Source organism: Reyranella sp. (genome assembly GCF_036558665.1).
Taxonomy (GTDB): domain Bacteria; phylum Pseudomonadota; class Alphaproteobacteria; order Reyranellales; family Reyranellaceae; genus Reyranella.
This window is the reverse complement of the sequence record NZ_DATBFE010000030.1, coordinates 1-56,197: the sequence shown is the minus strand read 5'-3', so window position 1 is coordinate 56,197 and position 56,197 is coordinate 1. Positions and strand designations below refer to the sequence as shown.

Below are 56,197 nucleotides of genomic sequence, written 5' to 3'. Positions count from 1 at the left end.
CCGGGTAAGGTTCACCATCTCGATGATGGTGCGCACACCTGCGCCCTCGGGGCCCACACGCTCGGCATAGGCGGCGTGGAACTCGACCTCGGACGAGGCATTCGACTTGTTGCCGAGCTTGTCCTTCAGGCGTTGGAAGCGCAGCCCGTTCTGGCTGCCATCCGGGCGATAGCGCGGCATCAGATAGCAGGTGAGGCCGCCGTCGCCCTGGGCCAGCACCAGGAAGGCATCGCACATCGGCGCCGACATGAACCACTTGTGGCCGCTGATCTCGACATGGTCGCCGACTGCCATGGCTTGCGTGATGTTGGCGCGCACGTCGGTGCCGCCCTGCCGCTCGGTCATGCCCATGCCGAGGGTGAGGCCCGACTTCTCCCACCACGGCAGCGGCAGGGGATCGTATTGGCGCGACAGGATCTTGGGCCGCCACTTCGCGAGCAGCGCCGGTTCGGCTTCGAGGGCGCCGATACACGCGTGTGTCATGGTGACGGGGCAGAGATGGCCGCTCTCGGCCTGGGTCGCGAGATAGAGCCGTACGGCGCGGCTTGTCATGGGGCTGGCGGGCTCGCTGCCATCGTGCGCCGAACTGTGAATGCCCCAGCCGATGCTCTTGGCCATGAGCGCATGATAGGCGGGATGGAACTCGACGAAGTCGATACGGTTCCCCTTGCCGTCCGCCGTCCGGAGCTTGGGTGGGTTCTCGTTGGCCACGCGGCCGAGATCGAGCGTCTCCGCCGAACCGTAGTCCTTGCCGCAGGCCGCAAGCGCCTTCAGATCGAGTCCGTAGCGAACCGCCGCCTCCCTGAGCGGTTTGTCGTCATTGAAAAGGTCAGCATCGCCGAAGTCGGGGGACTGGTTGAACGAGGCGTCCTCGAGAAATCCGGAGGTCATGCGCCAAATCTGATCCGGCAGAGCGGCGGCGGCAAGCCTTCCACTGGCCGAACGCTTGCGGGTGGGAGTAGCGTAGACGTGCAAGGGAGGGACCATGCATCGCAGGAATTTCATGCGCGGGTCGAGTGCCCTGACACTGGCGACGGCGCTTGGCGGGGGTGAGTTGCGGGCGCAGGGCAAGGCGCTGCGCGTGGCGCTCGCCTGGATCAACAATGTCGAATATGCGGGCGTCTGGATCGCCGAGGACAACGGCTACTTCAAGGAGCAGGGGCTGGAGGTCAAGACGCTGCCCGGCGGTCCCAATGCGCCGCCGCCACTGGTCACCTTGGCCGCCGGTGGTGCGGAGATCGGCTACGGCACATGGCTGCCCTATCTCGATGCCGTAGCGCGGGGCAACGATTTCGTGCTGGTCGCGGGCACGTTTCCCGTCTTCCCCCTCGGCATCATCTCGCTGCCCGGCAAGCCGATCCTCAAGGCCGCCGACATCGTCGGCAAGAAGATCCTGGCGCAGGGGCCCAACGAGCGGACGGTGATCGATGCGACGCTTGCCCTCAACAACCTGCCCAAGCAATGGGAGTTCGTGCCTGCGGGCTTCTCGCCCGAGCCGCTGCTCTCCAAGGCCGGCGACGGGTACACCGCTTTCGGTACCAATCAGGCCGTCACGCTGGAGAAGATGGGCATGGTGCGCGGCAAGGATTTCTTCTTCGCCTCGTTCGATTCGATGGGCTATCGTGCTTATGCAAGCCTGATTTTCGTCGCCCGCGCCTATCTGCAGTCCAGCCGCCCCACGATCGTGAAATTCCTGACCGCCCTTACGCATGGCTGGCTGGACAATGAGAAGGATCCGACGATCGCGCCCAAGCTCGCGGTGAACAAGTACGGAGCCGACCTCGGACTCGACCTCAAGCAGCAGCTCCGTCAGAACGAGTTGCAGATTCCCATGACCAAAAACCCTTCGAAGCCCGAGCAAAAGCTGCTGGTGCTGGACCGCGATACCATCGCGGGCCCGATGTACGCTGCCGCCAAGGCTTCGGGTCGCGACAAGCTGCCCGCGGTCGACACCCTTTGCGACTTCTCGGTCATGAAGGAAGTACACGAGATCCTCAAGGACTAGACGTGAACGTTCCCAAGAAGGTCGACCTGCTGCTGAGCGGGTGTGATGTCGTTACCATCGATGGCAAGAACAGCGTGATCCGCGACGGTGCTGTCGCGATCAAGGGCAACAAGATCGCGTGGATCGGCAAGGTCTCGGCGGCCCGAAGACGGATCGCGGCCAGGTCGACCATCGACGGCCGCGGCCAGATCGCGATGCCGGGACTGGTCGACGCGCATGTCCACACGGCGCAAACGCTGCTGCGTGGCAAGATTGCAGAGATCGGCCGGCGCCGGCAGGTGAAGATCCCGATTTGGCGCAACTATTACATCCCGTTCGAGTCGATGCTGACGGACGAGGATGTCTATCTGAGCGGGCTTCTCTGCTACGCCAACATGATCTCGGTCGGCACCACCTGCTTTGCCGAAGCCGGCGGCCCCCATCCCGATGCCATGGGCCGGGCCGCGATCGATGTCGGCATCCGCGGTTTTGTGGCGCTGAACACGGTCGATCAGGGCGTCGGCGTGCCGAAGACCATGATCGCCAGCACCGGGAAGGCCTACGACGGCAACGTCGCGCTCGTGAAGCGCTGGAAAGGCACCGGGCAGGGCACCGACCGCGTGCAGGCTTGGCTCGCCCTGCGCCAGATCATCGTCTGTTCGCCGGAGCTGATCAAAGCAATGTCGGGCGCGGCCCGCGCGCTCGACGTCAAGATCCACACCCATCTGTGCGAAGGCGTGTACGAGATCGACTATGCACTGGAGAAGTTCGGCAAGCGGCCGACCGAATATCTCGACGATCTCGGTGCGCTCGACCGGCACATGCATTGCGCTCATTCGGTGTTGCTCTCGGCCGAGGAAATGGACCTCTATGTGAAGCACCGGCCTTCGGCCTGCCATTGCGCCTTCAACAACTACCATATCGGCCCGCACCGCCTGCACGAGATGTGGCGCCGCGGCATCGACATCGGGCTCGGCACGGATGGCGCAGCCTCCTGGGGATCGCTGGACATCTTCCAGGTGGCCCATATGGCCCGTGTCGGGCAGCAGGCGGTGATGGGCACGCCCATTGCCTATCGTAACGTGATGCCGAGTGAGGAGATCCTGAAGGTAGCGACGAACGGCGGGGCCCGCGCGCTCGGCATCGAGAAGGCGATCGGCAGCCTCGAAGTCGGCAAGAAGGCCGATATCCTGCTGGTCGACCGGAGCCAGCTCGATCACGCCCCGGTCTACGATCCCTATTTCGTGGCCGCCAACACGGTCGTCGGGCGCGACGTGCGCACGGTGGTGGTCGACGGCAATGTCGTGATGAAGGATCGCGAACTGCTGACCGTCGATCGCCAGGAGATCGACCGGCGGCTGGCCGAGCGTCTGCCGAAGCTGATGGAACGTTTCGATGCGATGACGGCATGAGGCCTGCGGAGCGCGCCATCGTCCTCGAATGCGTCAGCAAGCGCTTTCCCTTGCCCGGGACTTCCGGGGGTCTGCTGGCTCTCTCGGAATTGTCGCTCGCGGTCGGCGCCGGCGAGTTCGTCGCCGTCCTGGGCCCGAGTGGTTGCGGCAAGAGCACCTTGCTGCGTCTCGTCGCCTCGCTGGAGAAGCCCAGCACCGGCTCTGTCGCCGTGAACGGCGCGCCGCCGGGCCTGGTGTCGGCGCGCCATGCGCTGGGCGTCGCCTTCCAGGATCACGCCTTGCTGCCTTGGCTCACAGTTCGGGACAATGTCGCGTTGCCGTTCAAGATCGCGGGCCGCCACGTCGACGCGCCGGCCGTTGCGCGACTGATCGAGCTGGTAGGGCTGGCAGGCTTCGGGAATGCACGGCCCAAGCAGCTCTCGGGCGGCATGCGCCAGCGCGCCTCGATCGCGCGAGCATTGGTGCTGGATCCGGAGGTGTTGCTGCTCGACGAGCCGTTCGGCGCGCTCGACGCCGTGACTCGCCGACAAATGAATGTCGAGCTGCAACGCATCTGGTCGGAACGGCGGATAACCACCATGCTGATCACCCACTCGGTCGACGAAGCCCTGTTCCTGGCCGACCGTGTTGTGGTCATGAGCGGTCGCCCTGGTCGCATCATCCGCGAGGTCGTCGTGCCCTTCGCCCGGCCGCGCGATCCCGAGGTGATGCGCAGCGAGGGGTTCCATCGGCTCGTCGACGAGCTGACGAGTGCGCTCGACTCATGAAGAGGACGCTCCTCGGCAGCCTCGGAATCGCCCTGTTTCTGGCGCTGTGGCAGGCGATCGGGCAGTTCAAGCTCGCGGGAATCTCCTGGCCACCGCTCAGTGCCGTGCTCGATATGTTGAGCGACGCGAGCCGCCTGCCACTCTTCCGGCGCGCGCTCTCGGCTACCCTGGCCTCGACGGCAGTGGGCTATGCCTGGGGCATGATCGCCGGTTTGGCGCTTGCGACGCTGGCCCATCTCCTGCCCTGGCTGCGCCGCGGATCGGATCGCCTGGCGGCCGTCCTGAATTCGGTGCCGTCGATTGCGCTGGGGCCGATCTTCCTGGTGCTGCTCAGCCGCGACAGCACGCCTGCCGCCGTTTCCTCGATCCATGTCTTCTTCATCGTCTTCGTCTCGACGAGTTCCGGCCTTCAGCGGGCGAGCGCGGCGCACCGCGACCTCTTTGAGGTGCTGGGTGCGGATCGACTAGAGCGCTTTTTCCGGCTCGAGTTCCCGGCGGCATTGCCGCCGCTCGTCTCCGGGCTCAGGCTCGCTTGGCCGGCAGCACTGATCGGCGCCATCATCGGCGAGTGGTTCGGCGCCTCGCGCGGGATCGGCATCCTGATCATCAACGCCATGCAGAACTTCCAGATCGTGCTGCTCTGGTGCGCGGTCATGCTGGCCGTCGTCGCATCGCTCTTCTTCTATGGCCTGCTGACGATTGCGGAGCGCGCGGCCTATGCGCGGTTCGGATGAGGGGTGTGCCGATGACGCGCCCGCTCCTCGTACGGCTGGTCGAAGATTACTGGGGCGTAGTCCTGCTACTTTGCGCCTGGCAGCTCTGGGTCGTGATTAGCCGCTTCAACGTCATCGTGATGCCGACTCCGACGGCGGTGCTGCGTGATCTCCTGTCCCACCCCGACGTCTACCTCGACAATGTCGGCGTCACCCTTGCCGTCGCGGCCTTCGGTCTCGTTGCCGGCATGGCCGTGGGTACCGGGCTCGCAGTCGCAGCCTGGTTCTCCGCTATCACGGCCGGGCTTCTCAATCCCATTACGGTGCTGTTCAGTTCCGTGCCGGTCGTGGCGCTGATCCCGGTGATCGCCCGGCTGCTCGGCTACGATACGTCGACCGTGCTTGCGATCGTCGTGATCATCACGTTCTTCCCGTCGTTCGTCTTCGCCTCCTCGGGCCTGCGCTCCGCGCCACCCGGCAGCGAAGATCTGTTCCGCGTGCTGGGCGCCTCGCGTCTCGACCTGCTGCGCCATCTCGCCTTGCCGGCGGCGATGCCAAACCTCGCCATTGCCTTCAGGCTTGCCTCGGCGCACGCCATCCTTGCCGCGATGGTGGCCGAGTTCCTGATGGGCACCTCGGGCCTGGGCTATCTCTTTGCCAAGACCAAGTCGGACTTCCAGACTGAACAGGCTTTTGGCGCAAGTGCCGTCGCCACGGCCATTTCGGCAGCCGCGTTCCTGCTGGCGGGCCGGGTCGAGCGGTGGGCCCGCGAACGCTATTCCTGAGCGTCCCGCCAGTCCGACCGGGTGGCTCAGTCCTTGCCTTCGTACTTGAAGGAGAGTTTCAGCTTGGTGCGGTACGCCGACACCTTGCCGCCCTCCATGACGATGTCCTGTTCGACGACTTCGGCGACCCGCAGATCGCGCAGCGACTCGCCGGCCCGTTCGACCGCCGCCTTCGCCGCCTTTTCCCAGGACTCAGTGCTGGTGCCGACCAGCTCGACCACCTTGTAGACGCTCTCGGCCATGAAAGCCTCCCTGACACGGTATCACCGTCGCTGTCCGGCGCGGGTCAGGGGGAGGCTCGATGCCGGATGCCCTGCGGGCATTTTCTTTGTGGTGAGGGGAGCCTATCACGCCGTGGCGAACTTGCCGAACTCCCAGTTGCGGCCCGGGGCGGCGGCGAAGAGCGACTTGGTGTAGTCGTGCCTTGGGGCGCCGAACACCTGCTCGGCCGCTCCATACTCGACGACACGGCCCTGGCTCATCACGGCGACATAGTCGCAGATCTGGGCTGCCACGCGCAGATCGTGGGTGATGAAGAGCACGGCGAGGTTCAGGCGCTGGCGGATCTCGTCCAGCAGCTCCAGCACTTGCTTCTGCACCGAGACGTCGAGCGCCGAGACGGCCTCGTCCGCGATCAGAAGCTCGGGCTCCATGGCCAGCGCGCGGGCAATGCAGATGCGCTGGCGCTGTCCTCCGGAAAATTGGTGCGGATAGCGGTCCAGGGAGTTGGGATCGAGCCTGACTGTTTCCATCAGCTTGCGCGCCCGTGCCAAGGCGGCATCACGCTTGAGGCCGAAATTCATCGGGCCCTCGACAATCGAATCGCCCACGGTCATGCGCGGGTTGAGGGAGCGGTACGGGTCCTGGAAGACGATCTGGACCCGCCGGCGATGCGGCCGCAGCCTCGAGCTCGAGATGGTGGCGATCTCGGTCTTGCCTAGATAGACCTTGCCCTCGGTCGGATCGATCAGGCGGGCGATGCAGCGCGCTACCGTCGACTTGCCCGAGCCCGACTCGCCCACGATGCCGAGCGTCTCGCCCTTCCTGACATCGAGATCGACATCGACCGCCGCCTTCACCACGCGCGCCTTCTGAAAGAAGGCCTTGCCGGCGTAGGTCTTGCCGAGCTTCTCGGTGCGTAGCACCGTCTCCTTCTCCAGCCGCACACCGCGGTGGGCGGGGTGGATCGAAGGAACCGAAGAGATCAGCATCCGCGTGTAGGCATGCGCCGGCTGCGACAGGATCTGCTCGGTTGGCCCCATCTCGACCAGCTCACCCCAGCGCAGGACGGCCACCCGGTGGGCGATCTCGGCGACGACGCCGAAATCGTGGGTGATGAACAGCACGCCCGTGCCCTGGCTCGCCTGCAGCTCGGCGATCAACTTCAGGATCTCGGCCTGGGTCGTGACGTCGAGAGCGGTGGTCGGTTCGTCGGCGATCAGCAGCACCGGATCGAGCACCAGCGCCATGGCGATCATGATGCGCTGACGCTGGCCGCCCGAGAGCTGGTGCGGGAAGGAGGCATAGATGCGCTCCGGCTCGGGCAGCTTCACGCGTGTCAGGATGCCGATGATCTTGGTCTTGCGCTGGGCGGCGTCGAGTTTGGTGTGGGTACGCAGCACCTCGTCGATCTGATCGCCGCATGTCATCACCGGATTGAGCGCCGTCATCGGCTCCTGGAAGATCATGGACATGCGCGTGCAGCGCAGTTCCCTGAGGCGGGCCTCGCCCGCTGCCAGCACGTTCTCGCCCTCGAGCAGGATCTCGCCGGATACCGGCTTCAGCGCCTTGGCGAGCAGGCCCATGATGGTGAAGGCGATCACCGACTTGCCCGAGCCCGACTCGCCCACCAGTCAGACGATCTCGCCGGGACTGACGGTGAAGCTCACCTTGTCGACCGCGCGCGCACGATCGGCGCCGGCGGGAAGGGCCACGCTGAGGTCCCTGACCTCGAGGACCGGCCGCTTGTCGGAACTCATACCTTCTTGCTCATCTTGGGATCGAGCGTGTCGCGCAGGCCGTCGCCCATCACATTGATGGCGAGCACCGCGAGCGCGAGGAAGATGCCCGGATAGAGGATGTTGTGAGGAAAGATGCGGAAGAGGGTACGGCCCTCGGCCATGATGTTGCCCCAGCTCGGGGTCTCGGGCGGGATGCCGATACCGAGGAAGGACAGGATCGCTTCGACGATGATGGCAGCGGCAGCGGTAAAGGTCGCCTGCACGATCAAGGGGGCGACCGTGTTGGGCAGGATATGCCGCATCATCAGCGTCCAGGTCGGGGTGCCGACCGAGACCGCGCCCTCGACATAGGGCTCCTCGCGGACCGTCAGCACGATCGATCGCACCAGGCGCACCACGCGCGGCACCTCCGGCACGACGATGGCGAAGATCACCGTGATCAGGCCGGCGCGCCAGATCGACACCAGCGCGATGGCGAGCAATATGCCAGGGATGGCCATCAACCCGTCCATGATGCGCATGATGATGCCGTCGAGCCAGCGGATGTAACCCGAGACCATGCCGATGACGAGGCCGAGGACGACGGCGAAAAAGGCGACCGATATGCCGACGATCAGCGATACCCGGGTGCCGTAGAGAACGCGGCTATAGACGTCGCGGCCCAGCGTATCGGTTCCCATGTGGGCGACATGCTTTGTCGTCGAACCGTCGTCGAGCCGGTAGGTGATTTCGGTGCCCGGCTTCTTGTTGCGTGCGGCCGGATCGATGCGTGTCGGATCAACCGTGCCGAGATACGGCGCCAGGACGGCGATGGCCACCATGATCAGCAGGATGACCGCGCCGAAGAGGACGGCCGGGTTGCGGATCGCGAGCTGCCACAGCGGCTTGCGCTTGGTCGATGCCGACGCGATGGCGGCGGAGTCGACGGCTTCTTCGATTATCGCGCTCAATAGCGGATCCTCGGGTCGAACAGGGTATAGCCGATGTCGATCAGGAGATTGATGACGACGTACACGACCGAGAACATCAGGATCACGGCCTGGATGGTCGGAAAGTCGCGGCTCAGCACCGCCTCGACCGTGAGCCTGCCCAGCCCCGGCAGGCCGAAGACGCTCTCGGTCACCACGGCGCCGCCAATCAGCAGCGCGATGCCGATGCCGATCACGGTCAGGATGGGCACCGCCGCGTTGCGCAGGGCATGGCGCATGAGGACGACCCGGTTGGAGAGCCCCTTGGCGCGGGCGGTGCGGATATAGTCCTCGTTCAGCACCTCGAGCACCGAGGCACGGGTGATGCGGGCGATCAGCGCGACATAGATGATGCCGAGCGTGATGCTGGGCAGGATGATGTGCTCGAGGAACGCCCAGAAATCGACGCCGATGCGCGTATAGCCCTGCACCGGAAGCCAGCCGAGATCGATGGCGAAGATGTAGATCAGGCAGTAGCCGATCACGAAGCTCGGCAGCGAGAAGCCGAGGACCGAGAAGCCCATGACGAAGCGATCGAGCAGGGAGCCGTGGCGATAGGCGGCGATCACGCCCAGCGGCACCGCGGTGGTGACGGCGACGATCAGAGTGCAGATCGAAAGCGCGAGCGTCGGCTCGAGCCGCTGGGCGATGAGCTCGGTCACGGTCTTCTTGAAGAAGAAGCTCTCACCGAAATTTCCGCGCAGTATATCGCCGATCCAGATGAAGAACTGCTGCCAGATCGGCAGATCGAGGCCGAGCTTGGCGCGGATCAGAGCAATCTGGTCTGAGGTGGCATTGTCGCCCGCGATCACCGCGGCCGGATCGCCGGGCGTGAGGCGAAGCATGAGGAAGACGAAGATCGCCACCACCGCGAGCACGGGGATGATAGCGACGAGGCGGCGGGCGATGAAATCGAGCATTTACCTGCACTCGGCCCGCCGCCCCGATGCGACCTTGGATCGGAGCGGCGGAAGGGAGATTACGCCTTGTCGATGTTCCACATCACCGGCACGGGCGCCTTGAGCCAGCCGGTCACGTTCTTGCGGGCAACGCCCGGTCCATACCACTGGCCAATCCAGCCGTACTGGGCCGTCTCCAGCGCGCGGTTCTGGACCGTATGTGCCAGCTCCTTCGCCTTGGCCGGATCGGTTTCCTTGGCGTAAGAGTCGCGCAGCTTCTCCATCTCGGGATCGTTCGGCCAGCCGAACCACGCCTTGTCGCCGTTGGCCGCCATGTAGGTGCAGGAGATCGGATTGAGGATGTCGGCCGCGACAGAGAATGTGTGGAAGACGTTCCAGCCGCCCTGGTTCGGCGGATCCTTCTTCGTGCGGCGGGTGACCAGGGTCTGCCAATCCATCGACTGCATGTCGACCTTGAAACCGCCCTGCTCGAGCAGCGCCTTGGTGACCGGTGCGGTGTTGGTGAGCACCGGTAGCGTGGTGGATTGCATCAGCACCACCGGCGTGCCGTCGTAGCCGGCCTCCTTGAGGAGCGCCTTGGACTTCTCGAAGTCAGGCTTGATCAGCATGCCATTGGGCGCGTCGAACGCATTGGGCGTGCCCGCGACGAAGGCTGCCGAGCTCACCTTGTAGAACTCGGGCGAGCCGACCGTCGCCTTGAGATAGTCCTCCTGCCGCATGCAATAGAGGCCAGCCAGTCGGACCTTCGGGTTGTTGAAGGGCGGCTGGACATGGTTGAAGCGGATGACGAACTGCTGGCCGAGCGGGTTCCAGTTGACGAGGGTCACGCCCTTGTCGGCCTTCAGGACCGGCAGCAGGTCATGCGGCGGCTGCTCGATGAGGTCGATCTCGCCGGCGATGATGGCATTCACCTGCTGCTGCGGATCGGGCATCTCGATGATCTCGACGCGGTCAACCTTCACGATCTTGCCGCCCGCGAGGCCCGACGCGGCGTCGGTACGCGGCTTGTATTTCGGGTTCTTGACGTAGACGTGCTTCTCGCCGGGCTTGGACTCGGCGTTGACGTAGATGAAGGGACCGGAGCCGATCTGACTGCTGATCTGCTTGAACGGGTCGGTATCGGCCACGGCCTTGGGCATCATGAAGGGCACGTTGGAACTCGGCTTGCCGAGCGAATCGAGCACCAGGCCGTACGGCTCCTTGAGCTGCATCGTGAAGGTTTTGGCGTCGACCGGCTTCATCTCCTTGACGAAGTCCATCAGCTTCTGGCCCATCGTGTCGCGGGCACCCCAGCGCTTGACCGAAGCAATGCAATCGTCAGCGGTGACCGGCTTGCCGTCGTGCCATTCCAGCCCGTCGCGCAGCGTGAAGGTCCACAAGGTCTTGTCGGTCGATACCTCGTACTTGTCGACCATCTGCGGCTTGATCGCATTCTGCTCGTCCATCGCGAACAGCGTATCGTAGATGAAGTAGCCGTGGTTGCGCGTGACGTAGGCCGTGGTCCAGATCGGATCCAGGATCGTCAGGTTGCCGTTCTGCACGAAACGCAGGGTTTTCTTGTCGGCCGCCTTCGTCGCACCGGTGGCGGCGACGAGCGCGCCGGTAGTGAGAACGCCGAACGTACGCCGCTTCATCGTCGTCGGTTCCATCGAAGCCTCGCTTTTCATGCTCCCATCGAGGAAGGCAGGCGCCGGTCCCGCCCTCGTCGATGGGCACGCGGATCGGAGCCCGCGTGCCCGCCACGATCTCTACTTCTTGGTCATGTTCCAGAAGACGGGGACGGGCGCTTCCAGCATGCCGTCGATGTTGGCGCGCAGAGCCACCGGCTGGTACCACTGTCCCACATTGATGTGGGTCGGATGATCGACCCAGTACTTCTGAAGGTCGATCGCGATCTGCTTCTGCTTGCCCGGGTCGGTCTCGTGGGCAAACGCATCGCGCATCTTCTCGATCGTCGCGTCGCACGGCCAGCCGAACATCGCCTTGTCGCACGAGGCGTTGAAGAAGCCGGCGGTCACGGGATTGAGAATATCGGCCGCCACCCAGGCCGTGAGGAAGGCGTTCCAGCCGCCCTTGTCCGGCGGATCCTTCTTGTTGCGCCGACCGACCAGCGTCTGCCAGTCCATCGCCTGCATGTTGACCTTGAAGCCCGCCGCCTCGAGCTGGGCCTTGGCGACCGGGGCGAGGTTGGTCAGCACCTGGAGGTCGGTCGACTGCATCAGCACGACCGGGGTGCCGTCATAGCCGGCCTCCTTGAGAAGCTCCTTGGCCTTGGCGGTATCGCCGTTCAGCACGTCGGCCATGCCCGCGTCGCTGGCCAGCGGCGTCCCGCAGACGAACGGCGCCTTGCAGACCTTGTAGTACTTGGGATCGCCGATGGTCGCCTTGAGGAACTCCTCCTGATTGAAGGCGACCATCACCGCATGGCGGATCTTGGGATTGTCGAACGGCTTGTAGAGCGAATTGAAGCGGAACGTGTACTGCAGTCCCAGCGGATTGGCATTGAACAGCTTGACGTTCTTGTCCTTGGCGAGAAGCGGGAGCAGATCGATGCCGGGCGACTCGATCATGTCGATCTCGTTGTTCTCGATGGCCGCCACCTGGGTCTGAACGTCAGGCATGGCAATCCATTCGACGCGGTCGACCTTCACCACCTTTCCGCCAGCCAGCCCCGAGGCCGGCTCGGAACGCGGCTTGTATTTGGGATTCTTGACGAACACCACCTTCTCACCTGGCTTCCACTCATCCGCCTTGAAGATGAACGGGCCTGAGCCGATCACGTCCTCGACCTTGATCTGCGTATTGGGGTCGGTGTCAGCCGTCTTCTTCGGCATCATGAAGGGAACGTTGGACGACGGCTTGCCGAGCGACTCGAGGACCAAGCCGTACGGCTCCTTCATCTTCATCCGGAAAGTCTTGGCATCGACGGCCTCGAAGCCCGCGACCGAGGCCATCATCTTCTGCCCCATCGAGTCCTTGGCACCCCAGCGTTTGATCGAGGCGATGCAGTCCTCGGCGGTGACAGGCTGGCCGTTGGTCCACTCCAGGCCATCGCGCAGGGTGAAAGTCCAGGTCAGCTTGTCGGGCGACACCTCCCACTTGTCGACCATCTCGGGTTTCACCTGGAGCTTGTCGTCCACGGCGAACAGCGTATCCCAGACCATGTAGCCGAAATCTCTTTGGATGTAGGCTGTGGTCCAGATCGGATCGAGAATCTTCACGTCCGAGTGCATGACGGCTTTGATCGTCTGCGCGTCGGCGCTCGCCGCACCGAACAGGCTCGCGACGCTCGCGGCCGCGATCAAGGCCGCAACCGGCCTTCTGAATTGAAACATAGGCAACCCCCTCACCATGTCACGGCTTTTCGTTGGCAAGAATCGAGCCGCTTGAACGACAGTAGCAGTCCGATGCCCCCCTCTGACAAGCCGATTCAGACCCGGTGCGCGCTAGTGTTGCTGTTCGCGGGCCTTGTCCAGCAACTCCAGGATGCCCTCGACTGCGGCGGCTGCGACAATGTCGCCGAAGCCGGCCCACGAGCCGCGTGTCGCGGCGAGCGGCACCGGATTGGCCTGTTCGACCTTGCCGACTTCCTTGCCGCTCGGATCCTTGAGTACCCAGGTGACAGAGAGCTGGCCGGAGCGATCATCGATGGGCGTGAGGCTGACCGCGCCCACGACGGTGAAGACGTCGGGGCCGGCCTTGTCCATGACCACGACGCGGCTCGAACCCAATGCCCGCCGCATGCCCGAGAAAAGCTGGCGATTGCCATCGGAGGGGGCGCCGGTGACCGGCGCCACCAAGGCTCTGACTTGCGGTGCTGATGGCGCGGTCGAAGGGGGTGGTGTCGGTGGCTTCGCGGAAGGCTCGGCAGCCGCCGTCGCGCTGGAGGCCGACTGTGTCGAATCTCTGTTGAGGCGCGGCGCCGGCGGTATGCTGAGGCCCGCCGCAACCTGTCCCAGCGACCGGGCTTCGTAATCGGGCGGGTGGCCCAGCATGGTCGCCACCCTGGGAGCGGCCTGCTGGGCGATGCGCGACGCCAGCCGATCGCTGGCTGCAGCGAAGTCTTCCGGCCGGACCACCGTCTTGGTCGTGGTCGGGCCGCCGACGCCGTCATCGCCGGCCAGGGACCAATCGACATCAATTTCGAGTCCGAGCCCCAGCGGGGCGTCATGGGTGCTCATCAGACCCGAGACGGTAGCGGGCGCCCTGCCCGGCTCGAGCGTGCCGATGATGCCATAGGCCTGCAACTCGATCGCGAGCGCCGCCGCGACTCGCTGACCAAGTTCGGCTGGCATATTCGCAGGCGGCATGATCACGACGTCGATCTTGTCGCGCTTGGGTGCATAGGCCTGGTCGTTCGCACCGCTGTGCTCGAACGGCTTGGGCGTGGGCGCGCATCCTGCGAGCGCGAGCACTACAAGAACGATCACATCAAGACGCATGTCGCGACCAAACCCAGCAGGCAACAAGCAACGAGAAGGACGAAATACGGCAAGTCAGCTCTCGAGAGCTATGGCCGACAATCCGCGTCCGTAGTCGCGCACGCCGTTCAAGGTATTCCGGCGATAGCTGAAGAAGGTGTCGGGGTCGGCCAGCGTGTCGTGGCCGGTCATGCTGACCGTCACGCCGCCGCGCCCCAGACGTTGCGCGACGTACCCTGCCAGATCGAACAGGAAGTGCCCGGCACGAAGGGCCGGGCGAAAGAACGCGCCGTTGGCCTCGTTCTGGTCGAGAAAGGGCCTCGGGAACTCCGGTCCGACCTCGTACGAGGCGTGACCGATGCAGGGTCCGATGGTCGCCCGCAAGTTTTCGCGCCGTGCGCCCAGCCGTTCCATGGCGGCAATTGCCGCTTCGACGACGCCGCCCAATGCGCCCTTCCAGCCGGCATGGGCCGCTCCGATCACGAAGGCCTTCACGTCGGCCAGCAGCACCGGCGCGCAATCGGCTGCGAGCACGCCTAGCACCACGCCCGGACGGTCGGTCACAAGCGCATCGGCCTTGGGCGCACCGGGCGAGCCCCAGCGCTCCGCGCCGACCGTCAGCACGTCGGTCGAGTGGATCTGGTGAAGCGTAAGCAGGTCGGCTTCGGCGAGTCCGAAGGTCACGGCCGCGCGGCGGCGATTCTCGCGGACATTGTCCGGACTGTCGCCTGACCCATAGCCGCAATTCAGCGAGGAATAGAGGCCAGTGCTGACCCCGCCGAGCCGGGTGAAGAAGCGGTGTTGCACGCCAGGGAGATCGGCAAGCGCCTTGGCCTGGATTTGGGCCTGGATCATGTCTCGTCCGAAAAACCGGCCGGCGCGGCGCTTCGGTCGTCGCCAACTGCCAGCACACGGAACAAGGTGCCCATTTGGTCGGGGCCGATCAAGCGCAGCAATGCCGCGTCGATCCCCGCGCTCTGGGTGGGCGTGGCACGCGCTTTCAGCGTCGCGGCCCGCCGCTCTATGCCCAGCCGGCGCAGGAAAATGCCTTGGCCGACCGGCCCGAACGTCCGCGCCCCGGCGGCGCGCACAGCGTCCGCGAGGGCGGCGAAATCGACATGGGCGGTGAGATCGGTTTCCCCCGGCCGATCGAGTGGATCGACAGAACTATGGCCGCGCAAAGCCTGCAGCGTGGCGCCCGGAGCGGCCCTGTCGCGGCCATAGTCGACGATGAGCGCCCAGCCTCCGTCCTGCACAAGGCGCTTTGCGATCCGGTTGGCGAGATCGGCGGCTGCGACGGAGACTTCGGCCACCGTTCCGGTCGGAAGGCAGCTGTCGCGCAACGCGGCGGGCAGCAGGCCGGCGAAGGCCGAGGGGCCGGGCGACAAAGCGAACGCCAGGCTCTCGCCGTCGGACCCGAGGCCCACCATGCGCTCGCTCCAGCCGCGCTGTGTCCTCTCGAACTGGCGTATCGGCAGAGCGTCGAAGAACTCGTTGGCGATCAGCAAAACCGGACCGCCCGGCACGTCGTCGAATGTCTCGTGCCAGGTCGGATTGTAGAGGGCGAGCGCGGCCTGCTGTGCCGTACGCAGCGGGGCGTTGATCTCGACGAGGTGCAGATCGAGGGCAAGGTGGAAGCCGGTCACGCCACGTGTCGCCCGCAGGGCATCGGCCATCAGCGTGCCCCGACCCGGTCCAAGTTCTATCATCCGCACCGGGGACGGCCTGCCCATCGCCTCCCAGCGCTCGGCGAGCCAGGCACCCAGAAGCTCGCCGAACATCTGCGAGATCTCCGGTGCCGTGATGAAGTCGCCCGCGGTGCCAAGCGGCGTGGCGCGACGATAGTAACCCAGCGTGGGATGGCCGAGCGCCTCGGCCATGAACTGGGCAATCGACATCGGGCCGGTGACCGCAATGCGCCGGGCGATGCGTCGGCCGAGCTCGCTGGTCACGCCGGCCCCTTCAGCCTTGCGGCAAAGGCGGGCGGCTGCAGGCGAGGACGACCAGGACCAGCCCGAACAGGAAAACCGGCACGGAGAGCAGCATGCCCATGGTGATCGGTCCCCAAAGAAACCCCAGGAAGGAATCGGGCTCGCGGAAGACCTCGCCGACGATCCGAGCGACGCCGTAGCCCATGCAGAACACGCCGGTCAGCAGCGCCGGCCGTCTCCGTCCATCGGTCAGCCGCCAGACCGCGAGCATCAGCAGGAACAACAGCACACCCTCGAAAAACGCCTGGTAGAGCTGGCTCGGATGGCGCGGAATTGGGCCGCCGCGCGGAAAGATCATCGCCCAGGGCACGTCGGTGGGACGTCCCCACAGCTCGCCGTTGATGAAGTTGGCGATGCGCCCGAAGAACAGGCCGATCGGCGCCACGATCGCCACGAGGTCCGACAGCATGAAGGTGTTCACACCGTTGCGGAACGAGAATGCGAGGATCGCCGTGACGACGCCCAGCAATCCGCCGTGGAAGGACATACCGCCTTCCCACAAGGTCAGGATCGCCACCGGGTCATGGAAGAAGAAGCTCGGCTTGTAGAAGAGCACATAACCCAGCCGACCGCCCAGGATGACGCCCAGCGCGGCCCATAGCAGGAAATCGTCGATCTTTTCCGGCGACAGGATCGCCGGCGGTTGTTGACAGACGCGGCGCATGATGCGCCAGCCGATCACCAGCCCGGCAATGTAGGCGAGGGCGTACCAGCGGATGGCGAACGGTCCCAGCTGCACCAGGATCGGATCGATATTCGGATAGGGGATGAGAAGCGGAATCATGCGGGCGCTCGTTATAGCCGGGCAATCGAGGCAATCGTGACCGCAGAATGGTCGCGGCGCCGGCCTAGGGGAGACCGGCGCCGCTCAGGACGATCCAACGTGTGTGGTTATTGTTCTTAGGAGAGGGGGCGTCGGAGGGTCCTTATTCGTTCAGGCTTCGCCGACCGTCTCGAGGATCGAGGCAGTCAAGGCGTCGGTGGGCGTCTTGCCCGCCCACACGACATACTGAAAAGCGGGATAGAAGCGCTCGCTTTCACTGATCGCGACTTCGACCAGATCATTGAGTTGCTCCGGCTTGAGACCCTCGGTGCCGCGCAAGGGAATGGCATGCCGGAACATCGGCAGCCCTTCTTCGGTCCAGAGATCGAAATGCCCCATCCACATCTTCTCGTTGATCAACGCGAGCAGGCCATGAATCTCCGGATGCCGCTCGGTCGGGATGCGCACGTCGTAAGCACAGGTGAAATGCAGGGCCTCGACGTCCTCGCGCCAACTGAAGAACATGCGATAGTCGCACCAGCGGCCGGCGACCTCGACGGCGATCTCGCGCTCGGATGTTCGATCGAAGGGCCATTCATTGGCCGACACGACCTTTTCGATCATCTCGAGCGGATTGAGGTCGACTTTCTGTCTGCTCCGCTCGTGTCGCGATAACGCCATCGACCGACTCCCCAACCATTCCGCTGTGCGGCTCTCAGGGAGCCGTTTTTGATGCGGTTGGCCGATATATCGTGGTGGGAACCCAGAAACCCACAAGGCCTAGCCTGCCACAAGCGAGAGTCCGGGCGCAATAAGAAATCGGGCCGGTTTTTGGGAAAAGAGTCAGTGATTCCAAAAATTTAATCCCCAGCGCTCAGAGCACCACCACGCCGTTTCGCACGCCGAATCCGGCCCGGCCCGAGAGCCCCGACGGGCGTTGCCCGCTATGCAAAATTGTACGATCTTAAGCGGCAAAGCGTGCTCTTCTTGCACAATGGAAGTTGCGCGTCGGTCGGCGGCAGCCGGTCTCGGCTGACGATCAGGCGCCTGACACAACCGTACGCTGCACAGATTGGGGGAGACGATGTTCAGTCAAATCCTCGATCCGACCGGTAGCCTTTTCCTGACGTGGCTGCTCGCCCTCGTTCCCGTGGCCCTGCTGCTGTTCCTGCTCGCCGTGTTGCGTCTGTCGGCATGGCTTGCCGTGCTGATCGGCTCGGTCGTTACCTATGCCATTGCCGTCTTCGTATGGCACATGCCCACTGGTCAGGGCGCGCTTGCCTATCTCTACGGCTCGGCGACCGGCGTGTGGAACGTCGACTGGATCACGATCTGGGGTGTGATGCTGTTCAACACGCTCGTGATCACCGGCGTGTTCGAAAAATTCCGGCGCTGGCTGGTGGCGAAGGGCACGGCCGATGTCCGGGTCCAGACGATGTTGTTCGCATGGGCGTTCGGGGCGCTTCTCGAAGGGCTTGTGGGCTTTGGCTATCCGTGGGCCTTCGTCGCCCCCATCCTGATCACGCTCGGGATTCCCGATCTCGACGCGGTGCGCGTGGCGGCGCTCGCCAACAATGCGCCCGTGTCCTACGGCGCCCTCGGCGCGCCGATCATCGGACTGGCTGCGGTAACCGGGCTGCCGCTTCTGGCCCTGTCGAGCTCGGTCGGCCACATCGTCGCCGTGCTGGCCCTGCTGCCGCCGTGGGTGTTGTTGTATCTTGTGAGCGGCCGCGAGGGGATGTGGGAGGCTTGGCCCCTCGCCGTGGTCGGCTCGCTCGCCTATATCGCCGGGCAGCTTCCCGTCGCCGTCTACCTCGGCCCGTATCTGCCGGATGTCGCCGGGGCCATCCTCTGCTTCGTCTGCCTGCTGGCACTGCTCAGGATTTGGCAACCGGCGACGGTGCGTGGTTATGGCGGCGCGCCGCTTTCCGGCGAGGCGGCGGCTCGCGGTGCCGGTCAAGCCCATGGCCTCAGCGGCGGCGAGATCTTCCAGGCTTGGCTGCCGATCATCGTGCTGGTCGTCATCGTCGTTCTGTGGACCGGGCCGTGGTCAAAAATCCCGGCCTACGTGCCATTCAGGGCGGCCGTTACTGCCGGCTCCGCGCTCGAGCAGGGCAAGACCGTATCTGCCGCCTTCGCCTGGGCGCCGGGGGTCGGCGGCTCGGCGATCGCCGTGTCGTGGCTTGTCGTCGCCTTGCTGCTGCGGGTGAGCAGGACCCAGCTTGGCGAGATTGTGCGGCGGACCTGGCAGCAGATGTGGGGTGCCTGTCTGGTCGGCGTCTTCATCTTCGGCCTCGCCTACGTCTTCAACTTCTCGGGCATGGCGGCGTCACTGGCCTTCGGCTTCTCGAAGATCGGCGTGCTGTTCATCGTCGTCGCGCCGGTGCTCGGCTGGATCGGCGTGGCGCTCAGTGGCTCGAACACCTCGACCAATGCCATGTTCGGCGCGTTCCAGCTCGCGGTCGGCAAGATTCTCGGCCTGCCGCCCTTGCTGCTTCCGTCGCTGAATTCGGTCGGCGCCGAAGTCGGCAAGCCGGTGGCGCCGCAGACCGCCAGCGTCGGGGTCTCGACCAGCCGGTTTGTCCGCAACGAAGGCGAAGTGATCCGCCACAACATGGGCTGGACCTTCGTGATGCTGATCTGGCTGATCGTGATCGGCGTGGCGTTCTACTGGTTCGTGCCGACGGTCCACGTACTGGGCTAAGACAAAGATCCGGTCGTCGGTCCGCGGCCGGCTCGTTGCGGTTTCATTCTGCCGCGAGCTTGCGAGCCGTGCCGTGGCGCGGGTCGCGCGTGAGCAGGCCGTCCGCGAGGTCGCGTTCGATCAGCGAGGGAGAACGCTCGGCGACGCGGCCGAAACCGGCGCCGCCGCCCACGAACATCTCGACCACGTCGCCCCTGGCGAGGTCGACGGCGGCCTTGCTGGACAGGTCTTGCGTCGTGCCGTCGGCTCGGAGGATGCGGCAGTAGCCGCGCCGGCCGGGCTCGCCGCCGAACAGACCTTCGGGGGCGAGGCGGAAGCGGTCGGAATAGATCGCGAGTTGCACGTCGTCCTTCAGGATCTCGCAGCGTCGCAGGAATCCCGCGCCGCCACGGTGCGCCCCGAGCCCGAACGAATCGGGGGCGAGCTCGTAGCCGACGATGCGGAAAAAGTCATAGTCGATATCGAGCGACTCGACCGGCGCATTGGAGCAGTTGCTGAGCGGTGAATCGACGGCATCGCAGCCGTCGGCGTTCCTGGAAGCGCCGTATCCGCCGCCGAAGATCTCAAGATAGACGCTGTAGCCCTTCTCGCCAAGGCGACTGAGGCAAAAGGCGGTGGTGCAGTCGAAGCCGGTGGCGATCACCTTGTCAGGCAACGCCTGCGCCATCGCCTTCATGACGGCGTTGAACACGCGATAGGCCGGGATCATGCGCGCCCGCACCGGCGCCGGCGGTCGCGGGTTCAGGAGCGAGCCGTAGGGCACCTTGATGCGGATCGGCCGTGCCATCCCCTCGTTGTAGGGAATGTCGGGGCTGGTCAGCACCGACTTCACGCAGGAAAGGGCGGCGGAGAGCGTGCTCGAGTAGGGGCAGTTGAGGTTGCGCCTGACCTGCGGGCAGGTGCCTTCGAAATCGATCTCGACCGAGTCTCCTTCGATCGTGACCTTCGCCTTGATCGGCAACGGATCGTCGGACAGCCCGTCATCGTCGATCGCGTCCTCGCCGTAGAAGGTACCTTTGGGTGCCTGGGCGATGGCGGCGCGCACGCGGCGCTCCGAGTAGTCCTGCATCTCCTTCATCGCCGCTTCGACCTTGTCGATGCCATAGCGGTCGCAGAGCTGCTTCACCCGCAGCACACCGATCGCATTGGCCGCGAACTGGGCGTTGAAGTCGCCGACGGTGAGATCGGGCACCCGCACATTGGCGGTGACGAGCCGCTCGAACGACCCGCCGTTCCAGTCGCGTTCAAAGTTGTATCGGCTGGGCGGGATGCGTAGCCCTTCCTGGTAGACGTCGCTGGCATGGATGTTCAGCCCGGGCGCGCCGCCGCCGAGATCGAGATGATGCGCAACCGAAGCGCCGAATCCCACGACCCGGCCGTCGGCGAAGATCGGCGTGAAGATGAAGACGTCGGGAATGTGCTGGCCGCCCTCGAAGGGGTCGTTGTTGATCAGAAAGTCGCCTTCCTGAAGCGTCTCGACCGGATGGCGTCTGAGGCAGGCGCGCAGCGTCTCGCCGATCGGCCCGAGCTGCATCGGAATGAGCTCGGCTTGCGCTACGGTGTTGCCGCAGCGGTCCATCAGGCCGGCCGAGCCATCGCGCGCTTCGCGCAAGATGGTCGAATAGGCCGAGCGGATCAGCTTGACGCCCATCTCGCGTGCACCTGCGATCAGAGCCTGGCTGATCACCGCGTAATCGAGGGGATCGAGAATGGCCGTCATGACGCCCTCCACAGGATGAGATTGTCGGCCGCGTCGAGCTTGGCCGTCCAGCCCACCGGCACCCAGGTCGTTGTAGTGTGACCCTCGATCACGGCCGGTCCTTCGATATGCTGGGCGGCTGTCAGGGCTTCGGCGGTGTAGCGCGCGCACTCGACCCAGGCCTCGCCGTGGAAGATGTGTGTGCGCTCGGACGGACACGGCGCCACGGCGTCGCGATCGAGCTTCGGTGCCGTGCCAATAGGCAGCGTCGCACCCACGCGTAGGGTTACGATCTCGACCGGACGGTCGAGCGCGGCGCCATGCATGAAGGTGCGATGATGCGCGTCGGCGAACAACTCGGCGAGATAGGCCGTATCGAGCGACCCGAGACGATCCGCAGGGATCTCGACACCGACTTCGAACGCCTGGCCCACGAACCGCATGTCGAGCGTGTGGGTGTACGAAAGTTCGCCCGGCAGCCCCATGTCGGCGAACTGGGCGGCGAGTCTCGCGCGCATTTCGGCAAACGTCTTGGAGACTTCGCGTGCCGCCAGGTCGTCGAGCTTCATCTTGTGCGTGACGGCGTCGAACTTGGTGTAGTCCGAGGCGACCAGGCCATAGGCCGAGATCACACCGGCATTGGGCGGCACCACAATGGTTACGATGCCGAGTTCCTCGGCGATGCGCGCGGCATGCAGCGGGCCTGCGCCGCCAAACGGCACCAGCGCATAGTCGCGCGGATCGCGGCCGCGCTCGGTCGAGACTAGCTGGATCGCGCGCACGATATTGGCGTCGGCGAGCTGCAGCGCCGACGCAGCGGCCTGCTCGACGCCGAGACCGAAGCGTTGGCCCAGGGGCTCGAAGACTCTTCGCGCGGCCTCTCCATCGAGCTTCATTCGGCCGCCAAGAAACGCTGCCGGCCGGATCGTGCCGGCAACGACGTGGGCATCAGTAATCGTCGGCTCGGTGCCGCCTCGACCGTAGCAGGCCGGACCCGGGTCGGCGCCCGCGCTCTGCGGGCCGACCCGCAGCATGCCACCATCATCGATCCAGGCAATGGAGCCACCGCCCGCGCCGACCGAAACGATGTCGAGCACCGGTGTCTGGATCGGCAGGCCGTCGATCTCGCTTTCCGATGCAAGCGCCGGCCGTCCGTCCTGCACCAGACAGACATCGGTCGAGGTGCCCCCCATGTCGAAGGTGATGAGATTCGCGAAGCCCGAACGCGCCGCCTGACGGGTGGCGCCGACCACACCGGCTGCCGGTCCCGAGTAGAGCGCGGTGATCGCGCTCTGACGCATCGCGCCGGCTGGCAGGCGGCCGCCGTTGGATTGCATCACCGTGAAGCGGCCTTTGAAGCCTGCATTCGCGAGCTTGCTCTCGAAGCGGCGAAGGTAGCCGTCGATCACCGGTTGCACATAGGCCGAAAGCAGCGTCGTCGAGGCGCGCTCGAACTCGCGGAACTCGCGCGCGACGTGGTGGCTGCAAGTGACCAGCACCCCCGGCATCGCCTCCACGATCAACGTGGCGAGGCGCTTCTCGTGCGTCGGGTTGGCGTAGGCATTCAGCAGGCAAATCGCGATCGCATCATAACCGCCGGCTCTGAGCGCGGGGATGAGCTCCGCCCGCACTTTCGCTTCATCGAGCGGCATTTCCACCGAGCCATCTGCGCGCAGGCGCTCATCCGCCTCGAAGCAATCCTTGCGGCGTACCGGCGGCGCGGGCTTGGCGTAGAAGAGATCGTAGATATTGCGCCGGTCGTGGCGCTGCATGAACAGCAGGTCGCGGAAGCCCGACGTGGCGACAAAGGCGACGGCCGCGCCCTTGCGCTCCAGCACCGCGTTGGTCGCGACGGTAGAGCCGTGGCCGAGATCCTCGATACGGGCGAGATCGATGCCCGATGAGGTCAAGGCGGCGAACGCGCCGATATCGGGTGACCGGGGCGTACTCGGCACCTTGGCGACGACCACACGTCCTCCTTCGACGGCAACCAGGTCTGTGAAGGTGCCGCCGACTTCCACGCCGACACGCATGCGCTAGGGCCCCGTATTCATGAGCCGCGCCTGCAGATCGGCGATCTGCCTTTTCAGCTCATCGTTCTCCTCGCGCGCCTTGGCGGCCATCGCCTTGACCGCCTCGAATTCGTCTCGCCGCGGAATGTCCATGCCGTCCAGGATTTTCGCGATCTGGTCGCGCACGCGCGCCTCGACCTCGTCCTTCACCCCGGTAAGCGCGCCCATGGCACCGTTGGCGAGCTTGGTGAGATCATCGATAAAGGGATTGCGGGTCTGCATGATGGGACTCCTGATGCAGCGAGTATGGGCGGCTGATAGCATCCCGCGCAACAACGCCGCCTGCCGGAGGGACGCCGTGAGCCTTGTCAAAGTCGAGTCGAGCGAGGGTATCACCACCATCACCATGGCGCGCGCCGAGAAGCGCAATGCCTTGACCCAGGAGCTGTGCGACGGCCTCTCCGACGCCTGGCGCGCCTTCGAAGCGGGCGGCGACCAGGTAGCCGTTCTGCAGGCCGACGGCCCCGCCTTCTGCGTCGGTGCCGATCTCAAGGATCCGCCGGCCGCGATGTGGAAGGCTGTCCCGGACGTTTCCTGCAAGCTCAGCAAGCCTGTGATCGCCGCCACCCAGGGGTGGGTGATCGGCGGCGGCATATGCCTGGTCATGACCTGCGACCTGATGGTTGCCGCCGATACCACCAAATTCATGTACCCCGAGGCGAAAGTCGGTGTCTTCGGCGGGCTGATGCCGGGCATCGTCTCGCGCATGCCACACAAGGTCGCCATGGAGCTCTTGCTGTTGGGCGAAGAGATCCCGGCGAGGCGCGCCTATGATGTGGGCTTCGTGAACAAGGTCGTTCCGCTCGGCGAGGAGCGCAAAGAGGCTCGGCGCATGGCGAGCGTCATTGCCAACTCCGCGCCGCTCGTGATCCGGACCTTGCGCGATTTTGCGAACCAGACCTTGCCGCGCGGGCCTGCGGAGATCTTCGTGCCGCAGCGCTACAAGCTCGAGCAGATCGCGGGCAGCGACGACCGCAAGGAGGGAGCTGCCGCCTTCCGCGAGAAGCGGCCGGCGAGGTTCAAGGGGCGCTAGAGGGGCGAAGGGGGACGGCATGGGCAAGCTCTTGTTGGTCGGCTGCGGCAAGATGGGCGGTGCCTTGCTCGAGGGTTGGCTGGCCCGTGGGCTTGCGCCAGCCGACGTGGTCGTGGCCGAACCCGTCGACGCGCAACGGCCGCGCAGACCGGGGCTGCGCGCTGTGGCATCGACTTCGGAAGTCAGCGAGACGCCCGAGATCGTCGTTCTGGCGGTGAAGCCGCAGACGATGGACGCGGCGTTGCCGGATCTCAAACGTTTCGCCGATGAAGGAGCCGTGTTCCTGTCGATCGCCGCCGGCAAGACCCTCAACTATTTTGCCGGTCATCTCGGCAAGACGGCGAAGGTCGTGCGCGCCATGCCCAATACACCGGCAGCCGTCAAGCAGGGGATCACCGTGGCGACTGCCGCCCAGGGCGTCTCGGCGGCCGAGAGGAGCAAGTGCCAGGATCTCCTCGAGGCGGTAGGGCAGGCCCTCTGGGTGGAAGACGAGGCGCTCATGGATCCGGTCACCGCCCTTTCCGGCAGCGGGCCAGCCTATGTCTTCCTGCTGGTCGAGGCGATGGCCGCCGCCGGCGCCAAGCTGGGGCTCGCCTCCGACATGGCCATGCAGCTCGCACGTGCGACCGTGACCGGCAGCGGCGAATTGCTGCGGCAATCGACCGAACCCGCGGCGCAGTTGCGCGTTAACGTCACCAGCCCGGGCGGCACCACCGCCGAAGCCTTGAAGGTCCTGATGGCCGCCGATGGACTGCAACCGATTTTCGACAAGGCGCTCGCTGCGGCATCACGGCGCTCCAGGGAACTCGCCGGATGAGCGAAACGCCGGACCGCACTGTCGAGGCGTTTCTCGCTCTGGTCGCGGAAAGGGGATTCGCTCACGTCACGCTGGCCGATGTCGCAAAGGCTGCAAGCCTTGGCGTCGGCGAGCTGTACCGGCTTCATCCCGACAAGGTGTCGCTCGTGACCTCCTTCATGCGGGGTGTCGACTCGCAGGTCCTCGCCGACACGCCACGTGATCCGGACCCGGAAGAGACGCCGCGCGATCGGCTGTTCGACGTGATGATGCGCCGCTACGATGCGCTGCGTCCGCATCGCGATGCGCTGCGCGAGATTCGGCACGCCGCTGTGCGCGATCCGCTGCTCGCCTTGGCCCTCGGTCCGGCACTGATGCGTTCAATGGGAGCGATGCTGGAGGCCGCTGCGCTCCCCAGCGACGGCTTGGTGGGTGCGCTGCGGCAAAACGGGCTTCTCACCATTCACTATGCCGTTTCTCGAACATTCGAGCGCGACGAGACGGGCGACCTTTCCAAAACAATGGCGGCTCTGGATCACCGCCTGAAAGCCGCGGAAAGGTGGTCTCAACTATTTGAAAGAAAACGAGTTTCTCCTCGGACGAGGGAGTCAGATGCGACGGTGAGATAATTTTTTGTGCATTGCACAAAGTCCCTTGACTTCGCAGGTGCAGCATCTACATTCAGCGTCGTTGTGCAACGCAGCATAACAGCGGATTTCAGCTCTAGTCCCATCAGTCCTTCAGGAGATCTTCATGTACGCCAATGGCAGCTTCAAGAACCCGTTCGCCGATTTCGACTTCACCAAGTTCGCCGGCGAGTTCAAGTTCCCGATGGTCAATATCGAGTCGATCGTCGAGGCCAACCGCAAGAATTTCGCCGCCATCACCACGGCCGGCACCTCGACCGTCGAGTCGCTGAAGACGATCGCGCAGCGCCAGGGCGACATGCTCCGCGCGGCGCTGGAAGATTTCTCCAAGCATGGCAGCGAAGTGCTTGCCGCCGCCACGGTCGAGGAGAAGGCTGCCAAGCAGATCGACTTCGCGAAGAAGAGCTATGACGTCGTGCTCGCCAATGCAAAGGAGCTCGGTGAGCTCTACACCAAGGGCCAGAGCGAAGCCTTCGGCGTCCTCAACGATCGCATCGCCGAGCTGACCGACGAGGTCAAGGCCGCGATCGCCAAGAAGTAAGCCGGTCGGCCGCAAGCCGATGGTACGAGGGCCGTCTTGGACGGCCCTTTTCTTTTGGCCGTCGGGCCGTAGGCTGCGGCGGTATGAGCACCATCGCTTACGACGACTTCGCCAAGGTCGATATCCGCGTCGGCACCGTGCGTACCGCGCGTCCGCTCGATGGCGCGCGCAAGCCCGCCATTACGCTCGAGATCGATTTCGGCCCGGAACTCGGCATCAAGAAATCCTCGGCCCAGCTCACCGCGCACTACACGCCCGAAAGCCTGATCGGCCGGCAGGTCGCGGCGGTCGTGAACTTCCCGCCGCGCCAGATAGGCAAGTTCATGTCGGAGGTGCTGACGCTCGGATTTCCCGACAGAGAGGGCGCCGTCGTGCTGGTCGTCCCGGACAAGCAGGTGCCGGACGGCGGCAAGCTGTTCTAGAAGACCTTGTGGATCCAGCCATGCGGGTCGGCGTCGCGCCCGCGCTGGATGCCGACCAGCGCAGCCTTCAGCTCCTCGGTCTTCGCGCCCGATCCGCCATTGCCGATCTTGAACTCGCCGTCCGTGCTGCGGACCGTGCCAATCGGCGTCACGACTGCGGCGGTGCCGCAGGCGAAGGCCTCGCGCAGGCGTCCGCTGCCGGCGTCGGCGCGCCACTGGTCGATCGAATAGCGTTCCTCGCGGACCTTGATGCCCTTGTCCATGGCGAGTGTGATCAGCGAGGAGCGCGTGACGCCTGGCAGGATCGTGCCGCCGAGCGGTGGCGTCGACAGAGAGCCGTCATCGAAGATGAAGAAGATGTTCATGCCACCCAGCTCCTCCACCCAGCGCTGCTCCCTGGCGTCAAGGAACACGACCTGGTCGCAGCCATGGCGGGTCGCCTCGGCCTGGGCGAGCAGGCTCGCCGCGTAGTTGCCGCCGCACTTGGCGGCACCGGTGCCGCCGGGTGCCGCTCGCGTGTACTCGGTCGAGACCCAGACCGAGACGGCCGGTGCGTCGGTCTTGAAATAGGCGCCGACCGACGAGGCGATCACCATGAAAAGGTAGTCCGATGAGGGCTTCACGCCGAGAAAGATCTCGTTGGCGAACATGAACGGCCGGAGGTAGAGACTGCCGTCGCCGTCCGGGATCCACTCGCGGTCGGTGCTCACCAGCAGATCGCACGCCTCGAGAAACAGCGCCTCCGGCAAAATCGGCATGGCGAGCCGCTCCGCCGATTGCTGGAAGCGGCGGGCGTTCTCCTCCGGTCGAAACAGCGTCGCCCCGCCGCTGGCCGTGCGGTAGGCCTTCAGCCCCTCGAAGATCTCCTGGGCGTAGTGCAGGACGGCGGCGGCCGGATCCATGGAGATCGGCGCGCGCGGCTCGATCCGGGCGTCGTGCCAGCCTTGGGGCTCGCCGTAGCGGATCGTCACCATGTGGTCCGAGAAGACCCGGCCGAAGCCCGGATTCTTGAGGAGTTCCGCGCGCTTGTCGGCCGGGATCGGCGACGGATGCGGCACGCGGGCGAAGCTGAGCGACTGGGTCCTGGACATTTCTTCTCGAGGCTATTGCCGGCACTATAGCACAGGCCGTCCTGCTACAAGCGCCGGGCGGCTCAAAGCGGAATCCTCACGATCACACGCAGACCGCCGAGTGGCGAGGCGGCGAGCGAGACATCGCCGCCGTGACTGCGTGCCACATCGCGCGCGATGGTGAGGCCGAGGCCCACACCTCCGGTCTCGACGTTGCGCGATTCGTCGAGGCGATAGAAGGGGCGGAACACGTCCTCGTAGCGGTCGGGCGGGATTCCCGGTCCGTTATCGTCGACAATGACTTCGACCGAGGTGCGGCCTCGCACGGCCCGGATTTCGGCGCGCGTGCCGTGCCGCAGCGCATTGGAGAGAACGTTGGTGAGGCAGCGCTTCATGGCAAGCGGCCGCAACTCGACATGCATGTCGCCCTCGACGCCCAGCCCGACATCGGCGCTGTCGCGCCGCGCGCCGGCCACCACCTCTTCCAGCACTTCCGACAGATCGACCGGGCTCGTCTCCTCGTCGCCCTCGCCGCGCGCGAAGGCGAGATAGCCCTCGATCATGCGCTCCATGTCGGCGACGTCGTCACCGAGCTCCTTGGTCTCCGGTGAATCGGGCAGGAGGGCGAGCGAGAGCTTCATACGCGTGAGAGGCGTGCGCAGGTCGTGGCTGACGCCGGCCAGCATCTCGGTGCGCTGCTGGATCGAACGACTCAGCCTGATCCGCATCGTCTGGAAGGCGCGGGCGGCATTGCGAACCTCGCGCGTGCCGCCGGAGAAGGCAAAATCGGGAATGTCGCGCCCCTTGCCGAGCGCATCGGCGGCGACGCCGAGATGCTCGATCGGCACCAGCTCGCGACGCATGAACCAGATTGCGAGGCCGAACAGGACGAGGGCGAGGCCGAGCTGGGCCAGCACATAGGCGAAGCTCGAGCCGAAGGTAAGGCGCAGATGCGGCACCCGCACCGTCATGATGTCGCCGTTGTTGAGCTGGATCTCGAGCAGCAGCTGGTTGCCGCCGACGTCGTTGTCGATGAAGTAGGGCCGCTTGAGATCGGCATCGAGCGCACCCTGCACCTCGCGCCCCACGATGTCATAGTGGTCGGGCGGCTTCCATTGCTCGATGATGCCCTTGCGGAAGCTGACATCCATAAGCAGGTCGATCTGCGCATGGTGGACGATCCACAGACGATGCGCCTCGTCGGGGAAATCGTGGCGCATGGCGATCAGCGCTCTGAGGTCGCGCACCAGCAGGAAGGCGAGTCTGTTGGTGACGTTGTCGCCGCGCTGGCTGTAGAACCAATATGCGCTGAGTGCCTGCAGGATCAGCATCGGCACCACGATGATGATCAGCGCGCGCGCAAACAGCGTCTGGGGCGAGTGGCGGTCGGCCCACGTCGCGACCGTCTCGAACAGATCGCCGATCCGTTTCATTCCGGACGACTCATGCATCCACCAGGCGATAGCCCTGGCCGCGCACGGTACGCAGGTAGCGCGGAAAGCCGGGGTCCGGCTCGATCTTGCGGCGCAATCGTGTCACCTGGACATCGATTGCACGTTCGTTGAGGCCGCCGCCCACGCTCCTGCACAACGCCTCGCGGCTCAGGACCTCGCCCATGCGTGCGCCAAGCGCCCGCAGAAGCGCAATCTCGGCTTCAGTCAACGGCACACGCTTGCCCTTTTGAGTGAGTTCGCCCAACGCCAGATCGAACTGCATTGGGCCGAACGTCACGTTGTCGGGCTCGGCCGCGACTTCGGCAGCTCGGCCGCGTCGCAGCACGCTCTGGATGCGCAACAGCAACTCGCGTGGCTCGAAGGGCTTGCCGACATAGTCGTCGACTCCGGTCTCGAGGCCGGCGATGCGGTCCTTCGGTTCGCCCCTGGCCGTCAGCATAAGGATCGGCACGTTGTCCGTGCGGCGCAATTCGGCAGCGAAGTCGAGGCCGGTCTGACCGGGCATCATGACGTCGAGCACGATCAGATCGAAGTTGAGGGCGGCGAGCCGCTCCCGGGCCTCGCCGGCGCTGCCGGCCACGGTGACGCGAAAGGCGTTACGCGAGAGGAAGGATTTCAACAGGTCGCGCAGGCGGGTATCGTCATCGACGACCAGGATATGGGGCTTGTCTGGCGCTACATCCATGCCGGTCAACGGCCGGGCCCGCGCACGCGCCTGTCGACCTCGATGCGTTCCGCCGGATCGAGCAGGCCCAACAGCACCTTGCGGAAGCCTTCGACCGCCTCGGCGCCGGTTTCGCGATAAGCGCGGGCAAAACGCTGGCTTTGGCGGTCGGTCAGGTCGCGCTCGAGCGCCTGGCCCTTCTCGGTGAGCCACAGCCTGCGCTCGCGGCGGTCGCGCGCGCCGCTCTTCTGCTCCACATACTGCTGCTCGAGCAGGTCCTTCAGCACGCGGCTGATCGACTGCTTGGTGACCTTCAGGATCGACAGCAAATGGCCGACCGTCTGGCCGGGATGGCGGCCGATGAAATAGAGCGCGCGATGATGCGCGCGACCCAGTTGATAGCGCTTGAGCTGCTGGTCGCTCTCGAAAGTGAAGTCGCGATAGGCATAGAACATGAGTTCGATGCCTTGTCGCAGTTCTTCGTCACGCAGAAACAGCGGGTTAGCGGGAGATCTGGTTTCCACCATCACGGACATGTCTTCTGCGTTTGCGGCGGCACTATAGAGTGTCGGACGTCACCTTGACACCGCACAGCCTGGGCCTGGTCTTCGCTTCGGAAACACGCTCTTGACAAAGGTCAGTAATACTGACCTATTTGGACCGAAACTTTCGTTTTGCGGGAGATATTCGACCGCTCCGGCATTTTGGAACTGGAGAAAAAGCAATGTCATTAACCATGGCAGATCGTGACGGCTCGATCTGGTGCGATGGTGCGCTGATTTCCTGGCGCGAGGCGAAGACCCATGTCCTGACCCATGCGTTGCACTATGGCTCCGCCGTTTTGGAGGGCGAGCGCGTCTATGAGGGCCGTGTCTTTCGCCTTGCTGCCCATAGCGCCCGCTTGATCAACTCGGCTCGCCTGCTCGACTACGAGCTGCCGTGGACGCGTGAAGAGATCGACGCGGCCACCCGAGCGGTCGTCAAGGCCAATGATCTCACTTCTGGCTACGTGCGGCCGATCGCCTGGCGCGGGTCAGAAGTGATGGGCGTATCGGCAATCGGAACGACAGTGCATCTTGCCATCGCGCCTTGGGCGCAGGAAGGCCGCCTCTCCGTGCAAGTGAAGCCCGGCGGCATCAGGGTCACGATGGCCAAGTACCGGCGGCCCGCCCCCGAGGTGGCGCCCGGCGAGGCGAAGGCCGCCGGCCTCTACATCATCTGCGGCATCGAGAAGGACCGCGCGCTCAAGGCGGGTTTCGACGACGCCCTGATGCTCGACTGGAAGGGTCGCCTCGCCGAATCGACCGGCGCCAACATTTTTCTGGCGATAGGCGGCAAGCTCGTGACGCCGAAGGTCGAGAATTTTCTCGACGGCATCACGCGGCGCGCGGTCATCGGCATGGCCGAGAGGCGCGGTTGGACGGTCGAGGAGCGGGCGGTGGCGCCGCAGGAACTCGACGATGCGAGCGAGGTGTTCCTGTGTGGAACGGCGGCCGAGATCGTGCCGGTTGGTGCGGTCGACGCGCGCCACTACCAGATCGGACCGATGACCCGCACGCTGATGGCGGACTATGCCGAACTGGTGCGCCAGCCCGACTGCGAAGGTTTCGGCGAATCAGGTCATTTCGCGCAGTTGGCGCGTGCGAAAGCGGCATAACGTGTCAGCTTGACAGGTCGGCCTCCCCGCAGTCTGCTTATCGAACGTCCGAGGGGTGTCCGGTCTCGATCGAGGAGGCTGGTCTGAGACAGCCGGAGCGGCTGAACCCTTTGAACCTGATCCGGGTCATGCCGGCGAAGGAACGGGAGTTATCAGTTGAGCCAGGCGAAGGTCATTGTCGTTGGTGCCGGCGTTGCGGGCCTCTGCTGCGCGCTCGAGCTCGGCGAAAGCGGATACGCGGTCGAGGTGGTCGAGCGCGGCCGCACGCTGGGCGACGGTTGCTGCTCGTGGATGGCCGGCGGCATGCTGGCGCCGTGGTGCGAACGTGCGACCACAGAGCCGGCTGTCGCCACGCGCGGAGCGCCGTCGATCGACTGGTGGATGCAACGCTTTCCGGGCACGGTCCGTCGGGGAAGCCTGGTGGTTGCCCAGGCACGCGACGCCGGCGAGCTGTCGCGCTTCGCTGCGCGGACCGAGCATTTCGAATGGATCGAGGCGGCGCGCCTTGCCGAGCTCGAGCCCGATCTCGCCGGCCGCTTCCGCCGCGCATTGTTCTTCGCGGGCGAAGCGCACCTCGATCCGCGCCAGGCGCTCGCGGCACTGGCCGACGCCTTGCGCCGGCGCGGCGTGCCGATCCGCTTCGGCGTCTCTTTCTCTGCTGCCGCGTCGCGACACGATCTGGTCGTCGATTGCCGTGGCTTTGGCGCGCGCGACGCGCTCGTCGACCTCCGCGGGGTGCGCGGCGAGATGCTGGTGATCCGTTCGCGAGAGATCGATCTTGCCCGGCCGGTGCGGATGCTGCATCCACGTATCCCGCTTTACATCGTGCCGCGCGGCGAGGGTGTGTTCATGATCGGCGCCACGATGATCGAAAGCGAAAGACGCGGCGGGCCGACCGTGCGTTCCGCAGTCGATCTTCTGAACGCCGCCTATGCGCTCCATCCGGCGTTCGGTGAGGCCGAGATCCTCGAGATTAACGCGGATGTACGACCTGCGTTTCCCGACAATCTGCCCGCGGTGCGGCAGGATGGGCGGACCCTCTATGCCAATGGCCTCTACCGCCATGGTTTCTTGTTGGCGCCGGCGCTGGCCCGAGAGGTGGTGGTGCGGGTCTCTGACCTGCTTCCTTCCCTGGAGACGATCGATGCAGATCTACGTGAACGGCGACCAGCATGATGTCGAGCCTGGCACGCTCGCCGTCACTCTCGACGCGCTGGGCTTTGGCGGGCGGAAGATCGCGACGGCAGTGAATGGGCGCTTCGTTGCCGCCGCTGTGCGGTCGACGACGAAGCTTGCCGAGGGCGACCAGATCGAGGTCGTGGCGCCCATGCAGGGAGGCTGAAAGATGTCGTTTTACGGTGTCGAGCTCAAATCGCGCCTCTTGCTGGGGACGGCGCGCTACCCGTCGCCGAAGATCCTGGGCGAGGCGATCCAGGCGTCGGGTGCGGAAGTGGTGACGGTCTCGCTGCGTCGCGAAGCGGGGCCGGAGCGCGCCGGCCAGAGTTTCTGGTCCATGGTGCGATCGCTCGGGGTGCGTGTGCTGCCCAACACCGCGGGCTGCCACACGGTCAAGGAAGCCGTGACGACCGCGCACATGGCGCGTGAGCTCTTCGAGACGCCGTGGATCAAGCTCGAGGTGATCAGGGACGAAGACACGCTGCAGCCCGATGTCTTTGGCCTGGTCGAAGCCGCACAGGTGCTGGCCGAAGAAGGCTTCGAGATCTTTCCCTACACGACCGAGGACCTTGCCGTGGCCGACCGTCTGGTCGAGGCGGGCTGTCGCGTGCTGATGCCCTGGGGTGCGCCGATCGGCTCGGCGCGGGGATTGAACAACGTCTATGGCCTGAAGGCCTTGCGGGCTCACTTCCCCGACATTCCCCTGGTGGTCGATGCCGGCGTGGGGGTGCCGTCGCATGCCGCGGCGGCCATGGAGCTGGGCTATGACGCCGTGCTGCTTAACACGGCCGTGGCCGAAGCAGGGGATCCGGCGGCGATGGCAAGGGCCTTTGCGCTTGCCATAGAGGGCGGCCGGCTGGCGTTCAACGCGCAGCCCATGGAGCCGCGCGACATGGCGGTGCCTTCGACGCCGACCATCGGCCGTGCGGCGCTCGGAGATTGACGATGATCGGTCGTTTCTATCCCGTCGTGCCCGATGCCGACTGGGTGGGGCGCCTGGCTTCGGCTGGTGCACGATTCATCCAGCTCCGGATCAAGGATCAGCCTGATGCCGAGCTGCGGCGCCAGGTGCGCGCAGCCAAGGCGTCATGCGCGGCGCACGGGGCCGATCTGATCGTCAATGATTATTGGCAGATTGCCGTCGACGAGAAGTGCGGCTGGGTCCACCTCGGGCAGGAAGATCTGGCCGATGCGGACGTGAAGGCGATCCGCCGCGCCGGCCTTCTGCTCGGCGTTAGCACGCACGACCACGTCGAACTGGAAAAAGGTCTCGCCGTCGATCCCGACTATGTGGCGCTCGGTCCGATCTATCCGACGCTCCTGAAGAAAATGCCATGGACACCGCAGGGGCTGGAGCGGATCGGCGAATGGAAGAAGCTGATCGGTCGCAAGCCGCTGGTGGCGATCGGTGGGCTGACGGTCGAGCGGGCGAAGCTCTGCCTCGCCGCGGGCGCCGACTCGGCGGCGGTCGTGAGCGACATCGTCAACCATGCCGACCCGATGGGGCAGACGAGGGCGTGGCTCGCCGCCACGCGGGTGATGGCATGACCGACCGGTACGTGCGGCAGACGATTCTCGAGGAAGTCGGCGCCCCGGGCCAAGCGCGGCTCGCGGCTTCCTCGGTACTCGTGGTGGGCGCGGGCGGACTCGGCTGCCCGGTGCTGCAGTATCTTGCCGGCGCCGGCGTCGGCAGGCTCACGATCGTCGACCACGATACGGTCGAGGAGAGCAATCTCCACCGCCAGCCGCTTTTCGCCATGCCCGATATCGGCAAGGCGAAGGCCGAGGCGGCGCGTGCTGCTCTGCAACGGTTCAACCCCGACCTGTCGATCGAGGCGAGGGTCGAACGGCTGACGCCACAGAATGCCGCCGGCCTGATGGCGCAAGCGGACGTGATTGTCGATGCCGCCGACAGCTTTGCCGTCACTTACATCCTGAGTGATGGCTGCAGCGCCGCGTCCAAGCCGCTGGTCAGCGCATCGGTGATCGGCCTCACGGGTTACGTCGGCGCCTTCTGCGGCGGCGGTCCGAGTTATCGTGCGGTATTTCCCGATGTCTCGATCGATGGCGGGACTTGCGCGACGGTTGGCGTTCTCGGCACGGCCGTTGCCGTGCTGGGCAGCCTGCAGGCCCATCTCGCGCTCCATCTCCTGCTGAAGCTCGAGCCGACGGTGCTGGGCCGGGTCGTCACTTTCGACGCACGGAAGATGGCCTTTGGCGGCTTCGGATTCGAAGGCAGCCCCGAGCCTGAATATTCCGTGCCTTTCATCGCGCCTGCCGCCGTCGCGTCGGACGACTTGGTGATCGACCTGCGCAGCCTCGATGAGGCGCCGATCTCGCCGTTCGACGGCGCTCGCCGACTCGACGTCGAACATATCGAGGAGATCGTCACGCAACCTCCACCATCGCAACGCATTGTCCTCTGTTGCCGCAGCGGACAGCGGTCGCTCATGGCGGCAGACCGGCTGCGCGGACGCGGACTTGCCAATCTGGCGTTGGTGGCTCTGGGCTGAGAATCGCCCACATCCTTTGATGGAGGAGATCGGTCATGACGCATGTCACGGACCAGACCGTGCTCAGGCATATCGAGCATCTGGTTGCGGAGGAGAAGAAGCTCTACGCCAAGGGTGATATTTCCGATTCGGAAAGAGAGCGGCTCGAAGGGATCAACGTCGAGCTCGATCGCTGTTGGGATCTGCTGCGCCAGCGGCGCGCGCTGCGCGAGTTCGGACGCAATCCGGACGAGGCCGAGGTGCGCCCGGCCAGGATCGTCGAGAATTACCGGGGATAGCGAGGGCAACTCCGGGCCGCCATGCGCTGTTTCCTGATGAAGAACGGAGTGCACCATGGCGCACGATCAGGCGGTGGTCTCGGTCGAGCCGCGCCAAGCCATGGCGCGCGATCGCTTCGGATACGCCGGCGGTGTCACCGCAGTCGCGGGCACGATCGGTCCGCCGAGGTAAAAGCTACACCTTGCGGTTCCAACGCGCGGCGGCCGTGTCATCACGGGCGTCCGCGCCGACCCACTTTTCGCCAGCGGGCGTGTCCTCGAGCTTCCAGAACGGCGCCTTGGTCTTGAGCCAGTCGACCAGAAACTCGCACGCCTCGAACGCAGCCTCTCGATGCGGCGAGCCGACGGCGACGAGGACGATGCGATCACCTGCGCCGAGCCTTCCGTAACGGTGCACGATGAGAGTCGTTTCGAGCGGCCACCGGCGGTTGGCCTCGGCTTCGATCTCCTCCAATGCTTTCTCGGTCATTCCCGGATAGTGCTCGAGGGTGAGCGCGTCGATCCGCTCGCGATGCAATCCGTCGCGCACGTGCATCTCGCGGACCAGCCCGACGAACACCGCGAGGCCGCCGATGCGCTTGTTGCCTTCGGTCAGCGTCTCGATTTCGGCGCCGATATCGAAGTCGGCTTCCTGGATCCGGACGGCCATGGCGTCAGCCTCCCGTGAAAGGCGGAAAGAACGCGACTTCCTTGGCGCCGGCGAGCGGCGTGTCGAACGGCGCCGTCCGATGATCGACCGCCGCGCCGAAGGCGGCGCCTTCGGCCAGCGCCTCGGCATGGCCATCGCTCCGCGTGCGCAGCCACGCGATCAAGTCGCCGACCGTGCGCACGCCGGACGGCGGTTCGACCTGCTCTTCGGCCAAACCGACGGTCCGCTTCATCCAGGCAAAGTACTTCACCTTCATTGGGCACTGCCGGGCGGCGTGTCTTCCGCCATATGATGTAATCCGGTCCGGAGATAGTCGTAGCCGGTCACCAAGGTGAGGCCAGCCGCGATCCAGATCAGCCAGAGGCCGATCGTCGTCACCCACGGCGCGGCCGCATCGCCGACGAGAAGAAAGGCGATGGCGGCCATTTGCACGGCTGTCTTCCATTTGGCGAGCTGGCTGACCGGCAGGCCGACGCGCAGTTCGGCCAGAAATTCACGCAGGCCCGACACCAGGATCTCGCGGGCGAGGATGATCAAGGCGGCAAAGACGTGCACGCCGCTCAAAGGGCCATTCTGCACCAGCATGACGAGGACCGCAGCCACCAGGAGCTTGTCGGCGATCGGATCGAGAAAACGGCCGAGCCGGGAAATCTGGTGATAGCGGCGGGCAAAGTAGCCGTCGAACCAGTCGGTGACGGCCGCCGCTGCGAACAGGAACACCGCCACCCAAGGCGACCAGGGCCGGTCGACCCACAGGCAGGCAACGACCAGCGGAATCGCCACAATGCGCGACAGGGTGAGGATGTTGGCGGTGTTCAGCATGAATGTCCCTGAACCATAATGCCCATTCATCGCCGCCTGTCACCCGACGGTGCGGCGAAGACGCTCAATGTCCGCCCCGAAAATGATCGTGGATCTTGCGGGCGAGAGCATCGGATATCCCGGGCACTGCCTTGATGTCGTCCAATGTCGCCACCGCGACTGCCCGCGCGCTGCCGAAGTGATGCAGCAAGGCGCGCTTGCGGCCGGCGCCGATGCCCGGCACCTCGTCCAGAACGGAGCGCGTGATGCCCGCCGCCCGCCGCGTTCGATGGGTGCCGATCGCGAAGCGGTGCGCCTCGTCGCGCAGACGCTGCAGGAAGTAGAGGACGGGATCGCGGGGTTCGAGAGAGAAAGGCGGTCTGCCAGGCGCGAAGAACCGTTCGCGACCGGCATCCCGGTCTGGTCCCTTGGCGATGCCGACCGTGGCGATATCCTCGAGCCCGAGCTCGGCCAGCACCTGTCGGGTCGCCTCGAGCTGGCCTTGCCCGCCGTCTATCAGCACGAGGTCCGGCCAATGCTCCTCGTCGCGTTCGGGATTCTCCTTCAGCGCACGACCGAACCGCCGGCTCATGACCTCGCGCATCATGGCGAAATCGTCGCCGGCCGCCCCCTCGGTCTTGATATTGAACTTGCGATACGAGTTCTTGATGAAGCCGTCCGGTCCGGCGACGATCATGGCACCGATCGCGGCCGCGCCCTGAATGTGGCTGTTGTCGTAGACTTCGACGCGCTCCGGCGCCGCATCGAGACCGAACACCCGCGCCACGCCTTCGAGGAGCTGGCGTTGGGTGCCGCGTTCGGCCATGCGGCGCGCAAGCGCCTCGCGGGCGTTCGTGACCGCCTGATCGAGGGCATCCTTCTGGTCGCCACGCTTGGGATTGCGGATCTCGACCTTGTGGCCGGCCGACAAGGCCAGCGCGCTTTCCAGAAGTTCGGCCTCCGCCACGTCGTGGCTCGTCAGCACCAGCTTGGGTGCCGGGCGCGACTCGTAGAACTGGCCAATGAAGGCCGACAGGACGGCCGCCTCGTCGAGTTCCTTGGCATGGCTCGGAAAGTAGGCGCGGTTGCCGAGATTCTGCCCGGCGCGCAGGAAGAAGACCTGGACGCAGACCTGACCGCCTTCGGCATGTGCGGCGAAGATGTCGGCCTCGTCGATCGTATGCAGGCTGATCGATTGGTGCGACTGGATGTGCGCCAGCGCCTTGATGCGGTCGCGCAGCACGGCGGCCTGTTCGAATTCGAGGTTGCCCGAGGCCTGCTCCATGCGTTGTGACAGCGCCTGCTGGACTTCGCGATTGCGGCCGCCCAGGAAGTCGCGCACCTCGTCGACGATCCTGTCGTATTCCGGCTTGTCGATGCGGCCGACGCAGGGCGCCGTGCAACGCTTGATCTGATATTGCAGGCAGGGCCGCGTCCGGGTCGAGAAGACGCCATCGGAACAGGAACGCAGGGGAAAGGCCCGCTGCAATGCGTAGAGCGTGCGATTGACCGCAGTTGCCGAGGCGAACGGTCCGAAATATTCGTTGCTGGGCTCGCGCGTGCCGCGGTGCTTGGCAAGTTGCGGCCATTCCGTGTCACGGCGGATGACGATGTAGGGAAAGGACTTGTCGTCGCGCAGCAGCACGTTGAAGCGCGGCCGGAAGCGCTTTATCAGGTTGTTTTCCAGCAGCAGTGCCTCGGCCTCGCTGTCGGTGACCGCGAATTCCATCGTTCGGGTCGCCGACACCATGCGCATCAGGCGGGTGGCCAGCCGCGTGGGCTGCGTATACGCCGCAACCCGGCTGCGCAGCGACCTCGCCTTGCCGACATAGAGGACCTCGCCACTGGCCGCGATCATGCGGTACACGCCCGGCTTTCGAGGCAGGGTGCGCACGAAGTCGGCGATAGTTCGCATGCCGTCCGCGAGGGAGCCTTCGCTCAGCGGCTGTTCAATGTCGGCTTCGTCGTTCACGAGGGTGTGGGGAAGTCTGTGAAAAACCTGATCGCATGGCCGACGTTACCTCGACGTCACCATATTGACTCAATGTAGGCATGGTGGCAGCGCGCTGCCACTGCGACCCTAATTCCTTGTCGACCCTCGCTTATTCCGGCCGCTGACGATTTGCCTGGCCGATGGCAGCCGATTGACGTTCCTGTTTTGGACTGATCGTTTGCTACGCTGCCATATGTGGATAACTTTGGTGGCTTTAGAGCACTGACAGCATCCGCGCCACCAGCGGATGGCGCACCACATCCTTGTCGACCAGCCGTATCACAGCCACGTCCGCGAAACCTTCCAGGCGCCTCGCGATGGCGCCAAGGCCCGAAAGCTCAGGCAGCAAATCCGTCTGGTCGGGATCCCCGGTCATGACCATTGTCGAGTGCCAGCCGAGTCTGGTCAGCAGCATCTTGATCTGGCCGTAGGTGCAGTTTTGCGCCTCATCGATCAGCACGAAGCTGTTGTTCAGCGTGCGACCGCGCATAAAGGCCACGGGGGCGATTTCGATCGTGCCGTCGTCGAGGTGCTGGCGCAGCCGCTTGGCGCCCAGCCGATCGTTCAGCGCGTCCCAGAGCGGCCGCAGGTAGGGGTCGAGCTTCTCGCGCATGTCGCCCGGCAGGAAGCCCAGATTCTCGCCGGCCTCGACGGCTGGCCGGGAAAGGACGATGCGCGACACCGTGCCGGCCTCCAGAGCCTCCACCGCGGCGGAGATAGCGAGATAGGTCTTGCCGGTACCGGCGGGCCCGACGGCAATAGTGAGCGGCTTGGCCTCGATCGCCTCCATCAGAAGGCGCTGATTGTCGCTGCGCGGTCTGATTTTCCTGATGTAGCTCTGGTCCCGGTCGTTGGCTGGCGTCTGATCGAAGACGAGGTTGTGAATACGGGTGCTGTCGACGGCGTGAAGCTTGGCGCGGCGGGCGGCGCGTTTGGCCATATTCGTACTCCGGAGCGAGAGGCGGGTGAGCGGAGCCGGGCGCCCGAAAGCAAAAACGCCTCCGCAGGCGGAGGCGAGGGCGATCGGCAGTAGATGGGAAGATGCGTCCCAGAGGGCACCCGGCGGGCATTCCACCGGTGGTCTCGGCTCCGTCGGGGCACAGGGTCCTCGAGCGGATAGGCACCTCCTTGCTTACCGAAGCAAGCGTACCCCGATGCAGCGACATGAGCCACAAGATTTAGCGGTCCATCATCAAGATTTCACCAAGAGCGATCAGGCGCGCGATTGCGCACGGTCGGCCGTCCGCTCTTTCCAGACTGTTGCGCGGACGCCACAGCTAGGGCGTCAAAGTGGCCGGGAAGGCCCTTTCGGGCAACGTAGGGCGACTTGGTGTCGTTGGAGCGTCGTCACTTCGCCTCAAAGGATGGTTTCGCATGAGAAAAGCACTGCTGGGGGCGGCGGCCCTGATCGCCTTGCCGGTGGCGGCAGCCAACGCGCAAACGGACTGGTTTACGCCCGGCCAGTCCTTTCCCGGTGTCTATATCGGCGCCGAAGGCGGCCTGAACTGGCTGCTGAACAGCGGCAACTACAACATGGATCTGGGTTATGCCGTAGGCGGCAAGGTCGGCTACGACTTCGTCGGCCCGCGTGTCGAACTGGAGGGCATGTTCCGCTCGAACAACGGCAGGGGGACAGCGAACTTCGGCAACATCTTCAGCAATACCGCCGGCCGCATCGAGCAGGTCAGCGTGATGGCGAACGTCCTTTATGACTTCCTGCCAGGCGCAACCATCACACCGTATATCGGTGCCGGTGCCGGTGTTGCGTTCGCCGACGCCGCTATCAACGGTTGCTCTTTGTGCAGTACTCAGTTTGCCTACCAGGGCATGATCGGCCTGGGTTGGAATGCGACGCCGAATTTCCGTGTCGATTTGGAGGGCCGCTACTACGGCACGACCACCCCGGGTGCCTACGAGAACAACAACATCGCCGTCATGTTGGGCGTCAGTTACAAGTTCGGGCAGCCGGCAATGGTCGCGCCGCCGCCGGCTCCGGCGGCGCCGTCGGCGCCATCGTTCATGGTGTTCTTTGACTGGGATCGCTCGAACCTGTCGGCCCAGGCCCTGAACACGATCAAGCAGGCGGCCGACGCCTACCGGACCAAGGGCAACGCCCGCATCACCGCGACCGGTCATACCGATACGTCGGGTCCGGCCGACTACAACATGGCGCTGTCGCTGCGTCGTGCGAACGCGGTCAAGGACGCGTTGGTACGTGACGGCGTGCCGGCCACCGCGATCTCGGTCATCGGCAAGGGCGAGACGCAGCCGCTGGTGCCGACCGGCGACGGCGTGCGCGAGCCGCAGAACCGCCGCGTCGAGATCGTTCTTCAGTAACGATCTTCTCGGGAAGCGAGCGAGACGGCCGGGCCATGCCCCGGCCGTCTTTTTTAGGACGGGCAGCATTCTCCCAAAGGGAAGCCCGTCCCGCGGGGGAGCGACGGGACGGGCTCTTGCCCTTCGTCAGGAAAGGGCGACAGGAGCAAAGCTCCTGCTGAGGCCCCAACGCGCCGGCAAGTCCGATCGTTGCACCGTCGGGAGACTGGCTATGGCCACAAGGATGATTTGTGCCCACGATGCTGTGTGCGAGGGCGGACACTATGTGGAGAATCGGTTGTGACGAGGGACGCACTCTACCGGATGACCGCCGTCGAGGCTGTGACACGTCTCAAGAGGCGCGAGATCACGCCCTCAGATCTGATCGAGGCTTCGGAGAGGCGAATCGCCGAGGTGGAACCGGCAGTGAATGCGCTGCCCACCCTCTGCTTCGACCGGGCGCGCGACCATGCCAGACGAATCATGGATGGTGATGCCGGCCAGGCGAGGGAGGAACCGGGATGGCTGGCCGGGCTTCCGGTTTCGATCAAGGATCTGACGGATGTGGCTGGCGTTCGCACCACCTATGGGTCGCCACTGTTCGCCGATCACGTGCCGACGAAATCGCATCCTCTCGTCGAACGCATTGAACGCAAGGGCGGTATCGTCGTGGCAAAGTCCAACACGCCCGAGTTCGGCGCCGGCGGCAGCACCTTCAACGAGGTGTTCGGCCGCACGCGCAATCCATGGAATACTTCGCTCACCTGCGGCGGATCAACCGGCGGTGGCGCCGTCTCGATCGCGACCGGCGAGGTCTGGCTGGCCCACGGCTCCGATCATGGAGGCTCGCTGCGCCGTCCGGGAACCTACTGCTCGGTGGTGGGTCTGAGGCCGTCGCCCGGGCGGGTAACGCGCGGCACCTCGAACAACCTCTACTCGCCACAGTCGGTCCAGGGTCCGATGGCCCGCACCGTCGCGGATCTCGCACTCTTCCTCGATACCATGGCGGGCTTCTGCCTGCAGGACCCCATGACGTTCGACGCGCCCGCCGTGTCCTTCAGCGCCGCCGTCGCCAATCCCGTGACGCCCAAGCGAATAGCCTTCACCGCCGACCTCGGCGGCAAGATGCAACTCGACGGCGAAATTCGCGACCTCTGCACGAAGGCGGCGCAACGCTTCGAAGAGCTCGGCTGCATCGTCGAGGACGCATCACCTGACTTCGGTCCGGCGGACGAGGTGTTCATGGCGCTGCGCAGCCAGCAGTTCGTCGTCGATCGCGAACTGCAGATCCTCGAACACCGCGGCAAGATCAAGCCGGACATCATCTGGAACACCGAGCTTGGGCTGAAGCAGAGCGCAAGCCGGCTCGCCTGGGCCGAGCGCGAACGCGCGGCGTTGTTCCGGCGCATGGTGGCGTTTTTCGGGAAATACGATCTGCTGGTGACGCCTGGCGCGCCGACCGCGGCGTTCGACGTCAATTTGCGCGCGCCCGCCACCATAGCCGGCAGGAAGCTCGAAAACTACATGGCGGGTTCGACGGTGAACTCGGCCATCACCGTGGCGGGCAGCCCCGCGATTGCCGTGCCTTGCGGCTTCGACCAACACGGCCGCCCCGTCGGCTTGCAACTCGTCGGCAGGCCGCGCGGCGAGGCGCCGTTGTTGCAAGCTGCTTCGCTCTACGAAAGCCTGATGGGGCTACACAAGCTTCTGCCCATCGACCCCAAGCCCGGAACCGTGCCACCCTCCTCGTAACGACAGGAGGGAACGATGCGCGTCGTGATCACGGGTGCCAGCCGGGGCATCGGCCGCGCGACGGCGCTCAAGCTTGCGGCCGAGGGCGCCAAGGCCTTGACCTTGTGCGACGTCGCCTATCTCGACGAGCTCGAGACACTCGCCCGGTCGCTGCGCGCCTCGGGGTGCAAGGTGCGGACGATCAAGGCGGACATGGCGAGGCCGAAGGCGCCGGCTCGGCTCATCGCCGTCGCGGCGGAGGCGATGGGCGGCATCGACGCGATCGTCGGCAACGCCGGCATCACCGCCCCCGGCAAGCTGATCGATCTCGATGTCGCCACCTGGGATCGCCTCTTCGACATCAACCTTCGGGCCAACTGGCTGCTCGGCAAGGCGGCCCACCCCCATCTCGCAAGATCGAAGGGCGCGATCGTGATGCTCGCGTCCATGGCAGGCCTCCTGCCGCAGCTTCCGACCGGCGCCTACAGTCCGGCCAAGGCCGCCCTGATCATGCTGACCGAGATGATGGCGATGGAGTGGGCAGCGGACGGCATTCGTGCTAACTCCGTGTGCCCGGGCTTCGTTCACACCTCGATGACCGACGCGATATATCGCGATCCCAGGCTGGCCGGCCGCCGTGCCGGCATGGTGCCCATGAAGCGCGTCGCCAGGCCCGACGACATCGCCGATGCCGTCGCCTTTCTGCTGAGTCCGGCCGCGGGCTATATCACGGGCCACGCTCTGGTGGTCGATGGCGGGCTGACCAGGTCCCTTCTGACCGCCGTGCCGGGCGTCGCGGCGACACCGAAAGGGAAATGAGATGAAGGCCTCGCTCTTTTATCTGCCGAGCATCGGCAGTCGCGCCGAGATCGAGTCCGGCATGGCCGGAATGCGGCCAGACCTGTACCAACGCATGCTGAAGGAGCTATCCGAGCAAATTCGCCTCGGCGATGAGCTCGGCTACGACTCGGTGAGTTTCACCGAGCATCACTTCCATATCGAGGGCTTCGAGCTCTCGAACAATCCGGTGCTGCTCGATCTCTACTTCGCGATGCAGACCAGGCGCATTCGGGTCGGCCAGCTCGGCATCGTGCTGCCGGCGGCCAATCCGATCCGTGTCGCCGAGGATATCGCGATGCTCGATCACATGACCGGCGGCCGCGCCTGTGCGGGCTTCGCACGGGGCTATCAGCGACGCTGGGTCGATGTCATGGCCCAGCAGACCCACGGCATCCATGGCGCGCTGCCCAACCAGCATGACGAGATCGACACCGCCAATCGGCTCGCTTTCGAGGAGAATTTCCGCATCGTCAAGAAATGCTGGACCGAGGAGATGCTTACCTTCGATGGCAAGTTCTGGAAGGTCCCGGCCGGCCCGACGCCGTGGACCCTCGACACCACCGAGAAGTGGGGCAAGGGCGTGGAGCGTGGCGTTCTGACCGCGGTTGGCGTCGTGCCCAAGCCGCTGCAGAAGCCGCATCCGCCGCTGTTCCAGCCTTTCGCCAGTTCGGAGAACACCGTCCGGTTCTGTGCCCGGGAAGGCATCACGCCCATCCTTCCGCCGATGCATCCGGTCTACGAGGACAAGCTCTACAGCGTCTATTCGGAGGTGTCGGGAAAGCCGAAGGGGCAGGGAGTGGGTGTGCTGCGCGACGTCATCATCGCCGAGACCGATGCCGAGGCCATGGCGCTGTGGCGCGACTCGGGCCAGTTCTCTGGCCGCGCCTGGTTCGAGCCGTTCGGCTTTCGCAAGGGCATGCAGGATCCCAGGACCGGGGAGTTCCCGACTGCGGAGCAGGTCGTCGCCGACGGCTACGCCTTCGTGGGCACGGTCGAGACCGTGTTGCGCGCCATGGAAAGCCAGCAGGCGCGCCAGCCGGTCGACTGGGTGTTCTGCTATACCTACAACAGCCTGGTGCCGCATCCCAAGCTGATGAAGTCGATCGAAGCGTTCTGGACAAAGCTGATGCCGCGCTTTCATTGATCTCGACAGCGGCGGTTCGGCTGGACCGCGATGCGCCGGCGGTCCAGACTTTCGGCAACAGGGGAGCCTCCAATGACCAGTCGCTATCGCTTGCTCTTCGTGGCCTTGCTTGTCGGGGTTGCGACCGGCTCGGCCGCCATGGCGCAAAACGCGATCAAGCCCGCCATCGTCTACAGCACCGGCGGCAAGTTCGACAAATCCTTCAACGAAGGCGTGAGCACGGGGGCCGAGAAGTTCAAGAGCGAGACCACTATCGCCGCCGCCGAGTTCGAGCCCAGCAACGAGACGCAGTTTGAGCAGGCTCACCGTCGCTTCGCACAGCGCGGCTACGACCCCATCGTCGCCGTCGGCTTCTCCCAGGGCGTCGCCCTGGAGAAGGTGGCAAAGGAGTTTCCCAGGACGCATTTCACGCTGATCGACAGCGTCGTCGACCTGCCCAATGTCCAGTCGGTCACCTTCAAGGAGCACGAAGGGTCGTTCCTGGTGGGCGTGGCGGCGGCGCTGGCTTCGAAGACCGGCAAAGTCGGCTTCGTGGGCGGCATGGACATACCGCTGATCCGCCGCTTCCAGTGCGGCTACGAACAGGGCATCAAGTACGCCAATCCCAAGGCCGAGCTGATCGCGAACATGACGGGCACGACGCCGGCGGCCTGGAACGACCCGGGCCGCGGCGCCGAGCTCGCCAAGGGCCAGTTCGATCGCGGTGTCGACGTGGTTTATGCCGCCGCCGGCAGCACCGGCACCGGCGTGCTTCAGGCGGCCAAGGATCGTGGCAAGTATGCGATCGGTGTCGACTCGAACCAGGACCACCTGCATCCCGGCACGATGCTGACGTCGATGATCAAGCGCGTCGATCTTGCCACCTATCGAAGCTTCAAGGCGATGCAGGCGGGTACCTGGCAGGGCGGCGCCTCGGTGCTGGGCCTGAAGGAGGGCGGCGTCGACTGGACGCTGGACCAGTACAACGAGAAGCTGATCACGCCGGAGATGAAGGCCAGGGTGGAGCAGACCAAGGCCGACATCATCGCCGGCAAGATCATGGTTCACGACTACATGAGCGACAATTCCTGCAAGTGAACCGACGCCGGCCATGACGGCGCCTCCGGCCATCGAGCTTTCGGCGATCGACAAGTCGTTTGGCGGCGTGCACGCCGTGCGCGGCGTCTCGCTCCGCGTCGAGTCCGGCACGATTACCGGCATCATCGGCGAGAACGGTGCGGGCAAGTCGACCTTGATGAGTATCCTGTTCGGCCTCTATCACGCCGATGCCGGAGAGATCCGCGTCGAGGGCGTGCCGCTGCGCATCGAGAGCCCGCGCGATGCCATCGCGCACGGCATCGGCATGGTCCACCAGCACTTCATGCTGATTGAAAGCTTCACCGTGCTGGAGAACCTGGTGCTGGGCGTCGAAGGCGGCTTTCTGCTGTCGCACGGCATGGCCAGGGCGCGCGCGGAAGTCGAGCGGCTGGGCAGGGAATACGGCTTGTCGGTCGATCTCGATGCCCGAGTGGCCGACTTGTCGGTGGGCGAGCAGCAGCGCGTCGAGATCCTGAAAGTCCTGCTGCGCGGCGCGCGCATTCTGATCCTCGACGAGCCGAGCGCGGTGCTCACGCCTCAGGAGACCGACCGTCTGTTCCTCGTCCTCGCCACGTTGCGCGAGCGCGGCGTGACGGTGGTGCTGATCACGCACAAGTTGCGCGAGATCATGGCAGTCACCGACCGCGTCTTCGTGATGCGGCGGGGCGAGGTGGTCGCGGAGCGGCGCACGGCCGATACCGGTCCGCAGGAACTCGCCGAATTGATGGTCGGCCGCAAGGTGCGCTTGCAGGTCGACAAGGCGCCGGCTCACCCTGGTCCGGTGATGCTGCGCGCCGGGCATCTCCGCCTGATCGACGGTCGCGGCGTGCCGTTGCTCGACGATCTCGACCTCGAGGTCCGGGCCGGCGAGATCGTCGCCATCGCCGGCGTCTCCGGCAACGGCCAGACCGAATTGCTGCAGGTGCTGGCCGGAGTCCGTGCGCCGACCTCAGGCAGCGTTACGATTTGCGGTCGCCGCTTCGATGCCGACGATCCTGGCGATCCGGCGGGTCGACGGGCGATCGGTTTGGCCCATGTGCCGGAGGACAGATTGCGGCAGGGCCTCGTCGCGCCGTTCCAGGCCGCCGAGACGTCCATCCTGGGTTATCAGGACGAGCCGCGGTTCAGCCCGCGTTATCTTCTCGATCGACCCGCGATCGGCGCCCATTGCCGCGATCTCATGGAACGCTTCGATGTGCGTCCACGAATGCCCGGCCTGCGTTCATCGCAGTTCTCCGGTGGCAACCAGCAGAAGCTCGTGCTGGCGCGCGAGATGGCGCACCAGCCCAAGGTGCTGCTGGTCGGCCAACCGACGCGTGGTGTCGATATCGGTGCGATCGAGTTCATTCATCGCGAACTGGTGAAAGCGCGCGATCGCGGTTGCGCTGTCCTCGTGGTCTCGGTCGAGCTCGACGAGGTCCTGTCACTCGCCGATCGCGTGCTCGTGATGTTTGCCGGCCGCATCGTCGGCGAGGTCGAGCCGGCCAGGGCCGACGAGCGCAGATTGGGTCTCATGATGGCCGGGGCGACCGCGTGAGGCTGTCGCGCGGCGCGCTGCCCGGATGGGCCGAGGTCTTGCTCCTCCCCTTGATCAATATCGCGCTCGCCTTTCTCGTCGTCGGAATCATCGTACGTATCATCGGTGTCGATCCGTTCCATGCCCTGAACCGCCTCATCCTGGGCGCCATTGGTTCATCGGAGTCGGTCGGCTACACGCTCTACTACGCGACCAATTTCATTTTCACCGGCCTCGCCGTGGCAATCGCGTTCCATGGCGGGCTGTTCAATATCGGCGGCGAAGGGCAGGCCTATGTCGGCGGTCTGGGATGCGGACTGGCGATCCTCGCCTTCGACAAGTATTTGCCGGGTTGGCTGATGGTCCCTCTTGCCATTGGCGCGGCCGCCCTGTTCGGCGCGGCATGGGCGGCGGTCCCGGCCTGGCTGCAGGCCTGGCGTGGCAGCCACATTGTCATCACGACCATCATGTTCAATTTCGTGGCCTCGGCGCTGATGGTCTATCTGCTGGTGAACGTGCTGATCGCGCCGGGCTCGATGACGCCACAGAGCCGCGGCTTCGGTCCGACAGGCCAACTGCCGGCGCTGCCGGGCTCGCCTTTGAACCTGTCGACTTTCCTCGCAATCGCCTGCTGCGCGGCGGTCTGGCTGTTCCTCTGGCATACGCGCTGGGGCTACGCACTGCGTGCCATGGGTCACAACCCCGAGGCAGCGCGCTACGCCGGCACCGACCTCAGGCGCATGACCATGCTTGGCATGTGCCTTTCCGGCGCCTTGGCGGGGTTCGTCGGCGTCAATGAGCTGATGGGCGTGCATCACCGCATCGTGCTCGATTTCCCGGCGGGCTACGGCTTTGCCGGCATTGCCGTTGCCCTGATGGGCCGCAATCATCCGCTCGGCGTGGCGCTGGCGGCGTTGCTGTTCGGGGCTCTTCAACAGGGCGGCGCCGAACTCGCCTTCGACGAACCCGCCATCACGCGCGAGATGGTGGTGGTGATCCAGGGACTGGTGATCCTGTTCTCGGGCGCGCTCGAGCAGCTGCCGAGGCCATGGCTGGCTCTTTTGCTGGTACGTCGCGGCTAAGCATGGACGACCTTGCCGCCATCGTCTTCCTCACCGCCGCCGCGACGCTCAGGACGGCGACCCCGCTCATCCTTTGCGCCATGGGCGGACTGTTCTCGGAGAGAAGCGGCATCGTCGATGTCGGCCTCGAGGGCAAGATGCTGATTGCCGCTTTCTTTGCCGCCGCCATTGCGACAATCACCGGCTCTGCGTGGTGGGGCGTGGCCGCCGGGATCGTCGCCGCCGAGATCATGGCGTTGCTGCATGGCTTTGCCTGCATCACCTATCGCGGCAACCAGGTGGTGAGCGGAGTCGCTCTCAATATCCTGGCTGCCGGCCTGACCGTGGTGCTGGGCAATGCCTGGTTCCACCAGGGCGGCCAGACGCCGCCGCTCGATACGGCGAGGGAGCGGCTGATGCCAATCTTCTTTCCGCGCGCCGGCGACAACGTCCTGGTCTATGTGGCTCTCGCAAGCGTCCCGCTCGCCTGGTGGATCGTGGCGCGCACGCGATTTGGGTTGCGGCTCCGCGCCGTCGGCGAGATGCCGTTGGCCGTCGATGCCGCCGGCATCTCGGTCTCCTGGCTGCGCTACCGTGCCGTGCTGTTGTGCGGCCTCTTTTCAGGCCTCGCCGGTGCTTATGTCTCGATTGCGCAAAATGCGGGCTTCAGCCGGGACATGACGGCAGGCCAGGGATTCATCGCGTTGGCCGCCATCATCTTCGGCAAATGGCGTCCATTCCCGGCGCTCGGTGCCTGCCTGATCTTCGGTCTTCTCGATGCCATTGCAATCCGTCTGCAGGGTGTGGTCGTGCCCGGGCTGGGCGAAGTGCCGGTGCAATTCATCCAGGCCTTGCCCTATCTTCTCACCATGTTCCTGCTGGCAGGTTTCATCGGACGCGCCGTGGCGCCAAAGGCGATCGGGATTCCCTACGAGAAGGAGCATTGACATGGACGACCTGCTCCGCCTCGCGCGCACGATGATGGTGCGGGCCTATGCACCCTATTCGAGGTTTCATGTCGGTGCGGCCGTGCGGGACGAGGAGGGCGGTCTCCATGGCGGCTGCAACGTCGAGAATGCCGCCTATCCCGAGGGGATTTGCGCCGAGGCATCTGCCATCTCCGCCCTCGTGGCGGCGGGTCGACGTCAGGTCCTGGAATGCGTCGTCATCGGGCCCGGCCCGGAAGTGATCACGCCCTGCGGCGGCTGTCGTCAGAAGCTGCGAGAGTTCGCCTCCGACAATGCGAAAATCCATCTCTGCGGCCCGGACGGTCTTCACCGCACCGTGACGGTGGCCGAGCTGTTCCCCCTGTCCTTCGGCCCGCATCATCTCGGCCGATCATGATCGAGGCGATCGCGAGTCGCGCACCCGGCTTCCGGCCGAAGGTGGCGGTGCTTCTGGGATCGGGACTGGGCGGCTTCGTCGACCAGGTGGCGGCACGTGCCGTCATCCCCTACGGCGAGCTGCCCGGTTTCCCGCAGCCCACGGTCCAGAGCCATGCCGGAAGGCTTGTGCTGGGGCATGTCGGGGCAACGCCGGTCGCGGTCCTGCAGGGCCGCGCGCACTATTACGAATCCGGCCACGCCGACGAGATGAAGGCGCCCATCGAGGCCATGGCGGAGTTGGGGTGCGAGGTCCTGTTGCAGACCAACGCCGCCGGTAGCCTGCGGCTCGACATGCCGCCAGGCTCGCTGATGGTTATTACCGACCACATCAACTTCACGGGCGTCAATCCGCTGTTCGGCCGAGGCCGCGACAGGCGCTTCGTCGACATGGTGGATGCCTACGACCCCGTGCTCGCACAACGCCTGCTGGCAGCAGCGAAGGCAGGCGATATTCGTTGCCACGACGGCGTCTATATCTGGTTCTGTGGCCCGAGCTTCGAAACGCCGGCCGAGATTCGAGCGGCAGTCACGCTGGGCGCCGACGCGGTCGGCATGTCGACGGCGCCCGAGACCATCCTCGCGCGACATGCCGGCCTGAAGGTGGCGGCCGTGTCGGTGATGACCAACTATGCTGCCGGCCTGGTTCCAGGAGCGATCGGGCACGACCAGACGATCACGGTGGCAAACGCCTCCGCCGGACAGCTCGGCCGGCTGCTGTGCGGCTTCCTGGAAAGCTACGGCTAGGACACCGTGTTGCCGCAGGAGATCATCCGCAAGAAGCGCGACGGCAGGAGTCTCACCGGCGCCGAGATCGGCGCGATCGTGCGTGGCATCGCCGATGGAAGTCTGAGCGAGGGACAGGTGGCGGCCTTCGCCATGGCGGTGTTCTTCCGTGACATGGCGCTGGAGGAGCGGGTGGCCTTCACCTTGAGCCTCGCCCGGTCGGGAGTGACGCTCGACTGGTCGGATCTCGGTCTGCCCGGGCCGGTAATCGACAAGCATTCGAGCGGTGGGGTGGGCGACAAGGTGAGCCTGATGCTCGCCCCGATCGTCGCGGCCTGTGGCGGCTTTGTGCCGATGATCTCCGGTCGTGGCCTCGGCCACACCGGGGGCACCCTCGACAAGCTTGCGTCGATCACCGGCTACGAGACGCAGCCTGATGTCGCGACTTTCCGCAAGGTCGTACGCGAGGTGGGCTGTGCCATCATTGGACAGACCGACGAGCTGGCGCCGGCGGATCGACGTCTCTATGGCGTGCGCGACGTCACGGCGACAGTGGAATCGATTCCACTCATCGTGGGATCGATCCTCGGCAAGAAGATGGCCGCCGGCCTCGGCGGGCTGGTCATGGACGTAAAATGCGGCTCGGGCGCCTTTTGCCACAGCGAGGCAATGGGGCGCGATCTGGCGCGGAGTATCGTCACGGTGGCCAATCGGGCTGGTCTACCCACCGTGGCGCTTGTCACCGACATGGACCGCGTGCTGGGATCGACCGTCGGCAATGCGCTCGAAATGGCCGAAGCCGTTGCCTATTTGAAGGGTGAGGGGACGCGTGACCCGCGCCTGCATGAGGTGGTGATGGCGCTGGCTGGAGAAATGCTGGCCTTGAGCGGGCTCGCACCCAGCGTCGCGGCGGGCCGGGCGCGGGCAGACGCGGCCCTGAATGACGGTCGCGCCACCGAGAAGTTTGCACGGATGATCTCGGCCTTGGACGGCCCCGGTGATTTTGTCGACGATGCCGACCGGTACCTTGCGCGGGCGCCGGTCGAGAAGCCCTGCCTGGCCGAGCGCGGCGGCTACATCGCCGGCATGGATGCAAGGGAGGTAGGCCTCGCCGTGGTAACGCTGGGCGGCGGGCGCAGCCACGCCGACGATGCGATCGATCCGTCGGTCGGCTTGACCCGCGTCATCGAGGTCGGAGTGACGGTCCGGCCCGGCGACACGCTTTGCATCGTCCATGCCGCGAGCGAAACCGATGCCGACGAGGCCGTCACCGCTCTGCACGCAGCCATCCACATCGCGGATACGCCGCCCTGCGAGAAGCCGGTCGTGATGGGCCGAGTAGTCCAATGACCAGCCTTGATCTCGCCGCTTATGACCGCGACGGCTTCCTCGTCCTCGAGCGGTTTCTGCCGGCGGGAGATTGCGACGCCCTGCAGAGGCGTGCTGCCGAGCTGGTGGCCGGGTTCCGTCCCGGCTCGGCGCGCACGATCTTTGCGGCACGCGACCAGGCCCATGCCCGTGACCGTTACTTCCAGGAGTCGGGTGCCGCCATTCACTTCTTCTTCGAGGAGGCAGCAAGCAGTGAGCAGAACGAACTTGCGCTGAACAAGATCGGCCATGCCCTGCACGATCTCGACCCGGTCTTCGATCGAATCTCGCGCCAGCTCCGCCTGGCGCGACTGGCCCAGGCGCTCGGCTTCGTCCAGCCGCTGTTGTTGCAGTCGATGTACCTCTTCAAGCAACCCCGGATCGGGGCCGAGGTCGGCTGGCACCAGGACGCAACATACCTCTACACACGGCCCCCGACGGTGACCGCATTCTGGATCGCCCTGGACGATGCCGACCGCGACAACGGCTGCCTGCTGGCCCTGTCGGGTGCGCATCACGGGCCTCTGCGCCGACGCTTCCATCGCGCCGGCGACGCCATGGTCACATCTGAGCTCGACGCGACCCCGTGGCCCGCGGTCGAGCCCTTGGCGCTGGAGGTGCCGCGCGGGTCGCTGGTGGTGCTGCATGGCTTGCTGCCGCACGCCAGCGCGGCCAATCACTCCAACCGGTCGCGTCACGCCTATGCCTTGCATCTGATCGACGGCCAGGCCGTCTACGACCCCGACAACTGGCTGCAACGCCCTCATCTGCCCCTTCGAGGCTTCGATTGATCCCCAAAGCCGAACTGCACTGCCATCTCGAAGGCTCGATCCCGCCACCGCTTGCACGAGAGCTTGCCGCTCGGAATGCGCTTGCGCTTCCCGATGGCCTGTTCGGCCCTGACGGCACCTATGTCTGGCGGGATTTCCTGAGCTTTCTTGCCGCCTACGACCGCGTCTGCAGCGTCTTGAAAACGGCGCGCGATTTCGGCGACGTCATCTACTCTTATCTTGCTCGCTCCGCCGCCCAGGGAGCGGCCTATGTCGAGATATTCTGTTCGCCCGAGCGGCCGAAGGCGCTGGGCATTCCCTATGCCGACTGGCTGGCGGCCCTTGCCGAGGGCATCGACCGGGCGGGCCGGGAATTCGGCATCGTCGGGCGCATCATCGTCATCTGCATCAGGCATCTCGGGCCCGAGCGTGCGCTGCGCATGGTCGAACGGATGGTGGCCGAGCCGCATCCTTATGTCGTCGGCTTCGGCATGGGGGGCGATGAATCGAAATACAGCCCGGCCGACTTCCTTCCGGCCTATCGGCTGGCGCACGAGAACGGCTATGGCTGCACCGTCCACGCCGGCGAGGTGCTCGGACCGGAGAGCGTATGGGCTGCAATCCGCACCTTGCCGATCACACGGATCGGGCATGGTGTGCGGTCCGCCGAAGATCCGGCATTGCTCGACGAGCTGGCGCGCCGCGGTACGGTGCTCGAAGTCTGTCCTGGCAGCAATATTGCGCTCGGCATCTATCCCGACCGTGCGGCCCATCCTCTCCATCGGCTGATCGCGGCGGGCGTGCGGGTCACGTTGAATTCGGACGACCCGCCGTTCTTCCATACGACGCTCGGCGCCGAATATGACCAATCGGGATTGCCGGAAGCGGTGCTTCGGCAAATCACACGCACCGCGATCGAGGCGTCGTTCGTCGACGCAACGAGCAAGCAGAGACTGTTGAAGGGGGTGCAACCATGATCGTACGCAGAGGACTGATTTTGGCTGCCGTCGCCGTCGCGACGGCAGGTTCCGTCGCCCGGGCCGGGGAGCCCGTGCCCAACGATCTGCTGTTGGCCACGCTGTGGAACCAGCGCTCGGTCGAGTACAAGGGCAATGCGCTTACGGTCTATGCGCTGGCCAGGATTCGCCTCGACCAGGCGCTGGCGGACAAGAGCTGGACGGCGGCGCCGGTCGAGCAGAAGGGCGACTATGGCAACCTGCCGCCCGCGATCGTCCTCGATGTCGACGAGACATTGCTCGACAATTCCCCCTACGAAGTCTGGATGATGAAAGCCGACCAATCCTTCAGCACCAAGACCTGGAACCAGTTCTGCGCGGCGCAGATTTCGAAGGCGATTCCCGGTGCCGTCGAGTTCACCAAGTACGCCGATGCCAAGGGCGTGAAGGTCTTCTATCTCAGCAATCGCGGCGTGGAGACCAAGAAGGACACGCGCGAGAACATGGAAAAGCTGGGCTTTCCCATGGGTGGCAATGTCGACACCTTCCTGATGCAGAATGAGAAACCCGACTGGGGAAGCCAGAAAGGCACGCGCCGGGCGTTCATTGCCAAGGATTATCGCATCCTGCTGAACTTTGGCGACAACCTCGGTGACTTCGACGATCGTTACCGCACCAGCGAGGCCGAGAGACTGAAGGTCTTCGAGGAAGACAAGGAGCATTGGGGCCGCGACTGGCTGGTGATCGCCAATCCGACCTACGGCTCCTTCGACACGGCGCCTTACGGCCACGACTTCAAGAAGTCGCGTGAGGAGCAGCGCAAGGAAAAGTGGGACGTTCTCGAAGGCTGGAGCGGACCCAAGCAGTAACGGTCAGAGCGCGATCTCGCTCTCCGCGTCGAACAGGTGAAGACGCTCCGGCTTGAGCGCGAGCCGGAGCTTCTCGTGCGGACGGACGCGCATCGCGGGATCTATGCTCGCGACAAACAGGGCCGAACCCACGCGCGTGTCGAGCAGGATTTCCGAGCCGAGTTGCTCTACCACCTCGATGCCGGCGTCGAAGCAGTGGCCCGCCACATCCGCCGGGCCGGCGACATGGATATCCTCCGGCCGGATGCCGAGCGTCGCCCTGCGGCCGAGATGGGCGCGGGCGCGACCCGCCAGCTCCGCCGGCAAGGCGATCTTGAGGCCGGGCGCCTCGGCCGTTACCAGGCCGTTGCCGTCTGTCAGCGTCACCTCGGCAAAATTCATGGCTGGGGAGCCGATGAAGCCCGCCACGAAGCGGTTGGCCGGGCTGTTGTAGAGTTGCAGCGGCTCGCCCACCTGCTGGACCACGCCGTCCTTCATCACCACCACGCGGTCGCCCAAGGTCATCGCCTCGACCTGGTCGTGGGTGACGTAGATCGACGTCACGGCCAGCCGTTCGTGCAGCTTCTTGAGCTCGACGCGCATCTGCACGCGCAGCTTGGCGTCGAGGTTGCTGAGGGGCTCGTCGAACAGGAACACCTTGGGATCGCGCACGATGGCGCGGCCCAGCGCCACGCGCTGGCGCTGGCCGCCCGACAGCTGGCGCGGCTTGCGCTGCAGCAGCTCGCCGATGCCGAGGATCTCGGCGGCGCGCTTGATGCGCTTCTCGATCTCCGGCTTCTCGAACTTCCGCATCTTCAGCCCGAACGCCATGTTGCTGGCGACGCTCATGTGCGGATAGAGCGCGTAGTTCTGGAACACCATGGCGATGTCGCGATCCATCGGCGGCACTTCGTTGACCACGGTATTGCCGATCAGGATGTCGCCCGATGTGACGGCCTCGAGACCGGCGATCATGCGCAGCGTCGTGGTCTTGCCGCACCCCGAGGGACCGACGAAGACCACGAACTCCTTGTCGCGGATGTGCAGGTCGACGTCCTTCACCACATGGTTGGTATCGAACATCTTGTTGAGCTTGCGAACGATTACCTCGGCCATGACGCTATCCTTTGCCCCTAGCCCTTGACGGAGCCGGTGAGGCCCGAAACGTAGTGTTCGACGAAGAACGAGTAGACAATCGCCACCGGGATCGAGCCGAGCAGCGCGCCCGCCATCAGCGAGCCCCAGAAGAAGACGTCGCCGCGGATCAGCTCCGAGGTGACGCCGACCGGCACGGTCTTCTCTTCGGGCGAGGAGAGGAAGACGAGTGCGTAGATGAACTCGTTCCAGCTGAGCGTGAAGGCGATGATGCCGGCCGACAGGATGCCGGGCACCGCGCAGGGGATGATGATGTAGACCATCGCCTTCCAGCGCGAGGCGCCGTCGATGCGCGCGCACTCCTCGAGCTCCTTGGGGATGGCCTTGAAGTAGCCCATCATCAGCCAGGTGCAGAACGGGATCAGGAAGGTCGGGTAGGTCAGGATCAGCGACCACGGCGTGTCGCCGAGCCGGAAATCGCGGATGATCTCGGCCAGCGGGATGAAGAGCAGG

At 65.2% G+C, this 56,197-nt stretch carries 57 protein-coding genes, 1 pseudogene and 1 riboswitch (1 of these 59 cut by a window edge); of the genes and pseudogenes, 32 read left to right on the top strand and 26 right to left on the bottom strand.

Translation table 11 applies throughout. The annotated features are described in order from the left end of the window. On the bottom strand, positions 1-891 hold the 5' portion of the coding sequence (locus VH499_RS04765; protein ID WP_332051547.1) for an acyl-CoA dehydrogenase family protein. The gene continues 720 nt to the left of window position 1, outside the view; the window shows 891 of its 1,611 coding nt (coding positions 1-891); its start codon is at positions 889-891; its stop codon lies off the left edge, out of view. 94 nt (positions 892-985) lie between these two features. Here VH499_RS04765 and VH499_RS04760 point away from each other — a divergent pair, with 94 nt between their 5' ends. The 5 genes from VH499_RS04760 to VH499_RS04740 are packed head-to-tail and all read left to right on the top strand — an operon-like array spanning position 986 to position 5,661. Next, a complete protein-coding gene (locus VH499_RS04760) occupies positions 986-2,005 on the top strand; it encodes an ABC transporter substrate-binding protein (protein WP_332051546.1) in 1,020 nt (339 codons plus the stop codon). Between the two features lie 2 nt (positions 2,006-2,007). Beyond that, positions 2,008-3,396 carry an amidohydrolase family protein gene (locus VH499_RS04755; protein ID WP_332051545.1) on the top strand — a complete coding sequence of 463 codons (1,389 nt, stop codon included), beginning with the start codon at positions 2,008-2,010 and terminating at the stop codon, positions 3,394-3,396. After that, a complete protein-coding gene (locus VH499_RS04750) occupies positions 3,393-4,163 on the top strand; it encodes an ABC transporter ATP-binding protein (RefSeq protein WP_332051544.1) in 771 nt (256 codons plus the stop codon). The genes VH499_RS04755 and VH499_RS04750 overlap by 4 nt, the downstream gene beginning before the upstream one ends. Beyond that, positions 4,160-4,897: an ABC transporter permease gene (locus VH499_RS04745; protein ID WP_332051543.1), complete on the top strand. Its 738-nt coding sequence runs from the start codon at positions 4,160-4,162 to the stop codon at positions 4,895-4,897. Before VH499_RS04750 ends, VH499_RS04745 begins: the two co-directional genes overlap by 4 nt. Before the next feature lie 11 nt (positions 4,898-4,908). After that, positions 4,909-5,661, top strand: coding sequence for an ABC transporter permease (locus VH499_RS04740; RefSeq protein WP_332051542.1), 753 nt, complete (start codon positions 4,909-4,911; stop codon positions 5,659-5,661). Between the two features lie 26 nt (positions 5,662-5,687). Here VH499_RS04740 and VH499_RS04735 read toward each other — a convergent pair whose 3' ends face one another. The 11 genes and pseudogenes from VH499_RS04735 to VH499_RS04685 all read right to left on the bottom strand — a co-directional run bounded on the left by VH499_RS04735 (position 5,688) and on the right by VH499_RS04685 (position 17,366). Further along, entirely contained in the window at positions 5,688-5,903 is a 216-nt protein-coding gene (locus VH499_RS04735; RefSeq protein ID WP_332051541.1) for a dodecin family protein, read from the bottom strand. 105 nt (positions 5,904-6,008) lie between these two features. Next, a pseudogene (locus VH499_RS04730) lies at positions 6,009-7,640 on the bottom strand (ABC transporter ATP-binding protein). Continuing rightward, positions 7,637-8,572, bottom strand: coding sequence for an ABC transporter permease (locus tag VH499_RS04725; protein WP_414709744.1), 936 nt, complete (start codon positions 8,570-8,572; stop codon positions 7,637-7,639). Before VH499_RS04725 ends, VH499_RS04730 begins: the two are co-directional and overlap by 4 nt. Next, positions 8,569-9,510 carry an ABC transporter permease gene (locus tag VH499_RS04720; RefSeq protein WP_332051540.1) on the bottom strand — a complete coding sequence of 314 codons (942 nt, stop codon included), beginning with the start codon at positions 9,508-9,510 and terminating at the stop codon, positions 8,569-8,571. The genes VH499_RS04725 and VH499_RS04720 overlap by 4 nt, the downstream gene beginning before the upstream one ends. Positions 9,511-9,569: 59 nt before the next feature. Further along, positions 9,570-11,159: an ABC transporter substrate-binding protein gene (locus VH499_RS04715; RefSeq protein ID WP_332051539.1), complete on the bottom strand. Its 1,590-nt coding sequence runs from the start codon at positions 11,157-11,159 to the stop codon at positions 9,570-9,572. A gap of 99 nt (positions 11,160-11,258) precedes the next feature. Continuing rightward, positions 11,259-12,845, bottom strand: coding sequence for an ABC transporter substrate-binding protein (locus VH499_RS04710; protein WP_332051538.1), 1,587 nt, complete (start codon positions 12,843-12,845; stop codon positions 11,259-11,261). Between the two features lie 111 nt (positions 12,846-12,956). Continuing rightward, positions 12,957-13,952 carry a hypothetical protein gene (locus tag VH499_RS04705; RefSeq protein ID WP_332051537.1) on the bottom strand — a complete coding sequence of 332 codons (996 nt, stop codon included), beginning with the start codon at positions 13,950-13,952 and terminating at the stop codon, positions 12,957-12,959. Between the two features lie 54 nt (positions 13,953-14,006). Further along, positions 14,007-14,786, bottom strand: a complete 780-nt coding sequence (pgeF, locus tag VH499_RS04700) for a peptidoglycan editing factor PgeF (RefSeq protein WP_332051536.1) — start codon at positions 14,784-14,786, stop codon at positions 14,007-14,009. Beyond that, entirely contained in the window at positions 14,783-15,883 is a 1,101-nt protein-coding gene (locus VH499_RS04695; protein WP_332051535.1) for a class I SAM-dependent methyltransferase, read from the bottom strand. Before VH499_RS04695 ends, pgeF begins: the two co-directional genes overlap by 4 nt. A gap of 10 nt (positions 15,884-15,893) precedes the next feature. Continuing rightward, entirely contained in the window at positions 15,894-16,706 is an 813-nt protein-coding gene (lgt, locus tag VH499_RS04690) for a prolipoprotein diacylglyceryl transferase (RefSeq protein WP_332051534.1), read from the bottom strand. Positions 16,707-16,856: 150 nt separating this feature from the next. Beyond that, positions 16,857-17,366 carry a YbjN domain-containing protein gene (locus VH499_RS04685; RefSeq protein WP_332051533.1) on the bottom strand — a complete coding sequence of 170 codons (510 nt, stop codon included), beginning with the start codon at positions 17,364-17,366 and terminating at the stop codon, positions 16,857-16,859. Positions 17,367-17,769: 403 nt separating this feature from the next. Between VH499_RS04685 and VH499_RS04680 the strand changes: the two genes are divergently transcribed. Then, complete coding sequence (locus VH499_RS04680) at positions 17,770-19,389, top strand: L-lactate permease (RefSeq protein WP_332051532.1); 1,620 nt, start codon at positions 17,770-17,772, stop codon at positions 19,387-19,389. Between the two features lie 43 nt (positions 19,390-19,432). On the opposite strand, the gene VH499_RS04675 is transcribed toward VH499_RS04680, so the two are convergent. The 3 genes from VH499_RS04675 to VH499_RS04665 are packed head-to-tail and all read right to left on the bottom strand — an operon-like array spanning position 19,433 to position 23,382. Beyond that, positions 19,433-21,109: a hydantoinase B/oxoprolinase family protein gene (locus VH499_RS04675; RefSeq protein ID WP_332051531.1), complete on the bottom strand. Its 1,677-nt coding sequence runs from the start codon at positions 21,107-21,109 to the stop codon at positions 19,433-19,435. Further along, positions 21,106-23,121: a hydantoinase/oxoprolinase family protein gene (locus VH499_RS04670; RefSeq protein ID WP_332051530.1), complete on the bottom strand. Its 2,016-nt coding sequence runs from the start codon at positions 23,119-23,121 to the stop codon at positions 21,106-21,108. Before VH499_RS04670 ends, VH499_RS04675 begins: the two co-directional genes overlap by 4 nt. Before the next feature lie 3 nt (positions 23,122-23,124). After that, a complete protein-coding gene (locus tag VH499_RS04665; protein WP_332051529.1) occupies positions 23,125-23,382 on the bottom strand; it encodes an accessory factor UbiK family protein in 258 nt (85 codons plus the stop codon). Positions 23,383-23,458: 76 nt separating this feature from the next. Here VH499_RS04665 and VH499_RS04660 point away from each other — a divergent pair, with 76 nt between their 5' ends. From VH499_RS04660 to VH499_RS04640, 5 genes are all read left to right on the top strand, one after another. Beyond that, complete coding sequence (locus VH499_RS04660; protein ID WP_332051528.1) at positions 23,459-24,193, top strand: enoyl-CoA hydratase/isomerase family protein; 735 nt, start codon at positions 23,459-23,461, stop codon at positions 24,191-24,193. Positions 24,194-24,212: 19 nt separating this feature from the next. Continuing rightward, on the top strand, positions 24,213-25,010 hold the full coding sequence (proC, locus tag VH499_RS04655) for a pyrroline-5-carboxylate reductase (RefSeq protein WP_332051527.1): 798 nt from the start codon (positions 24,213-24,215) through the stop codon (positions 25,008-25,010). After that, positions 25,007-25,618: a TetR/AcrR family transcriptional regulator gene (locus VH499_RS04650; protein WP_332051526.1), complete on the top strand. Its 612-nt coding sequence runs from the start codon at positions 25,007-25,009 to the stop codon at positions 25,616-25,618. Before proC ends, VH499_RS04650 begins: the two co-directional genes overlap by 4 nt. A gap of 124 nt (positions 25,619-25,742) precedes the next feature. Then, entirely contained in the window at positions 25,743-26,177 is a 435-nt protein-coding gene (locus VH499_RS04645) for a phasin family protein (RefSeq protein WP_332051525.1), read from the top strand. A gap of 83 nt (positions 26,178-26,260) precedes the next feature. Next, positions 26,261-26,599: a tRNA-binding protein gene (locus VH499_RS04640; RefSeq protein ID WP_332051524.1), complete on the top strand. Its 339-nt coding sequence runs from the start codon at positions 26,261-26,263 to the stop codon at positions 26,597-26,599. Here the strand turns inward: VH499_RS04640 and VH499_RS04635 are convergent. From VH499_RS04635 to VH499_RS04620, 4 genes are all read right to left on the bottom strand, one after another. Next, positions 26,596-27,690: a branched-chain amino acid aminotransferase gene (locus VH499_RS04635; RefSeq protein WP_332051523.1), complete on the bottom strand. Its 1,095-nt coding sequence runs from the start codon at positions 27,688-27,690 to the stop codon at positions 26,596-26,598. The two genes, VH499_RS04640 and VH499_RS04635, sit on opposite strands and share 4 nt — an antisense overlap. 62 nt (positions 27,691-27,752) lie before the next feature. Then, positions 27,753-29,102: an ATP-binding protein gene (locus tag VH499_RS04630; protein ID WP_332051522.1), complete on the bottom strand. Its 1,350-nt coding sequence runs from the start codon at positions 29,100-29,102 to the stop codon at positions 27,753-27,755. 10 nt (positions 29,103-29,112) lie between these two features. Beyond that, positions 29,113-29,808 (bottom strand): response regulator, encoded by a 696-nt coding sequence (locus VH499_RS04625; protein WP_332051521.1) that lies wholly within the window; start codon positions 29,806-29,808, stop codon positions 29,113-29,115. Positions 29,809-29,813: 5 nt separating this feature from the next. Next, entirely contained in the window at positions 29,814-30,323 is a 510-nt protein-coding gene (locus VH499_RS04620) for a MarR family winged helix-turn-helix transcriptional regulator (protein WP_332051520.1), read from the bottom strand. Positions 30,324-30,523: 200 nt separating this feature from the next. Here VH499_RS04620 and VH499_RS04615 point away from each other — a divergent pair, with 200 nt between their 5' ends. The 7 genes from VH499_RS04615 to VH499_RS04585 all read left to right on the top strand — a co-directional run bounded on the left by VH499_RS04615 (position 30,524) and on the right by VH499_RS04585 (position 35,411). Then, positions 30,524-31,444 (top strand): branched-chain amino acid aminotransferase, encoded by a 921-nt coding sequence (locus VH499_RS04615; RefSeq protein WP_332051519.1) that lies wholly within the window; start codon positions 30,524-30,526, stop codon positions 31,442-31,444. A gap of 41 nt (positions 31,445-31,485) precedes the next feature. After that, a riboswitch (TPP riboswitch) is annotated at positions 31,486-31,604 on the top strand. Then, entirely contained in the window at positions 31,601-32,620 is a 1,020-nt protein-coding gene (locus VH499_RS04610; protein ID WP_332051518.1) for an FAD-dependent oxidoreductase, read from the top strand. It overlaps the preceding riboswitch by 4 nt. Further along, the gene (gene thiS / locus VH499_RS04605) at positions 32,589-32,786 is read left to right on the top strand and encodes a sulfur carrier protein ThiS (protein ID WP_332051517.1); all 198 of its coding nucleotides are present in this window, start codon (positions 32,589-32,591) and stop codon (positions 32,784-32,786) included. Before VH499_RS04610 ends, thiS begins: the two co-directional genes overlap by 32 nt. A 3-nt stretch (positions 32,787-32,789) precedes the next feature. Beyond that, a complete protein-coding gene (locus tag VH499_RS04600) occupies positions 32,790-33,563 on the top strand; it encodes a thiazole synthase (protein WP_332051516.1) in 774 nt (257 codons plus the stop codon). Then, entirely contained in the window at positions 33,560-34,168 is a 609-nt protein-coding gene (locus VH499_RS04595; protein ID WP_332051515.1) for a thiamine phosphate synthase, read from the top strand. The genes VH499_RS04600 and VH499_RS04595 overlap by 4 nt, the downstream gene beginning before the upstream one ends. Further along, entirely contained in the window at positions 34,165-35,133 is a 969-nt protein-coding gene (locus tag VH499_RS04590) for a HesA/MoeB/ThiF family protein (protein ID WP_332051514.1), read from the top strand. The genes VH499_RS04595 and VH499_RS04590 overlap by 4 nt, the downstream gene beginning before the upstream one ends. Positions 35,134-35,168: 35 nt before the next feature. Beyond that, entirely contained in the window at positions 35,169-35,411 is a 243-nt protein-coding gene (locus VH499_RS04585) for a DUF2630 family protein (protein ID WP_332051513.1), read from the top strand. Between the two features lie 175 nt (positions 35,412-35,586). On the opposite strand, the gene VH499_RS04580 is transcribed toward VH499_RS04585, so the two are convergent. From VH499_RS04580 to VH499_RS04560, 5 genes are all read right to left on the bottom strand, one after another. Then, positions 35,587-36,060: a molybdenum cofactor biosynthesis protein MoaE gene (locus VH499_RS04580; protein WP_332051512.1), complete on the bottom strand. Its 474-nt coding sequence runs from the start codon at positions 36,058-36,060 to the stop codon at positions 35,587-35,589. A gap of 4 nt (positions 36,061-36,064) precedes the next feature. Beyond that, positions 36,065-36,316 (bottom strand): MoaD/ThiS family protein, encoded by a 252-nt coding sequence (locus tag VH499_RS04575; RefSeq protein ID WP_332051511.1) that lies wholly within the window; start codon positions 36,314-36,316, stop codon positions 36,065-36,067. Further along, positions 36,313-36,882: a CDP-diacylglycerol--glycerol-3-phosphate 3-phosphatidyltransferase gene (gene pgsA, locus VH499_RS04570; RefSeq protein WP_332051510.1), complete on the bottom strand. Its 570-nt coding sequence runs from the start codon at positions 36,880-36,882 to the stop codon at positions 36,313-36,315. The genes VH499_RS04575 and pgsA overlap by 4 nt, the downstream gene beginning before the upstream one ends. 64 nt (positions 36,883-36,946) lie before the next feature. Next, complete coding sequence (gene uvrC / locus VH499_RS04565; protein WP_332051509.1) at positions 36,947-38,833, bottom strand: excinuclease ABC subunit UvrC; 1,887 nt, start codon at positions 38,831-38,833, stop codon at positions 36,947-36,949. 235 nt (positions 38,834-39,068) lie between these two features. Then, positions 39,069-39,794 carry a PhoH family protein gene (locus VH499_RS04560; RefSeq protein ID WP_332051508.1) on the bottom strand — a complete coding sequence of 242 codons (726 nt, stop codon included), beginning with the start codon at positions 39,792-39,794 and terminating at the stop codon, positions 39,069-39,071. Between the two features lie 434 nt (positions 39,795-40,228). Between VH499_RS04560 and VH499_RS04555 the strand changes: the two genes are divergently transcribed. The 14 genes from VH499_RS04555 (at position 40,229) to VH499_RS04490 (ending at position 54,610) form a co-directional block, all read left to right on the top strand. Further along, positions 40,229-41,191 carry an OmpA family protein gene (locus tag VH499_RS04555; RefSeq protein WP_332051507.1) on the top strand — a complete coding sequence of 321 codons (963 nt, stop codon included), beginning with the start codon at positions 40,229-40,231 and terminating at the stop codon, positions 41,189-41,191. Between the two features lie 279 nt (positions 41,192-41,470). Beyond that, entirely contained in the window at positions 41,471-42,922 is a 1,452-nt protein-coding gene (locus VH499_RS04550; RefSeq protein WP_332051506.1) for an amidase, read from the top strand. Between the two features lie 15 nt (positions 42,923-42,937). Further along, a complete protein-coding gene (locus VH499_RS04545) occupies positions 42,938-43,720 on the top strand; it encodes an SDR family NAD(P)-dependent oxidoreductase (RefSeq protein ID WP_332051505.1) in 783 nt (260 codons plus the stop codon). 1 nt (position 43,721) lies between these two features. Next, the gene (locus VH499_RS04540; protein WP_332051504.1) at positions 43,722-44,885 is read left to right on the top strand and encodes an LLM class flavin-dependent oxidoreductase; all 1,164 of its coding nucleotides are present in this window, start codon (positions 43,722-43,724) and stop codon (positions 44,883-44,885) included. Between the two features lie 72 nt (positions 44,886-44,957). Then, positions 44,958-45,962 (top strand): BMP family ABC transporter substrate-binding protein, encoded by a 1,005-nt coding sequence (locus VH499_RS04535; RefSeq protein ID WP_332051503.1) that lies wholly within the window; start codon positions 44,958-44,960, stop codon positions 45,960-45,962. Positions 45,963-45,975: 13 nt separating this feature from the next. Further along, the gene (locus tag VH499_RS04530; protein WP_332051502.1) at positions 45,976-47,499 is read left to right on the top strand and encodes an ABC transporter ATP-binding protein; all 1,524 of its coding nucleotides are present in this window, start codon (positions 45,976-45,978) and stop codon (positions 47,497-47,499) included. A gap of 2 nt (positions 47,500-47,501) precedes the next feature. Beyond that, entirely contained in the window at positions 47,502-48,560 is a 1,059-nt protein-coding gene (locus VH499_RS04525) for an ABC transporter permease (protein WP_332051549.1), read from the top strand. Positions 48,561-48,562: 2 nt separating this feature from the next. Continuing rightward, complete coding sequence (locus tag VH499_RS04520) at positions 48,563-49,486, top strand: ABC transporter permease (RefSeq protein WP_332051501.1); 924 nt, start codon at positions 48,563-48,565, stop codon at positions 49,484-49,486. A gap of 1 nt (position 49,487) precedes the next feature. Next, on the top strand, positions 49,488-49,883 hold the full coding sequence (locus VH499_RS04515; RefSeq protein ID WP_332051500.1) for a cytidine deaminase: 396 nt from the start codon (positions 49,488-49,490) through the stop codon (positions 49,881-49,883). After that, the gene (locus VH499_RS04510; RefSeq protein WP_332051499.1) at positions 49,880-50,668 is read left to right on the top strand and encodes a purine-nucleoside phosphorylase; all 789 of its coding nucleotides are present in this window, start codon (positions 49,880-49,882) and stop codon (positions 50,666-50,668) included. The genes VH499_RS04515 and VH499_RS04510 overlap by 4 nt, the downstream gene beginning before the upstream one ends. A 6-nt stretch (positions 50,669-50,674) precedes the next feature. Then, complete coding sequence (deoA, locus tag VH499_RS04505; protein ID WP_332051498.1) at positions 50,675-51,997, top strand: thymidine phosphorylase; 1,323 nt, start codon at positions 50,675-50,677, stop codon at positions 51,995-51,997. Continuing rightward, positions 51,994-52,806: a phytanoyl-CoA dioxygenase family protein gene (locus tag VH499_RS04500; protein ID WP_332051497.1), complete on the top strand. Its 813-nt coding sequence runs from the start codon at positions 51,994-51,996 to the stop codon at positions 52,804-52,806. Before deoA ends, VH499_RS04500 begins: the two co-directional genes overlap by 4 nt. Then, complete coding sequence (gene add / locus VH499_RS04495) at positions 52,803-53,762, top strand: adenosine deaminase (protein ID WP_332051496.1); 960 nt, start codon at positions 52,803-52,805, stop codon at positions 53,760-53,762. Before VH499_RS04500 ends, add begins: the two co-directional genes overlap by 4 nt. Then, positions 53,759-54,610, top strand: coding sequence for a 5'-nucleotidase, lipoprotein e(P4) family (locus VH499_RS04490; protein ID WP_332051495.1), 852 nt, complete (start codon positions 53,759-53,761; stop codon positions 54,608-54,610). The genes add and VH499_RS04490 overlap by 4 nt, the downstream gene beginning before the upstream one ends. Before the next feature lie 3 nt (positions 54,611-54,613). Here the strand turns inward: VH499_RS04490 and VH499_RS04485 are convergent, their stop codons facing one another. Further along, entirely contained in the window at positions 54,614-55,705 is a 1,092-nt protein-coding gene (locus VH499_RS04485) for a sn-glycerol-3-phosphate ABC transporter ATP-binding protein UgpC (RefSeq protein WP_332051494.1), read from the bottom strand. A 17-nt stretch (positions 55,706-55,722) separates the two neighbouring features. Beyond that, positions 55,723-56,197 (bottom strand): carbohydrate ABC transporter permease (locus tag VH499_RS04480; protein WP_332051493.1); only part of this gene is annotated, 475 nt, incomplete at its 5' end.

Excerpts from the sequence above, each read along its gene's own strand:
- VH499_RS04760 (WP_332051546.1), top strand. The coding sequence starts at position 986 with ATGCATCGCAGGAATTTCATGCGCGGGTCGAGTGCCCTGACACTGGCG.
- VH499_RS04750 (WP_332051544.1), top strand. The coding sequence starts at position 3,393 with ATGAGGCCTGCGGAGCGCGCCATCGTCCTCGAATGCGTCAGCAAGCGC.
- VH499_RS04745 (WP_332051543.1), top strand. The coding sequence starts at position 4,160 with ATGAAGAGGACGCTCCTCGGCAGCCTCGGAATCGCCCTGTTTCTGGCG.
- VH499_RS04740 (WP_332051542.1), top strand. The coding sequence starts at position 4,909 with ATGACGCGCCCGCTCCTCGTACGGCTGGTCGAAGATTACTGGGGCGTA.
- VH499_RS04735 (WP_332051541.1), bottom strand. The coding sequence starts at position 5,903 with ATGGCCGAGAGCGTCTACAAGGTGGTCGAGCTGGTCGGCACCAGCACT.
- VH499_RS04720 (WP_332051540.1), bottom strand. The coding sequence starts at position 9,510 with ATGCTCGATTTCATCGCCCGCCGCCTCGTCGCTATCATCCCCGTGCTC.
- VH499_RS04715 (WP_332051539.1), bottom strand. The coding sequence starts at position 11,159 with ATGGAACCGACGACGATGAAGCGGCGTACGTTCGGCGTTCTCACTACC.
- VH499_RS04710 (WP_332051538.1), bottom strand. The coding sequence starts at position 12,845 with ATGTTTCAATTCAGAAGGCCGGTTGCGGCCTTGATCGCGGCCGCGAGC.
- VH499_RS04705 (WP_332051537.1), bottom strand. The coding sequence starts at position 13,952 with ATGCGTCTTGATGTGATCGTTCTTGTAGTGCTCGCGCTCGCAGGATGC.
- pgeF (WP_332051536.1), bottom strand. The coding sequence starts at position 14,786 with ATGATCCAGGCCCAAATCCAGGCCAAGGCGCTTGCCGATCTCCCTGGC.
- lgt (WP_332051534.1), bottom strand. The coding sequence starts at position 16,706 with ATGATTCCGCTTCTCATCCCCTATCCGAATATCGATCCGATCCTGGTG.
- VH499_RS04685 (WP_332051533.1), bottom strand. The coding sequence starts at position 17,366 with ATGGCGTTATCGCGACACGAGCGGAGCAGACAGAAAGTCGACCTCAAT.
- VH499_RS04680 (WP_332051532.1), top strand. The coding sequence starts at position 17,770 with ATGTTCAGTCAAATCCTCGATCCGACCGGTAGCCTTTTCCTGACGTGG.
- VH499_RS04675 (WP_332051531.1), bottom strand. The coding sequence starts at position 21,109 with ATGACGGCCATTCTCGATCCCCTCGATTACGCGGTGATCAGCCAGGCT.
- VH499_RS04670 (WP_332051530.1), bottom strand. The coding sequence starts at position 23,121 with ATGCGTGTCGGCGTGGAAGTCGGCGGCACCTTCACAGACCTGGTTGCC.
- VH499_RS04665 (WP_332051529.1), bottom strand. The coding sequence starts at position 23,382 with ATGCAGACCCGCAATCCCTTTATCGATGATCTCACCAAGCTCGCCAAC.
- proC (WP_332051527.1), top strand. The coding sequence starts at position 24,213 with ATGGGCAAGCTCTTGTTGGTCGGCTGCGGCAAGATGGGCGGTGCCTTG.
- VH499_RS04650 (WP_332051526.1), top strand. The coding sequence starts at position 25,007 with ATGAGCGAAACGCCGGACCGCACTGTCGAGGCGTTTCTCGCTCTGGTC.
- VH499_RS04645 (WP_332051525.1), top strand. The coding sequence starts at position 25,743 with ATGTACGCCAATGGCAGCTTCAAGAACCCGTTCGCCGATTTCGACTTC.
- VH499_RS04640 (WP_332051524.1), top strand. The coding sequence starts at position 26,261 with ATGAGCACCATCGCTTACGACGACTTCGCCAAGGTCGATATCCGCGTC.
- VH499_RS04635 (WP_332051523.1), bottom strand. The coding sequence starts at position 27,690 with ATGTCCAGGACCCAGTCGCTCAGCTTCGCCCGCGTGCCGCATCCGTCG.
- VH499_RS04630 (WP_332051522.1), bottom strand. The coding sequence starts at position 29,102 with ATGAAACGGATCGGCGATCTGTTCGAGACGGTCGCGACGTGGGCCGAC.
- VH499_RS04625 (WP_332051521.1), bottom strand. The coding sequence starts at position 29,808 with ATGGATGTAGCGCCAGACAAGCCCCATATCCTGGTCGTCGATGACGAT.
- VH499_RS04620 (WP_332051520.1), bottom strand. The coding sequence starts at position 30,323 with ATGTCCGTGATGGTGGAAACCAGATCTCCCGCTAACCCGCTGTTTCTG.
- VH499_RS04615 (WP_332051519.1), top strand. The coding sequence starts at position 30,524 with ATGGCAGATCGTGACGGCTCGATCTGGTGCGATGGTGCGCTGATTTCC.
- thiS (WP_332051517.1), top strand. The coding sequence starts at position 32,589 with ATGCAGATCTACGTGAACGGCGACCAGCATGATGTCGAGCCTGGCACG.
- VH499_RS04600 (WP_332051516.1), top strand. The coding sequence starts at position 32,790 with ATGTCGTTTTACGGTGTCGAGCTCAAATCGCGCCTCTTGCTGGGGACG.
- VH499_RS04590 (WP_332051514.1), top strand. The coding sequence starts at position 34,165 with ATGACCGACCGGTACGTGCGGCAGACGATTCTCGAGGAAGTCGGCGCC.
- VH499_RS04585 (WP_332051513.1), top strand. The coding sequence starts at position 35,169 with ATGACGCATGTCACGGACCAGACCGTGCTCAGGCATATCGAGCATCTG.
- VH499_RS04580 (WP_332051512.1), bottom strand. The coding sequence starts at position 36,060 with ATGGCCGTCCGGATCCAGGAAGCCGACTTCGATATCGGCGCCGAAATC.
- VH499_RS04575 (WP_332051511.1), bottom strand. The coding sequence starts at position 36,316 with ATGAAGGTGAAGTACTTTGCCTGGATGAAGCGGACCGTCGGTTTGGCC.
- pgsA (WP_332051510.1), bottom strand. The coding sequence starts at position 36,882 with ATGCTGAACACCGCCAACATCCTCACCCTGTCGCGCATTGTGGCGATT.
- VH499_RS04560 (WP_332051508.1), bottom strand. The coding sequence starts at position 39,794 with ATGGCCAAACGCGCCGCCCGCCGCGCCAAGCTTCACGCCGTCGACAGC.
- VH499_RS04555 (WP_332051507.1), top strand. The coding sequence starts at position 40,229 with ATGAGAAAAGCACTGCTGGGGGCGGCGGCCCTGATCGCCTTGCCGGTG.
- VH499_RS04545 (WP_332051505.1), top strand. The coding sequence starts at position 42,938 with ATGCGCGTCGTGATCACGGGTGCCAGCCGGGGCATCGGCCGCGCGACG.
- VH499_RS04540 (WP_332051504.1), top strand. The coding sequence starts at position 43,722 with ATGAAGGCCTCGCTCTTTTATCTGCCGAGCATCGGCAGTCGCGCCGAG.
- VH499_RS04535 (WP_332051503.1), top strand. The coding sequence starts at position 44,958 with ATGACCAGTCGCTATCGCTTGCTCTTCGTGGCCTTGCTTGTCGGGGTT.
- VH499_RS04530 (WP_332051502.1), top strand. The coding sequence starts at position 45,976 with ATGACGGCGCCTCCGGCCATCGAGCTTTCGGCGATCGACAAGTCGTTT.
- VH499_RS04520 (WP_332051501.1), top strand. The coding sequence starts at position 48,563 with ATGGACGACCTTGCCGCCATCGTCTTCCTCACCGCCGCCGCGACGCTC.
- VH499_RS04515 (WP_332051500.1), top strand. The coding sequence starts at position 49,488 with ATGGACGACCTGCTCCGCCTCGCGCGCACGATGATGGTGCGGGCCTAT.
- VH499_RS04510 (WP_332051499.1), top strand. The coding sequence starts at position 49,880 with ATGATCGAGGCGATCGCGAGTCGCGCACCCGGCTTCCGGCCGAAGGTG.
- VH499_RS04500 (WP_332051497.1), top strand. The coding sequence starts at position 51,994 with ATGACCAGCCTTGATCTCGCCGCTTATGACCGCGACGGCTTCCTCGTC.
- VH499_RS04490 (WP_332051495.1), top strand. The coding sequence starts at position 53,759 with ATGATCGTACGCAGAGGACTGATTTTGGCTGCCGTCGCCGTCGCGACG.
- VH499_RS04485 (WP_332051494.1), bottom strand. The coding sequence starts at position 55,705 with ATGGCCGAGGTAATCGTTCGCAAGCTCAACAAGATGTTCGATACCAAC.